This window comes from Lacimonas salitolerans (genome assembly GCF_042677865.1).
Lineage (GTDB): Bacteria > Pseudomonadota > Alphaproteobacteria > Rhodobacterales > Rhodobacteraceae > Lutimaribacter > Lutimaribacter salitolerans.
Window position 1 is genome coordinate 1 of sequence record NZ_JBHUDD010000051.1, and the last position, 43,347, is coordinate 43,347.

The 43,347-nt window shown below is 65.9% G+C and carries 51 protein-coding genes; 28 read left to right on the top strand and 23 right to left on the bottom strand.

The annotated features are described in order from the left end of the window. Nucleotides 1-14 precede the first annotated feature (14 nt). A complete protein-coding gene (locus ACFTOW_RS08420) occupies nucleotides 15-503 on the top strand; it encodes an aminotransferase class V-fold PLP-dependent enzyme (RefSeq protein WP_379914623.1) in 489 nt (162 codons plus the stop codon). 58 nt (nucleotides 504-561) lie between these two features. On the opposite strand, the gene ACFTOW_RS08425 is transcribed toward ACFTOW_RS08420, so the two are convergent. Next, on the bottom strand, nucleotides 562-1,407 hold the full coding sequence (locus tag ACFTOW_RS08425; RefSeq protein ID WP_379914624.1) for a DUF6544 family protein: 846 nt from the start codon (nucleotides 1,405-1,407) through the stop codon (nucleotides 562-564). Between the two features lie 186 nt (nucleotides 1,408-1,593). Here ACFTOW_RS08425 and ACFTOW_RS08430 point away from each other — a divergent pair, with 186 nt between their 5' ends. The 4 genes from ACFTOW_RS08430 to ACFTOW_RS08445 all read left to right on the top strand — a co-directional run bounded on the left by ACFTOW_RS08430 (nucleotide 1,594) and on the right by ACFTOW_RS08445 (nucleotide 6,083). Further along, nucleotides 1,594-2,355 carry a MauE/DoxX family redox-associated membrane protein gene (locus ACFTOW_RS08430; protein ID WP_379914625.1) on the top strand — a complete coding sequence of 254 codons (762 nt, stop codon included), beginning with the start codon at nucleotides 1,594-1,596 and terminating at the stop codon, nucleotides 2,353-2,355. 324 nt (nucleotides 2,356-2,679) lie between these two features. After that, on the top strand, nucleotides 2,680-4,116 hold the full coding sequence (locus ACFTOW_RS08435) for a DUF6880 family protein (RefSeq protein WP_379914626.1): 1,437 nt from the start codon (nucleotides 2,680-2,682) through the stop codon (nucleotides 4,114-4,116). 268 nt (nucleotides 4,117-4,384) lie between these two features. Beyond that, entirely contained in the window at nucleotides 4,385-5,140 is a 756-nt protein-coding gene (locus tag ACFTOW_RS08440) for an SDR family NAD(P)-dependent oxidoreductase (protein ID WP_379914627.1), read from the top strand. Between the two features lie 205 nt (nucleotides 5,141-5,345). After that, nucleotides 5,346-6,083: an MgtC/SapB family protein gene (locus tag ACFTOW_RS08445; protein WP_379914628.1), complete on the top strand. Its 738-nt coding sequence runs from the start codon at nucleotides 5,346-5,348 to the stop codon at nucleotides 6,081-6,083. Between the two features lie 42 nt (nucleotides 6,084-6,125). Here ACFTOW_RS08445 and ACFTOW_RS08450 read toward each other — a convergent pair whose 3' ends face one another. The 6 genes from ACFTOW_RS08450 to ACFTOW_RS08475 all read right to left on the bottom strand — a co-directional run bounded on the left by ACFTOW_RS08450 (nucleotide 6,126) and on the right by ACFTOW_RS08475 (nucleotide 11,955). Next, nucleotides 6,126-6,926 carry a metallophosphoesterase family protein gene (locus ACFTOW_RS08450; RefSeq protein ID WP_379914629.1) on the bottom strand — a complete coding sequence of 267 codons (801 nt, stop codon included), beginning with the start codon at nucleotides 6,924-6,926 and terminating at the stop codon, nucleotides 6,126-6,128. Then, complete coding sequence (locus ACFTOW_RS08455) at nucleotides 6,923-7,699, bottom strand: ATP-binding cassette domain-containing protein (protein ID WP_379914630.1); 777 nt, start codon at nucleotides 7,697-7,699, stop codon at nucleotides 6,923-6,925. The genes ACFTOW_RS08450 and ACFTOW_RS08455 overlap by 4 nt, the downstream gene beginning before the upstream one ends. Next, the gene (locus ACFTOW_RS08460; RefSeq protein WP_379914631.1) at nucleotides 7,696-8,643 is read right to left on the bottom strand and encodes an ABC transporter ATP-binding protein; all 948 of its coding nucleotides are present in this window, start codon (nucleotides 8,641-8,643) and stop codon (nucleotides 7,696-7,698) included. The genes ACFTOW_RS08455 and ACFTOW_RS08460 overlap by 4 nt, the downstream gene beginning before the upstream one ends. After that, nucleotides 8,640-9,458, bottom strand: a complete 819-nt coding sequence (locus ACFTOW_RS08465) for an ABC transporter permease (RefSeq protein ID WP_379914632.1) — start codon at nucleotides 9,456-9,458, stop codon at nucleotides 8,640-8,642. The genes ACFTOW_RS08460 and ACFTOW_RS08465 overlap by 4 nt, the downstream gene beginning before the upstream one ends. After that, entirely contained in the window at nucleotides 9,455-10,399 is a 945-nt protein-coding gene (locus ACFTOW_RS08470) for an ABC transporter permease (RefSeq protein ID WP_379914633.1), read from the bottom strand. The genes ACFTOW_RS08465 and ACFTOW_RS08470 overlap by 4 nt, the downstream gene beginning before the upstream one ends. Before the next feature lie 68 nt (nucleotides 10,400-10,467). Next, nucleotides 10,468-11,955: an ABC transporter substrate-binding protein gene (locus tag ACFTOW_RS08475; RefSeq protein WP_379914634.1), complete on the bottom strand. Its 1,488-nt coding sequence runs from the start codon at nucleotides 11,953-11,955 to the stop codon at nucleotides 10,468-10,470. A 179-nt stretch (nucleotides 11,956-12,134) separates the two neighbouring features. On the opposite strand from ACFTOW_RS08475, the gene ACFTOW_RS08480 reads away from it, so the two are divergent. From ACFTOW_RS08480 to ACFTOW_RS08490, 3 genes are all read left to right on the top strand, one after another. Next, the gene (locus ACFTOW_RS08480) at nucleotides 12,135-14,378 is read left to right on the top strand and encodes a molybdopterin-dependent oxidoreductase (RefSeq protein WP_379914635.1); all 2,244 of its coding nucleotides are present in this window, start codon (nucleotides 12,135-12,137) and stop codon (nucleotides 14,376-14,378) included. 109 nt (nucleotides 14,379-14,487) lie between these two features. After that, complete coding sequence (locus tag ACFTOW_RS08485) at nucleotides 14,488-14,781, top strand: DUF6455 family protein (RefSeq protein ID WP_379914636.1); 294 nt, start codon at nucleotides 14,488-14,490, stop codon at nucleotides 14,779-14,781. A gap of 99 nt (nucleotides 14,782-14,880) precedes the next feature. Next, nucleotides 14,881-15,066, top strand: a complete 186-nt coding sequence (locus ACFTOW_RS08490) for a CTP synthetase (RefSeq protein WP_379914637.1) — start codon at nucleotides 14,881-14,883, stop codon at nucleotides 15,064-15,066. Between the two features lie 8 nt (nucleotides 15,067-15,074). Here the strand turns inward: ACFTOW_RS08490 and ACFTOW_RS08495 are convergent, their stop codons facing one another. Continuing rightward, on the bottom strand, nucleotides 15,075-15,839 hold the full coding sequence (locus ACFTOW_RS08495; protein WP_379914638.1) for an alpha/beta fold hydrolase: 765 nt from the start codon (nucleotides 15,837-15,839) through the stop codon (nucleotides 15,075-15,077). Between the two features lie 74 nt (nucleotides 15,840-15,913). Here ACFTOW_RS08495 and ACFTOW_RS08500 point away from each other — a divergent pair, with 74 nt between their 5' ends. Next, complete coding sequence (locus tag ACFTOW_RS08500) at nucleotides 15,914-16,285, top strand: hypothetical protein (RefSeq protein ID WP_379914639.1); 372 nt, start codon at nucleotides 15,914-15,916, stop codon at nucleotides 16,283-16,285. Between the two features lie 107 nt (nucleotides 16,286-16,392). Here ACFTOW_RS08500 and glyA read toward each other — a convergent pair whose 3' ends face one another. Next, entirely contained in the window at nucleotides 16,393-17,676 is a 1,284-nt protein-coding gene (gene glyA / locus ACFTOW_RS08505; protein ID WP_379914640.1) for a serine hydroxymethyltransferase, read from the bottom strand. A gap of 189 nt (nucleotides 17,677-17,865) precedes the next feature. Here glyA and ACFTOW_RS08510 point away from each other — a divergent pair, with 189 nt between their 5' ends. Beyond that, nucleotides 17,866-18,627, top strand: coding sequence for an NAD kinase (locus tag ACFTOW_RS08510; RefSeq protein ID WP_379914641.1), 762 nt, complete (start codon nucleotides 17,866-17,868; stop codon nucleotides 18,625-18,627). 132 nt (nucleotides 18,628-18,759) lie between these two features. On the opposite strand, the gene ACFTOW_RS08515 is transcribed toward ACFTOW_RS08510, so the two are convergent. From ACFTOW_RS08515 to ACFTOW_RS08525, 3 genes are all read right to left on the bottom strand, one after another. Next, entirely contained in the window at nucleotides 18,760-19,023 is a 264-nt protein-coding gene (locus ACFTOW_RS08515; RefSeq protein ID WP_379914642.1) for a DUF6455 family protein, read from the bottom strand. Between the two features lie 68 nt (nucleotides 19,024-19,091). After that, the gene (locus ACFTOW_RS08520; RefSeq protein ID WP_379914671.1) at nucleotides 19,092-19,448 is read right to left on the bottom strand and encodes a YigZ family protein; all 357 of its coding nucleotides are present in this window, start codon (nucleotides 19,446-19,448) and stop codon (nucleotides 19,092-19,094) included. Nucleotides 19,449-19,456: 8 nt separating this feature from the next. After that, entirely contained in the window at nucleotides 19,457-20,161 is a 705-nt protein-coding gene (locus tag ACFTOW_RS08525; RefSeq protein ID WP_379914643.1) for a M48 family metallopeptidase, read from the bottom strand. A gap of 111 nt (nucleotides 20,162-20,272) precedes the next feature. On the opposite strand from ACFTOW_RS08525, the gene ACFTOW_RS08530 reads away from it, so the two are divergent. Further along, nucleotides 20,273-20,506: a hypothetical protein gene (locus ACFTOW_RS08530; protein ID WP_379914644.1), complete on the top strand. Its 234-nt coding sequence runs from the start codon at nucleotides 20,273-20,275 to the stop codon at nucleotides 20,504-20,506. Here the strand turns inward: ACFTOW_RS08530 and ACFTOW_RS08535 are convergent, their stop codons facing one another. Next, complete coding sequence (locus ACFTOW_RS08535; protein WP_379914645.1) at nucleotides 20,507-20,767, bottom strand: DUF167 domain-containing protein; 261 nt, start codon at nucleotides 20,765-20,767, stop codon at nucleotides 20,507-20,509. A 70-nt stretch (nucleotides 20,768-20,837) separates the two neighbouring features. Between ACFTOW_RS08535 and ACFTOW_RS08540 the strand changes: the two genes are divergently transcribed. From ACFTOW_RS08540 to ACFTOW_RS08550, 3 genes are read left to right on the top strand one after another with little or no spacing between them, the layout of a single operon-like run. Next, the gene (locus ACFTOW_RS08540; protein WP_379914646.1) at nucleotides 20,838-21,950 is read left to right on the top strand and encodes a class II histone deacetylase; all 1,113 of its coding nucleotides are present in this window, start codon (nucleotides 20,838-20,840) and stop codon (nucleotides 21,948-21,950) included. Nucleotides 21,951-22,000: 50 nt separating this feature from the next. Beyond that, nucleotides 22,001-22,579: a nitroreductase family protein gene (locus tag ACFTOW_RS08545; protein WP_379914647.1), complete on the top strand. Its 579-nt coding sequence runs from the start codon at nucleotides 22,001-22,003 to the stop codon at nucleotides 22,577-22,579. Continuing rightward, complete coding sequence (locus ACFTOW_RS08550; protein ID WP_379914648.1) at nucleotides 22,564-23,280, top strand: EI24 domain-containing protein; 717 nt, start codon at nucleotides 22,564-22,566, stop codon at nucleotides 23,278-23,280. Before ACFTOW_RS08545 ends, ACFTOW_RS08550 begins: the two co-directional genes overlap by 16 nt. On the opposite strand, the gene ACFTOW_RS08555 is transcribed toward ACFTOW_RS08550, so the two are convergent. Both ACFTOW_RS08555 and mce read right to left on the bottom strand, forming a co-directional pair. After that, nucleotides 23,277-23,558: a DUF1467 family protein gene (locus ACFTOW_RS08555; protein WP_379914649.1), complete on the bottom strand. Its 282-nt coding sequence runs from the start codon at nucleotides 23,556-23,558 to the stop codon at nucleotides 23,277-23,279. The genes ACFTOW_RS08550 and ACFTOW_RS08555 overlap by 4 nt on opposite strands. Further along, entirely contained in the window at nucleotides 23,558-23,962 is a 405-nt protein-coding gene (gene mce, locus ACFTOW_RS08560) for a methylmalonyl-CoA epimerase (protein ID WP_379914650.1), read from the bottom strand. The genes ACFTOW_RS08555 and mce overlap by 1 nt, the downstream gene beginning before the upstream one ends. Nucleotides 23,963-24,118: 156 nt before the next feature. On the opposite strand from mce, the gene ACFTOW_RS08565 reads away from it, so the two are divergent. Further along, on the top strand, nucleotides 24,119-24,835 hold the full coding sequence (locus ACFTOW_RS08565) for a response regulator (RefSeq protein ID WP_379914651.1): 717 nt from the start codon (nucleotides 24,119-24,121) through the stop codon (nucleotides 24,833-24,835). A gap of 21 nt (nucleotides 24,836-24,856) precedes the next feature. Here ACFTOW_RS08565 and ACFTOW_RS08570 read toward each other — a convergent pair whose 3' ends face one another. Together ACFTOW_RS08570 and ACFTOW_RS08575 are read right to left on the bottom strand one after the other, a co-directional pair. After that, nucleotides 24,857-26,119 carry a DUF1501 domain-containing protein gene (locus ACFTOW_RS08570; RefSeq protein WP_379914652.1) on the bottom strand — a complete coding sequence of 421 codons (1,263 nt, stop codon included), beginning with the start codon at nucleotides 26,117-26,119 and terminating at the stop codon, nucleotides 24,857-24,859. Nucleotides 26,120-26,123: 4 nt separating this feature from the next. Then, complete coding sequence (locus ACFTOW_RS08575; protein ID WP_379914653.1) at nucleotides 26,124-27,509, bottom strand: DUF1800 domain-containing protein; 1,386 nt, start codon at nucleotides 27,507-27,509, stop codon at nucleotides 26,124-26,126. 202 nt (nucleotides 27,510-27,711) lie between these two features. Here ACFTOW_RS08575 and ACFTOW_RS08580 point away from each other — a divergent pair, with 202 nt between their 5' ends. Further along, nucleotides 27,712-28,344 carry an MT-A70 family methyltransferase gene (locus ACFTOW_RS08580; RefSeq protein WP_379914672.1) on the top strand — a complete coding sequence of 211 codons (633 nt, stop codon included), beginning with the start codon at nucleotides 27,712-27,714 and terminating at the stop codon, nucleotides 28,342-28,344. 1 nt (nucleotide 28,345) lies between these two features. Further along, a complete protein-coding gene (locus ACFTOW_RS08585; protein ID WP_379914654.1) occupies nucleotides 28,346-29,059 on the top strand; it encodes a BglII/BstYI family type II restriction endonuclease in 714 nt (237 codons plus the stop codon). Between the two features lie 3 nt (nucleotides 29,060-29,062). On the opposite strand, the gene aspS is transcribed toward ACFTOW_RS08585, so the two are convergent. Next, the gene (gene aspS / locus ACFTOW_RS08590) at nucleotides 29,063-31,045 is read right to left on the bottom strand and encodes an aspartate--tRNA ligase (RefSeq protein WP_379914655.1); all 1,983 of its coding nucleotides are present in this window, start codon (nucleotides 31,043-31,045) and stop codon (nucleotides 29,063-29,065) included. A gap of 259 nt (nucleotides 31,046-31,304) precedes the next feature. Here aspS and ACFTOW_RS08595 point away from each other — a divergent pair, with 259 nt between their 5' ends. Next, nucleotides 31,305-32,528, top strand: coding sequence for a class I SAM-dependent methyltransferase (locus ACFTOW_RS08595; protein WP_379914656.1), 1,224 nt, complete (start codon nucleotides 31,305-31,307; stop codon nucleotides 32,526-32,528). 6 nt (nucleotides 32,529-32,534) lie between these two features. Here ACFTOW_RS08595 and ACFTOW_RS08600 read toward each other — a convergent pair whose 3' ends face one another. Then, the gene (locus tag ACFTOW_RS08600) at nucleotides 32,535-33,344 is read right to left on the bottom strand and encodes a protein-disulfide reductase DsbD domain-containing protein (RefSeq protein WP_379914657.1); all 810 of its coding nucleotides are present in this window, start codon (nucleotides 33,342-33,344) and stop codon (nucleotides 32,535-32,537) included. A gap of 132 nt (nucleotides 33,345-33,476) precedes the next feature. Here ACFTOW_RS08600 and ACFTOW_RS08605 point away from each other — a divergent pair, with 132 nt between their 5' ends. The 8 genes from ACFTOW_RS08605 to plsY all read left to right on the top strand — a co-directional run bounded on the left by ACFTOW_RS08605 (nucleotide 33,477) and on the right by plsY (nucleotide 39,086). Next, the gene (locus tag ACFTOW_RS08605) at nucleotides 33,477-34,052 is read left to right on the top strand and encodes a YqgE/AlgH family protein (RefSeq protein ID WP_379914658.1); all 576 of its coding nucleotides are present in this window, start codon (nucleotides 33,477-33,479) and stop codon (nucleotides 34,050-34,052) included. Nucleotides 34,053-34,139: 87 nt separating this feature from the next. Beyond that, the gene (locus ACFTOW_RS08610; protein WP_379914659.1) at nucleotides 34,140-35,102 is read left to right on the top strand and encodes an aspartate carbamoyltransferase catalytic subunit; all 963 of its coding nucleotides are present in this window, start codon (nucleotides 34,140-34,142) and stop codon (nucleotides 35,100-35,102) included. Then, a complete protein-coding gene (locus ACFTOW_RS08615) occupies nucleotides 35,099-35,653 on the top strand; it encodes a hypothetical protein (RefSeq protein WP_379914660.1) in 555 nt (184 codons plus the stop codon). Before ACFTOW_RS08610 ends, ACFTOW_RS08615 begins: the two co-directional genes overlap by 4 nt. Then, entirely contained in the window at nucleotides 35,650-36,096 is a 447-nt protein-coding gene (locus tag ACFTOW_RS08620; RefSeq protein ID WP_379914661.1) for a hypothetical protein, read from the top strand. The genes ACFTOW_RS08615 and ACFTOW_RS08620 overlap by 4 nt, the downstream gene beginning before the upstream one ends. Further along, nucleotides 36,089-36,550 (top strand): hypothetical protein, encoded by a 462-nt coding sequence (locus ACFTOW_RS08625; RefSeq protein ID WP_379914662.1) that lies wholly within the window; start codon nucleotides 36,089-36,091, stop codon nucleotides 36,548-36,550. The genes ACFTOW_RS08620 and ACFTOW_RS08625 overlap by 8 nt, the downstream gene beginning before the upstream one ends. Continuing rightward, nucleotides 36,547-37,125: an aspartate carbamoyltransferase catalytic subunit gene (locus ACFTOW_RS08630; protein ID WP_379914663.1), complete on the top strand. Its 579-nt coding sequence runs from the start codon at nucleotides 36,547-36,549 to the stop codon at nucleotides 37,123-37,125. Before ACFTOW_RS08625 ends, ACFTOW_RS08630 begins: the two co-directional genes overlap by 4 nt. A 76-nt stretch (nucleotides 37,126-37,201) precedes the next feature. Then, entirely contained in the window at nucleotides 37,202-38,494 is a 1,293-nt protein-coding gene (gene pyrC, locus ACFTOW_RS08635) for a dihydroorotase (RefSeq protein ID WP_379914673.1), read from the top strand. Further along, entirely contained in the window at nucleotides 38,481-39,086 is a 606-nt protein-coding gene (gene plsY / locus ACFTOW_RS08640; protein WP_379914664.1) for a glycerol-3-phosphate 1-O-acyltransferase PlsY, read from the top strand. Before pyrC ends, plsY begins: the two co-directional genes overlap by 14 nt. A 149-nt stretch (nucleotides 39,087-39,235) precedes the next feature. Here plsY and ggt read toward each other — a convergent pair whose 3' ends face one another. Then, nucleotides 39,236-41,011 (bottom strand): gamma-glutamyltransferase, encoded by a 1,776-nt coding sequence (gene ggt / locus ACFTOW_RS08645; RefSeq protein WP_379914665.1) that lies wholly within the window; start codon nucleotides 41,009-41,011, stop codon nucleotides 39,236-39,238. 189 nt (nucleotides 41,012-41,200) lie between these two features. Beyond that, nucleotides 41,201-42,187: a 2-hydroxyacid dehydrogenase gene (locus tag ACFTOW_RS08650; protein ID WP_379914666.1), complete on the bottom strand. Its 987-nt coding sequence runs from the start codon at nucleotides 42,185-42,187 to the stop codon at nucleotides 41,201-41,203. Between the two features lie 112 nt (nucleotides 42,188-42,299). On the opposite strand from ACFTOW_RS08650, the gene ACFTOW_RS08655 reads away from it, so the two are divergent. Further along, nucleotides 42,300-42,797: an SH3 domain-containing protein gene (locus ACFTOW_RS08655; protein ID WP_379914667.1), complete on the top strand. Its 498-nt coding sequence runs from the start codon at nucleotides 42,300-42,302 to the stop codon at nucleotides 42,795-42,797. Between the two features lie 3 nt (nucleotides 42,798-42,800). Here ACFTOW_RS08655 and hemP read toward each other — a convergent pair whose 3' ends face one another. Both hemP and ACFTOW_RS08665 read right to left on the bottom strand, forming a co-directional pair. Continuing rightward, entirely contained in the window at nucleotides 42,801-42,962 is a 162-nt protein-coding gene (hemP, locus tag ACFTOW_RS08660) for a hemin uptake protein HemP (RefSeq protein ID WP_379914668.1), read from the bottom strand. Next, complete coding sequence (locus ACFTOW_RS08665; protein ID WP_379914669.1) at nucleotides 42,959-43,117, bottom strand: hypothetical protein; 159 nt, start codon at nucleotides 43,115-43,117, stop codon at nucleotides 42,959-42,961. Before ACFTOW_RS08665 ends, hemP begins: the two co-directional genes overlap by 4 nt. Nucleotides 43,118-43,131: 14 nt before the next feature. On the opposite strand from ACFTOW_RS08665, the gene ACFTOW_RS08670 reads away from it, so the two are divergent. Next, the coding region (locus tag ACFTOW_RS08670; protein WP_379914670.1) for a hypothetical protein at nucleotides 43,132-43,347 on the top strand (216 nt) is incomplete at its 3' end.

The window sequence follows — 43,347 nt, forward strand, 5'->3', positions numbered from 1 at the left end:
CGTTCTCATCCTGATTGACGCTGGATTCTCAGCCTGTTTGTCGCGCGGCACAGCAGAACCCCTTTTCATGGGGGCTGGACGATTTCGCCTATGCCGAGGATATCCGGCGGTTTGACAACGGCACGCCCGGCACCGTCTCTGCCGCTGCCAGCCTGCCGGCGATGGAGTGGCACGCAAGGCAGGATATTGCCGCGCTGGCGGCGCACAACCGCACACTGACAACACGCCTGATCGACGGCTTTGATGCCATCGGCGCGCCGCTGATGTGCCCGCGCGCACGGGATCAGCGCGGCGGCAGTGTGATGGTGCGCGCACCAGACGACACGCCTGCTGCAACGATCCTCGATACCTTGCGCGCAACGGGGGTCTACGCCGATGCGCGGGGCAGCGTGCTGCGCCTTTCCCCCGGCGTGATGACGACAGACGCGGGTGTGGACCGCCTGATCGATGCGCTGTCGGGAATGTGGCGACCGGGCCAGTGCAAAGGCGCGCAGACCATCTGACCCCGGCTACGTGCTCAGCTCCGTCCCGTCGCGCCGGATTGGATGGCCCGGCGAATCCTCACTTTGCCAAGGTCGCCCGCGCAAAGCGGATGGCAGTGACATCGGCACGGAAGAACGGGAAATAATCGTCCGTTCCGAACATGTTGCCGGCCTCCACGCGAAACGGCAGGCGATAGCCCTCGACCTCGCGAAAGTCGGACGCGCGGGCCCCGAAGGGTTGCAGGCGGTACACCTTTTCCGGGTTGGCGTTGCTCCAGCGTTGGAAAACCACCGTGATCGGTCGTCCCTCGGCATCGACGGTCACATCGACGGCCTGTTCCAGACCGCCATGCCGGACGGTCACCCGCGCGCTGTCCGCGCCCAGGGCGTCCCACGTCACCCAAGGGCCGGGCAGCAGCGCGGCGGGTGTCCATACAACCGCCTCCGCGATCTGGCGGCCAAAGGCCGAGCGGGTGTGATCAGGGTCGCCACCAAGCCTTGCAACCGGGATCACGCCGAAGATCCTGAAGCGCGTCCATGACGCCGTGTCCGACCCGGACACAGGAATGCCGCCCCGCGTTTGCATCTTCCAGACGAACCCATGGGGCGCGCCCAGTATCTGCCGCGCCTTCATCGGCTGATAGGCGGGCTTGTCCTTTGTGCCAAGGCTGAACTGGCCGGTCATGTCGATCTCGGCAACCGGGAAAAGTGGCGTGCCAGCCTGAATGGTATAGGTGAAACACCGTCGCGCAGGTTCCGGCAGGTCGGCAACCCACTGTTCCGTGAACCGCTTTGGTGATGCAGGCTGAAGTGTCGCAAGCCGCTGCCATTCGACCCGGTCCGCCTGTTGATCCCGCAGTACAAGCGTGCCTGCAAGAACAAGGCCACTCAGCGCCAGAAAGCCCAAGGCGAAAAGAAAGAACATGGTCCCGGCCCCCGTTGCCACGACGGCCTTTACACCGCAGTTCCGTGTCGCGCGCCATGATGCGTATCAAATCAGCCCTGTTTTGTGCAACAAAACCGGCTTCAGATCGTTGACAACGTGAGCGCCCTGCAAACGGCTGCGGCATGAATGACGTGGCTTGCGCACAGGACCCTGAAAGGAGATGTGATGGCTTTGGATCAGAGAAACAAAACCGCGGTTCTCTACCGGATGGTCATGCCCGACCATCTGTGCCCCTTCGGCCTCAAGTCGAAAGACCTGCTCGAACGACATGGCTTTGCGGTCGAGGATCACCCCCTTGAGACACGCGACGAGACGGATGCATTCCTGAAGGATCACGGTGTCACGACAACGCCGCAAACCTTCATCGCAGGCGAAAGGATCGGCGGGCACGAAAAATTGCGCGCCTATTTCGGAAAGCCCGTGAAGGACGAGGATGCGACCTCCTACGCGCCGGTCATCGCGATATTCTCGGTTGCTTTCCTGATGGCACTGGCGGTCAGCTGGTTTGCCTTCGGCACGGTGTTCAGCATCCGCGCGATCGAGTGGTTCGTCGCAATCAGCATGTGCATTCTTGCGATCCAGAAACTTCAGGATATCGAGAGCTTTTCGACCATGTTCCTGAATTACGACCTGCTGGCGCAGCGCTGGGTGCGCTACGGCTACCTGTACCCCTTTGGCGAGGCATTGGCCGGTGTCCTGATGATCGCGGGCGTGCTGATCTGGATCGCTGCACCTGTCGCGCTGTTCATTGGCGGTGTCGGTGCCGTGTCGGTGTTCAAGGCTGTCTACATCGACAAGCGCGCGCTGAAATGCGCATGCGTCGGCGGTTCCAGCAACGTGCCCTTGGGGTTCGTGTCGTTGACCGAGAATGTCATGATGGTCGTCATGGCAATCTGGATGCCGATAAGGATGCTGTGGCTGGGTTGACCACCCGGCTTGCGCAACCGCCAGTCCCGAAACGGGTTCATGCAGACCGGCGTCACGGCGATCTACGGTGTCTTGCCTGTGGGATTTCAAAGTGTGATGTCACATCATGTCATCGCACGGACCGGGCAAGGCGGGAACCGAGCGACCATCGGGCAGACCGCCGGTACGTCGCCATGACACACCTGCAAATGCCAGCCTTCTCTGGTCTGCTTGGGTCGGCACCCCCCTGCCCGGCTGCCGGTCAGGCCATATCTGATTGCCGCCGGATGTCCGTGCAGGCAGTGTCGTCCCCAGCGACCAGTTGCAACAACCAAGATCGGCATCATGTCCAGGAAAAGCTTGAACAAGGCAAATCTCGAAAAACTGGGGGCCGAGGCTCTGGCCGCTCTGGTGATGGAACTGGTGCAGGGCAACGCCGCCCTGCAACGGCGCGCGCGCATGGCGCTGAGTGCCGCGCAGGGGCCAAAGGACGTGGCTGCGGATCTGCGCAAGCGGTTTGCGTCGCTGCGGCGGGCCAGAGGCTTCGTGGGCTGGCGCAAGCAAAAGGCCTTGGTCACGGACCTGCGCGGACTTTTGACCGTGATCGAAACCACGGTGGCACCGGATGACCCGGACGAAGCGTTTGACTTGCTGTGGTCCTTCCTGTTGCTGGTCCCGTCGATCCATGAACGCACCGACGACAGCAACGGATCGGTCGGGGATGTGATGCGCGACGCCGTGGAGATGATCGCCCAAGTCGCCCCAAGCATCACCATCGACCGCATCGCGCTGGCCGAGCGCATTCTGGATGCCGTCACGGACGCGGGCTATGGTGAATTCGACGGCATCATTCCCGCCACCGCAGAGGCGCTGGGGCGCGAGGGGCTGGACCATCTGAAACAGATCACCCGGACCTGGCAATCCGCCCCGCCAAGCGAAGAGGCGATTGCGCGGTATCGGGGCTTTGGCCTGATGTCGTCACCCGAAGACAGCATAAGGCGGTCCAAGGACCTGACCGCGTCGGTCATTCTTGCGGATATCGCCGATGCCCAAGGCGACGTCGATGCCTATATGGCGCGCTATTCCGCCGAGCAGTTGACCTATGGCACCATTGCCCCCGGTGTCGCGCGCCGCCTGCTTGCCGCCGGTCGCGTGGACGAGGCCCACGAGATCATCAAGGGCGCGCTGACCGCCGAAGACGGCAAGCCATTGCGGTTGTTCCGGCAGGACCTGAACGAGGTATACGAGGACTGCCTGCAACGTCTGGGCAGGACGGACGAGTTGAAATCACACCTCTGGGAGACGTTCGAACAGACCCTCAGCACCCGCAGCCTGCGCAGCTATCTCAAGCTGCTGCCCGACTTCGACGATATCGAGGCCGAGGAAAAGGCCCTGACCCTTGCGGAATCACATAGCCATCCGGGCGCGGCGCTTGGCTTTCTGATCGACTGGCCGGCGCATGACCGCGCGGCAAGGGTCGTGCTGTCGCGGGCCAATGAACTGGATGGCGATGCCTATCACCTGCTCACCGAAACTGCCAACGCGCTCGAGGCAGAGCATCCGCTTGCCGCGACAGTGATCCGCCGCGCCATGGTGCAGGACACGCTTGATGGCGCCAGATCAACCCGATACCGCCATGCAGCCCGCCACCTGGCCGAGTGCCAAGCCAACGATGCCGTCATCGCGGATTACAACGGTTTTCCGACACATGCGCAGTTTGTCGCAACGCTGAAAGACAAGCATGCGCGAAAATACGGGTTCTGGCAGTTGGTCGATGGCTGACACAGGGCCAGAGCTTTCAGCCCCGGCTCATACCTCGAAGGCCGCAAGATCCCTGTCACCCAAGGAATGACAAAACCGCTTTGGGACGATCACGGGCAATGCGGCCTCGGGCCTTTGCCGACCATCTTTCCCACGCCATGGGGCGCATATCCCCGGCACTTGAGCCAGCGCAAAGACAGGCCCGCCGCCGTCTGGCAGACACGTGCCATGCATCGCGGCTTTGCCACGGCATCACAGCGCGCGGTATCGCAAGTCAGGAGAGAATGGCATGATGTTCGATTTTTCGGGAAAGACGGCGATCGTCACGGGCGCAGCATCCGGCATCGGGGCCGCGATCGCGCAGGAACTTGGCGCATGCGGGGCGTTCGTCATCGTCTCTGATCTGAAGTCAGAGGGCTGCGCAAGGACGGTGGACAGCATCCACGCGCAGGGCGGCAAGGCAAAGCCCTTTGCGGCGGATGTCGCCGATGCGCAGGACATGGAAGCGTTGGTTGCCTTTGCCGAGGCCGAGACCGGTGCCTTGCATCTGGCCGTGAACAACGCCGGTATCGGTGGCGCACAGGCCCCGGTCGGCGAATACCCCGTGGACGCGTGGGAGCAGGTGATCAAGGTGAACCTGAACGGCGTGTTCTTCGGCATGCGCCACCAGATCCCCGCGATGGAACGCGCGGGCGGCGGTGCCATCGTGAACATGGCCTCCATCCTGGGCAGCGTGGGCTTTGCCAATTCTTCGGCCTATGTCGCCAGCAAGCATGCGCTTTTGGGTCTGACCAGGACAGCCGCCATGGAATATGCCACCAAGGGAATCCGCATCAACGCGGTCGGCCCGGCGTTCATCCAGACACCCCTGCTGACCGACAATCTGGATCAGCAGATGCTGGACGGTCTGGCCGCCCTGCACCCGATGGGGCGCATCGGAACACCCGAGGAAGTGTCGGCCCTGACCTGTTTCCTGTTGTCGGACCGCGCCAGCTTTGTCACCGGCAGCTACCATCTGGTCGACGGGGGCTACACGGCCCCCTGACGACACCCCGGGGCCACCCAAGCTGAAACAGCGCGCGTCGTGGAGCAGCGGCGCGCGCCTGTGTCAGTTCGGCCGTGGCCCAATGGCTTGCGGCCTTGCAAAAGTCGGGGACATCGCAGGCCTCACCAGGGGCAAAAGGCACACTGCCGGGAACACAGGCACCATCTCAGGCGTTGGAATCCTTGGATGATTCTGGAATGCCCCCATGACGCTTGATAGCCTTGTCGCCGCCTTGCACGATACCGACACCATGCTTCCGCTTCTGTGCAGCGTGGTTGCCGGTGTCGTGATCGGGGTCGAGCGCGAGTTTCAGGGGAAAGCTGCGGGGGTCCGCACGCATACGCTTTTGTGCTTTGCATCCGCGATCCTGACCCTCGTTGGACTGCGCATGGCGGAATGGACGTCAAACCTGTCCCAAAACACGCAAGTGGTCTCTGATCTGGCGCGCATGCCCCACGCGATCCTGACAGGCGTGGGTTTTCTGGGTGCCGGGGTGATCTTTCGCGAGGGTGCATCCGTTCATGGCCTGACGACCGCGGCCTCGCTGTGGCTGACTGCGGCCCTTGGCATCGTGTTCGGCACCGGGCTTCTTGAACTGGGAACGATCGGAACCGCCGCCGCCGTCGCCGTTCTGGTCCTGCTGCGCGTTTTGCAAAGCGTCACGATCAAACACCCGGCGCTCCGCCTTGAAATCGCAGTCAGAGCGGACAGCCGCTATGACGGGGCGGCACTGGCAAGAGACCTTGCAGCGCAACATCTCAAGGCCGGTCCGGTGTCTCGTCGACAAGACCATGCCACCGGGCTGCGGCACTTCAGCCTGATCGCCTCGTCCTTACATTCGGACATCGATGCCGAACGACTGGCCAAGGCGCTGCATGACGAACCGATGGTTCTGGAGTTCTCCATCATCCCGCTGGAAAACGAATCTCTGGCGGGCCCTTGATACCCGTGACGCACTGCAGGCCAGCGCCTGTCGTGCGCCCGGTCAGCTGAAGCTGCGCAGCCGCGATATGTCGATCCGGCCCAACTCATGCGCCACAGGGGTCAGCGGCACGAAGGACATGCTCAGCCCCGATGGCCGCAGCGTGCCGATGCCGAACCCCGTGCCCTCGACGATGCGCATGTCGACGGGTTCCAGCAGATCGACGGTGGATTTCAGTCCCAGGTTGGTAAACACCGGGATACCGTGCCACTGCGTCACGCGGTTCACATGCACATGGCCCGACAGGATGCCGATCACGCCCTGTCCCTGCAGCATCTGGGCCAGCCGCGCGGTCGATGCGACGTCCAGCGTGGCCCATGGCAGCGCATCATCGCCCAGATGCGGCGGATGATGCGCCACCACCAGCCGGGGCAGATCGGAGTGCCGCGCCAGCGCCTGTGCCAGCCAATCCAGTTGCGCATCGTCCAGCGCGCCGGCGACGCGACCGGGCACCAGCGTGTCCAGCGTGATGACATGCAGCCCGGCAATCACCGCGTCATGGGCATGGGGCGCGGTGCCCATCCCGGTGTCGAACCCTTCGTGAAAGGCCCCGCGCGCATCGTGATTGCCAAGCGCCAGCACCACCGGCATCGGCAGCGGGGCCAGCGCCTCGCGCAGCAGGGCATAGGACGCCGCGTCGCCGGTATCGGTCAGATCGCCCGAGATCACCACGAAATCCGGTGGCACCGGCATCGCGGTCACGCTGCCGATGACTTCGGCCAGCGCCAGTTGCGTCTTGGCGGGCCGCGCGTTGTCGCCGGGGGCGGTCAGGTGAAGGTCGGTCAGGTGGATGAAGCGGGTCATGGCAATCCTGCGGCTGTCAAAAGGGTTCGGGTATAGGCATCGGCGGGCTGGCCCATCACCTGCGCCGCCGCGCCCTGCTCGACGATCCGGCCGTGGCGCAGCACCGCGACCGTATCGCAGATCGCGGCCACCACCGACAGGTCGTGGCTGATGAACAGCATGGCAAGGCCCAGATCATCCTGCAAATCCATCAGCAGGTTCAGGATCTGCGCCTGCACGCTGACATCCAGCGCCGAGACCGCCTCGTCCGCGACCAGCAGCGCGGGGCGGGTGACGATGGCGCGCGCGATGGCGATGCGCTGGCGCTGGCCGCCGGAAAACTCGTGCGGGAACTTCTCGGCATCGGGCGCGCGCAGCCCCACCTGCTCCAACGCCTGCGCCACACGCGCGGGGGCATCGGCACCCTGCCCGGTGGCGCGCAGCGGTTCCGCGATCGACCAGCCGACCGGACGCTTGGGGTTCAGGCTGCCGAACGGGTCCTGGAACACCATCTGGAAGCGGGGCCGCAGCGCGCGCAGATCACGCGCCGGGATGGCGGCCAGATCCTGCCCGTCAAACGACACGCGGCCCGCGTCCGGCGCCTCGAACCCCATCACCATCCGCGCCAGCGTGGATTTTCCCGAGCCGCTTTCGCCGACGATACCCAGCGTCTTGCCGCGCTCCAGCATCAGGCTGACACCGTCCACCGCCACGTTCTGCGGCGCGGGCGACAGCAGCGCCTGACGCGGCAGGCGGTAGCGGCGGGTGACATTCTCGACCAGCAGCAGGCTCATGCGTCGCCCTCCGCCAGATGACACAGCGCGCCGCCGCGCAACGGCGGCCGCGTGCCCGCGCAAACCGGCACCTCCACCGGGCAGCGCCCTGCGAAACGGCAACCGCGCGGCAGATCGGCCAGCGGCGGCACGCTGCCGGGGATGGTGGGCAGCCGGTGCCGCCCCCCGGCAACGCGCAGCGCCTGTGGCCGGGGGCGCGCGTGCAGCAGGCCCTTGGTATAGGGATGCTGCGGGTCGGCCAGCACCTGCGCGGTCGGCCCCCGCTCGACGATATCGCCGCCATACATCACCAGCAGATGGGTGGTCGCCCGCGCCACCGCCGCCAGATCGTGACTGATGAACATCAGCGCCATGCGGCGGCTTTCGGTCAGGCCGGCCAGCAGTTCGGTGATGCGCAGCGCCACGTTGGCATCCAGCGCCGTCGTCGGCTCGTCCGCGATCAGCAGCCCCGGATCGCAGGCCAGCGCCAGCGCGATCAGAACCCGCTGCCGCTGCCCGCCCGACAGCTCGTGCGGATATTGCCGCCGCCGCGCGGCGGGATCCGGCAGGCCGACCTCTTCAAACAGCGCCAGCGCGCGCGCCGTGGCGTCCGACCGCGACAGCCCAAGATGCAGGCGCAGCGGCTCGGTCACCGTGTCGCCCACCCGGCGTAGCGGGTTCAGCGCGGCCATCGGCTCCTGAAAGATCATCGCCACGCGGCGGGCACGCAGGGCGCGCCAGTCACGCTCGGGCGCGCCTGCCATGTCGCGGCCATCCACGGCCAGTTGCCCGGTGACCCGCGCCGCATCGGGCACCATCCCCATCAGGGCCAGCCCCAGCATCGACTTGCCGCTGCCGGATTCGCCCACCACGCCGACGCGGTCGCCCGGGCGCAGACCCAGCGCCGCCTGCCGCAGCGCCAGCGCGCCGCCGAACTCCACCGAAAGATCCCGCACCTCGATCATCTTGCGCGCCTCAGCCTGGGGTCGGTGATGTCGCGCAAGCCGTCGCCCAGCAGGCCAAAGCCCAGCACGGCGGCCACGATGCACAGCCCCGGCCAGATCGCCAGTTGCGGGGCCAGGTACATCAGGGTCTGCGCCTCGGACAGCATCCGCCCCCAACTGGTGGCGGGGGGCTGCGCGCCAAGGCCAAGATAGGACAGCGCGGCCTCGGCCAGGATCGCCACGGCGAATTCGATGGTGGCCTGCACGATCACGGGGGCGGCGATGTTGGGCAGGATGTGATCGCGCGAGATGGCAAAGCGGTTCATGCCCGCCGCGCGCGACGCAAAGACATATTCGCGGGTCCAGATCTGGTTGGCCGCCGCGCGCGAGACGCGGGCAAAGATGGGGATGTTGATGAAGGCGATCGCCGCCACCGCCACGCCCAGCGAGGGGCCGAACACCGCCGCCAGCATGATCGCGAACAGCAGCGCGGGAAAGGCAAAGCCGATGTCGGCTACCCGCATCACCGCATCCTCGACCCAGCCGCCGATGGCACTGGCCAGCAGGCCAAGCGCGGTGCCGATGCTGCCCCCGACGCCGACAGCGATCAGCGCCACCGCCATCGAATTGCGCGCGCCTGCCATCAGTTGCGACAGCACATCGCGGCCCAGTTGGTCGGTGCCCAGCCAGTGCTGCGCCGAAGGATCGGCAAACTTGCCCGGAATGTTCTGGAGTGCGGGATTGTGCGGCGTCCAGACCAGAGACAGCGCCGCCGCCCCGGCGACGAGGGCCACAAGCCCACCGCCGACGATCAGGTTGATGGGCAGCCGTCTCACGTTCTGGCCTTCAGGCGGGGGTCGATGGCAACATACAGCAGATCGACGATGAAATTCGCCGTCACCACGATCACGGCGAACAGCATCACCAGCGCCTGAACCGTGGGCAGGTCGCGGTTGGAAATCGACTGGAATATCAGCCGCCCCAGACCGGGCAGGTAGAACACGTTCTCGATCACGATGGTGCCCGTCACCAGCCCGGCAAATTGCATCCCGACGATGGTGACGATGGGCACCAGCGCGTTGGGCAGCACATGCGCCCACAGCACGCGGCGGCGCGACAACCCGGCGGCGCGCGCGGTGCGGATGTAATCCAGCCGCATCACCTCCAGAGCCGACGACCGTGTAACACGGGCCAGAACCGCCGACTGCACCAGCGCCAGAGACACGGTGGGCAGGATCAGCGCGCGCATCGCCTGCACCGGGTCGGACCAGCCCGGAAAGCCCCCGGGCGGCAACCAGCGCAGGTTGACCGCGAACAGCAGCACCAGCAGGATCGCCAGCCAGAAGGCCGGGATGGCGATGCCAAGCTGGCTGAGGAACATCACGCCCCAATCGGCGGTTTTGCCATGGCGCGCGGCGGCGAAGATCCCCAGCGGCAGCGCCAGCGCGATGGTGAACACCATGCCCGCCAGCGCCAGCGCCAGCGTCATCGGTATACGCTCGGCAATCAGCCCCGCGACCGGCACCCGAAAGGAATGGGACATACCGAAATCACCCGCCAGCGCGCCGGTGATCCAGTTCCAGTAGCGGATGGGCAGCGGATCGTTCAGGCCCAGTTGATTGCGCAGGGTCGCCAGCGCGTCCTCGGTCGCGTCCAGCCCCAGAATGGTCAGTGCCGGATCGCCCGGCAGCACGTTCATCACGGCAAAAACGACCAGCGACACTGCAAGCAGTGTCGCCACGAAGCCGACAGTGCGGCGGAACAGAAAGTAGCCCATAAGGTATTGCAGTCCGGTCTGACGCGGGGGCGTGCGCGCCCCCGCATCCTTTGTCTAGGTCACAAGGCTCAGTTCACGGTCACGCCGGCGAGCGGCTGGAACAGCACCGCGCGCGATGTCCAGAAACCATCGACCCCGGTCTTGTAGACGCCCAGTTGCGGCAACTGGAACAGGAACCCGTGCACCGCCTGATCGGTCAGATAGGTCTGACCCTGCTTCAGCAGCTCCTCACGCTTCGCGGTGTCGGGCTCGGTGCTGATCGCCTCCCACAGGGCGTTGAACTCGGCATCATCATAGCCATAGAAATACTCGGGCCCGCGGGCAAAGTTGCCCATGTCGTTGGGGCTGGTGTGGGCGATGATGGTCATGTCGTAGTTGAGCTGCTTGTACACCTCGTCCAGCCAGAAACCCCATTCGACGTTTTCCACCTTGGCGTCGATCCCGGCCTCGGCCAGTTGCGCCTGAATGATCTCGGCCGAGCGCGTGGCATAGGGGAACGGCGGCACCCGCAGGGTCATGGTGGTGCCGGCCACGCCCGCCTCTTCGAACATCTCGCGGGCCGTGTCGGTGTCATGGGCGTACACGCCGGTCAGGTCCACATAGGCTGGGCCATGCGGCGGGTAGAAGCTGCCGATCGGCGTCGCCTGACCGTACATAGCCCCGTCGATGATCTCGGCCCGGTCGATGGCGTGGCTGACCGCGCGGCGCACGCGGATGTCGTCGAACGGCGGTTTGGCGTTGTTCATCGCCAGAATGACCTCGCCCTCGGTCGAGCCTGTCACCACGTCAAAGCGCGGGTCAGCCTCGAACTGCGGCAGCATCTCGGGCGCGGGAAAGCCGGGAAAGGCGTCCAGCTCACCGGCCAGCAGCGCCGAGGACGCAGCAGAGGCATCGCTGATGAACCGGAACTCGACCGCATCCAGCGCGACGTTGGCCGCGTCGCGGTGATCGGGGTTCTTGGCGAGGATCAGGCGATCACCGCGCGTCCAGCTGTCATACATGAACGGGCCGGTGCCGACCGGAGTGGTCGCATTCGCCTCGACCGACTCGGGCGCCACGATGGACGCATCGCCCTGCGCCATGTTGAACAGGAAAAATGCGTCCGGTGTAGTCAGCTTGATCTCGACCGTGCGCGCATCGGTGGCGGTGACGCTTTCGATCGGCTTGAAAATGCCCTTGGACGGGTTGACCGAACCGTCGCCCATCGCGCGGTCGAAGCTGAACACCACGTCCTCGGCGTCGAAGGTGGTGCCATCGTGGAACGTCGCCCCCTCGACCAGCGTGAAAACATAGGTCAGGCCATCCTCGGACACGGTCCAGCTTTGTGCCAGTTGCGGCTGGACGTTGCCCGCCTCGTCCACGGTGGTCAGCGATTCGTAGACGTTCTGCGTCAGCATGCCGTCGATCGACGCGGTGGCATCTGCTGTCGGGTCCAGCGATGTGGGCTCCTGTTGCAGGCCGATCACGATCCGGTTCTGGGCACTGGCGGGCGCGGCCACAAGGCCGACGCCAAGGGCCAGCGCCACGGCCAGCGGCAGATGAGACAGTTTTGTCATGGAATGCTCCTTCAGGTCACATGTCGTTTTGGCCCGCATATGACGTGCCAATATGACGCCTGCATGAAACTGTGCCGTGTATGCCACGCCCAAGTCAAAAGCTTTGCACGCCCGCCCCTCTTGCCAGTCCCCGCAGTTTGCCGTCTGCTGCGCCAAACCAGCTGAAACAGGGGCGCAAGATGAGCGACAGGAAAACCCGCATCACCACCAGCCATTGGGGCGCGTTCGAGGTCGAGACGATGGGCGACCGCATCATCGCCACCCATCCCTTTGCCCCCGATCCCGACCCGAGTGCGATTCCCGCGATCATCCCGCAGGCCGTGCACCACCACACCCGGATCGACCGCCCGCACATCCGCCGCGCATGGCTGGACAGGCGCGACCGGAAGGGGCGCGGCGCGGATGATTTCGTGGCGCTGCCCTGGGACGAGGCGCTGGACATCGCCGCGCAGGAAATTGCCCGCATCCGCGACACCCATGGCAATGGCGCGATCTTTGGCGGCTCCTATGGCTGGAGCTCGGCCGGCCGGTTTCATCATGCCCAAAGCCAGGTGCACCGCTTTCTGAACGCCATCGGCGGTTATGTCGCCAGCTTCGGCAGCTACTCCACCGGCTGCGCGCAGGCGATCATGCCGCATGTGTTCGGGATGAACTTCATCACCCTGCTGTATGAGCATCAGGAAGGCTGGCACACGCTGGACCAGCACACCGAAACGCTGGTCATGTTCGGCGGTATCAACCCCAAGAACGCACAGGTCAGCATGGGCGGCGTGACCGAGCACGAAACCGCAGGCTGGTTCGACCGCTTCCAGGCCAAGGGCATGCGCTGCGTCAACATCGGCCCGCAGCGCGGCGATTCCCCACCGGGGTGCGAGTGGATGGCGGTCCGCCCCGGATCGGATACCGCGCTGATGCTGGCCCTGGCCTGGGTGCTCGAGGATGAAGGCCTGACCGATCACGCCTTTCTGGACCGCTGCACCACCGGGTTTGACCGGTTCTGCCCCTACCTCATGGGGGAGGCCGACGGCACGCCGAAATCGCCCGATTGGGCCGCGCCTCTGTGCGGTGTGCCAGCCGACACCATCCGCGCGCTGGCCCGGCGCATGGCCACGACGCGCACCTACATCACCGTGGCATGGTCGTTGCAGCGCGCGCATCATGGCGAGCAACCCTACTGGATGTCCGCCGTTCTGGCCGCCATGCTGGGCCAGATCGGCCTGCCAGGTGGCGGCGTGGGATACGGCTATGGCGCGATCGGCGGCGTGGGAAAATCGCTGCTGGGGATGACCGGCATGACCCTGCCGCAGGGGCACAACCCGGTCGCCGACGTGATCCCGGTGGCCCGCATCGCCGACATGCTGCGCAATCCCGGCGGCACTTACGATTTCAACGGCCAGCGCCGCAGCTATCCCGACATCCGGCTGGTCTATTGGGCGGGCGGCAACCCGTTCCACCACCATCAGGACCTGAACGCCCTGCACGAGGCGTGGCAGACCCCCGAAACCATCCTCGTGAACGAGCCGTGGTGGACGCCCACGGCCAAACGTGCCGATATCGTCTTTCCCGCCACCACCCCCTACGAGCGCGAGGATATCGGCCGCTCGAACCTGGACGATTACCTGTTTCACATGCCGCAACTGATCCCGCCAGTGGGTCAGGCGCGTGACGATTACGACATCTTCGCCGGTCTGGCCGCGCGCATGGGGGCCACCGACGCCTATACCGAAGGGCGCACATCGGCGGAATGGATCGAGCTTCTTTATGCCGATTACCGCGCCCGCGCGGCGGCCCAAGGCATCGACGTGCCCGATCTTGACGGGCTGCGCGAGCGCAACTGGATGAAACTGCCGATCCGGGTGGACGGTCCGAAAACAACGCTGTTCGCCCCGTTCCGCGACGACCCCGACGCCGCGCCACTGGGCACCCCCTCGGGCCGGATCGAGATCTTCTCGGAGACCATAGACAGCTTCGGCTATGACGATTGCCCGGGCCACCCGGTCTGGCTGCCCCCGGCGGAATGGGCGGGCACGGCCACGGCGGATGCGCCGCTGCACCTGGTCTCGCCGCAGCCCGGCGACAAGCTGCACAGCCAGCTTGAAAGCGCGCTGGCCGATCAGCCCGGCGCGCGGCCCGAACGGCTGGTAATCCACCCCGATGACGCCGCCGCGCGCGCGATAGCCGATGGCGACCTGCTGCGCGTGTTCAACACCCGTGGCGCGGCGCGCGCGCGCGCGCATGTCTCGGGCGATATCCTGCCCGGCGTGGTGGCCCTGCCTACCGGCGCATGGTTCGGCGATCCGGGCGGCAATATCGACCCGCATGGCAATCCCAACGTGCTGACTGCCGACATCGGCACCTCGCGTCTGGGTCAGGGATGCAGTGCTCATTCGACGCTGGTGCAGGTGGCCTGCGACAACGACTGACGCGGGTTAGTTTACCCAACGTCAAAAAAAATACACATATGCGTGATCCAGCGCCCGCATACCCCCGTATACCCTGGTAAACAACGACTGACACAGGGAGCTACGGAGGATGTCAGGAGTATTTGAAAGCTGGCTCACGCGGTTTCACAACCGTCAGCGGCAGCGCCACGCGATGTTCGACCATCTCGGGATCGACATACCCGAAGAAAAAGCCCCGGCATGTTTCGAAGAGCTGCGCGCCGCCATGCTGGCCTGCAACCGTTGTCGCAACCTTGAACCATGCGCAAGCTGGATCGCCCAACGCCAGCCAGGCACGCCGCATTTCTGCCCCGCGCGCTCGGCGCTCAAGGTGCTCAAACGCGCCACCCCGACCAGACCCCAGATGCACGAGGCCGCCGAATAGGCGCGCATCCACGCCCCGAATGACCCAGATCAAGGCAGCCCGCGTGCCGGTGCCCTACTCTTTGACAGGAACCGCGCGCCGACTTGAAAGGGCAAAGCCATGATGCGTCTTGCGTCCATCCTTTATTCTCTGATCAGCACCACGCTGGCAGGCAGCTTCATCGTCGTCTCGCTGGTGTCGGGCTATGTCACGCTCATCCCTATCCTGATTGCCGCCGCCCTCGGCTTTGTTCTGGCGGTGCCGGTGTCCTGGCTGATCGCGCGGCAGATCACAGGCACCGAATAGCACGCAGGTCACGGTGCGGTGGCGGACAGCCAATGGGCCACCGCCGCGCCGAACTCGCGCGGCTTTTCCGCGTGCAGCCAATGCCCGGCGCCAGGTATCTTTGCAAACTGCGCTTGCGGAAACAGCCGTTTGATCTCGGGGCGGTGGTCACGGGTGACGTAATGCGACTCTGCCCCTGACAGAAACAGCACAGGCCCGTCAAAGGCAGTCTCGAACCGTGGAAACGACAGGATCTTTGGCATCTCAGCGGCCAGGGCATTCAGGTTCAGCCGCCACGCGCGCGCCTTGATGTCCAGCGATTGCAGGAAAAACGCCCGCAGTTGCGGGTCTTCGATCGCCTCGAGCTGTTCCAGCGCGTCCGACCGTTTCTCGACGCGCGACAGGTCCACCGCCTTCATCGCCTCGATGAACTGCATCTGTTCATGGTCATAGCCGACAGGCGCGATATCCGCCACGATCAGCCGCCGCACCAGCCCGGGATGTCCCAGCGCCAGCGCCATCGCCGCCTTGCCACCCATCGAATGGCCCAGCACGTCCCACGCCCCGCCCAGATGCCCGATCACCTGCGCCAGATCGCCCGCCATATCCTCGTAGCCGTGACTGTCGAACCATGGGCTGTCGCCATGGTTGCGCATGTCCACGGCCACCACGGGCCGGTCCTCCGACAGGCGTTTGGCGATCACACCCCAATTGCGCCCCGAGCCATACAGCCCGTGCGCAATCAGCAAACCGGGGCCATCCTGCCCCTCACCATGGGTGATGAAATTCAGCATACTTCCCCCGATCTCGCCCTGATCTGTTTGACCCCGCCCCGCCTGCATCCTACTGTGCCCGACGGAGAGAGCTTATGGATTCCAAGGATTTGGCGCGCAAGACCGCGCAACTCAACGCATTGCTGGAGCAAAAGCTGGCCCTGCGCAAGGGCACTCTGGGCCAGCGTGCCGACCGCGCGGGCCGCCGTCTGCCCGGTTGGGTGCGCCGCAACCTGCACCAGCTTGACCGCGCGCAGACCATGGCCGGACACCCGAAAATGGCCCTTATGCTGGACGCCGATGATCTTGATCGCGCCTATCTCAGCGCCGCTGACCACCTGAAGACGATCGACCCCAGGGAACGCCGCAAGGACCGCCTGCTTGGCATCCTGGGCAGCCTCGCCTTCAACATCCTGCTGCTGGCCGCCCTGCTTTTCGCCGTTCTGCGCTGGCAGGGGTTCGTCTAGACCCGCTGGTCCTGCTTCATCTTGCCGGATAAACTCCGGGGGGAGTCTTCTGAAAGAGGACGGGGGGCAGCGCCCCCCTTGCGCCGCGCGTCCGCGCGGCGCCACTTTCAAAGACCAGGATAGATCGGGAACCGCTTGCACAGCGCCTCGACCTCGGCCTTCACCCGGGCCTCGACCTCGGCATTGCCATCCTCGCCATTGGCGGCCAGACCGTCCACGACCTGCGTGATCCAGTCGCCGACCTGCCGGAACTCGGCCTCGCCAAACCCGCGCGTGGTGCCGGCGGGGGTGCCCAGACGCACACCGCTGGTGACCATCGGCTTTTCGGGATCGAACGGAATGCCGTTCTTGTTGCAGGTGATATGCGCGCGTTCCAATGCGGCCTCGGTCGCGTTGCCCTTGACGCCCTTGGGCCGTAGATCGACCAGCATCACGTGACAATCGGTGCCGCCGGTGACGATGTCCAGCCCGCCCTTCATCAACTGATCGGCCAGCGCCTGCGCATTTGCGATCACCTGTTTCTGATACGCGGCGAAGCCGGGCTCCAGCGCCTCGCCAAAGGCCACGGCCTTGGCGGCGATCACATGCATCAACGGGCCGCCCTGAATGCCGGGGAAGATGGCCGAGTTGAACTTTTTCGCCAGCGCCTCGTCATTGGTCAGGATCATCCCGCCGCGCGGACCGCGCAGGGTCTTGTGCGTGGTGGTGGTCACCACATGGGCATGCGGGAACGGGTCGGGATAGACCCCGGCCGCGATCAGGCCGGCGAAATGCGCCACATCGGCCAGAACCCAAGCGCCCACGGTATCGGCGATCTCGCGGATGCGGGCAAAGTCGATATGGCGCGGAATGGCGGACCCACCGGCGATGATCATCTTGGGCTTGTGCTCGGCGGTCAGGGCCGCGATCTGGTCGTAGTCGATCAGGTTGTCCTGCTGGCGCACACCGTACTGGATGGCGTTGAACCACTTGCCCGACTGGTTGGGCTTGGCCCCGTGGGTCAGGTGTCCGCCCGCGTCCAGCGACATGCCCAGGATGGTATCGCCGGGCTGCAGCAGCGCGGTGAACACCCCCTGGTTGGCCTGCGACCCGCTGTTGGGCTGCACATTGGCAAACGCGCAGCCGAACAGTTGCTTGGCACGGTCGATCGCCAGGTTTTCGGCCACGTCAACGAACTGGCATCCACCGTAATAGCGCCGCCCGGGATAGCCTTCGGCGTATTTGTTGGTCATGACCGAGCCCTGCGCTTCCATCACCGCCGCCGAGACGATGTTCTCGCTGGCGATCAGCTCGATCTCGTGGCGCTGACGGCCCAGCTCGTCCGTGATCGCACCAAAGATCTCGGGGTCGCGGGCGGCAAGGGTGTCGGTGAAAAAACCGGTATCAGTCATTCAAGGGCTCCGTTTTCGGCACAGGCAGCAGCTGCTGCGTTGCAGGCGGATGTAGCCGAAACACCGCGTTACGGAAAGGGCCGAAAGCGACGCAGCCGCCCTTGCACGCGGCGGGGCTGGTGCATGGGGGGAAGTTGTGGTTCTTTCGGAACCGGAATTGCCCTTTTGGAAACAGGAGTTTCCCCCCGCATGTCGCTTGCCATCGCCTTTGCCGCCAGCGACGCGCCCAGCGCGCAGGCCGCACTTGCCGTCCTGAGCGCGCGCTATGGCGATGCGCCCGAAGCCGAGGCGGATGTGATCGTGGCGCTGGGGGGCGACGGATTCATGTTGCAGACCCTGCACCGCACCCAAGGTCTGGATGCGCCGGTCTATGGGATGAACCGGGGCACCGTCGGCTTTCTGATGAACGGGTACCTTGAGGGCGGGCTGGTCGAACGGCTGCAACGCGCGCAGGAAGAGGTGCTGAACCCGCTGCGCATGCACGCCACCCGCAGCGACGGGTCCGAGCATGTGGCGCTGGCCATCAACGAGGTGTCGCTGCTGCGTCAGGGGCCGCAGGCGGCCAAGCTGCGCATCACCGTCGACGGGCGGTTGCGGATGGAGGAACTGGTCTGCGACGGTGCGCTGGTGTCCACGCCCGCCGGATCGACGGCCTATAACTATTCGGCCCACGGACCGATCCTGCCGATCGGGTCGGACGTGCTGGCGCTGACCGCCATCGCGCCGTTCCGGCCCCGGCGCTGGCGCGGCGCGCTGCTGCCGAAATCCGCCCATGTGCGGATCGACGTCACCAACCCCGAACGGCGCCCGGTCATGGCCGATGCCGACTCGCGCTCGGTGCGCGACGTGGTGTCGGTGGATATCCGCAGCGCCCCCGAGGTGGCTCATCGCATCCTGTTCGATCCCGGTCACGGGCTGGAAGAGCGGTTGATCCGCGAACAGTTCGCCTGAGACGTCAGCCAAGGGATTGCGCGCCCTTCGGGCACAGCGGGTAGGGGGGCGCTGCCCCCCGTCGCCCGTTCCGGGCGCCTCCCCCCGGAGTTTATCTGGCAAGATGAAGGACCAGGAGGGCCTTGTATGAGATCAGGCCCGGTCGCGCAGGGTGTCGAACACCGCGCGATTGGCGCAGGCGGGCGGCGCTGCGGCTGGCTCGTCCGTGGGCTGTGCGTCCAGCCAGTGCTGGCATCCTGCCGTCCATTGGCAGCCCCGGCATCGGGTGACCATGGCCGCCCAATCCTCGACCGTCAGCCGGTTCTCGCGGCGGGCGGCGGCCAGATCGACACCGGCAGCCTGCGCCATGTCCTGCACCAGCCAGAAATGCCTGATCGGATTGCCAAGCGCCTGCATGGGTCGGTCCCTCCCGTTGGATGCAAAGACAGTCTAGGCCGGGGGGGCGGGGCGGACCATGATCGAGATCAAGCGCGCCATTCCTCGAAGAACGCCGCCACGCATGTCTGGACATGGCGAAACCTGTCGCCGCCCAGATGCTTGCCGCCATACCAGCGGGTGACGACGACCACCGTGTCGGTCAGCCTCTCGCGCTCCAGCATCCGCAGGATGACCATGCCCGCCCCGGCCTCGCCGTCATCGGCCTTGATCTGGGTGCCATCCGCCAGCAGCAGGCCCCAGGTGTTATGCGTGGCATTGGAGAACTTCTTGTTCCGTTTCAGCTCTTTGAGCAGCGCCGCCGCCTCGGCCTCGGACCGGGCCGGCCCGCCCGACACGGCATAGCGCGAGCCGCGATCGCTCAGGACGTTGGGCAGGACCAGCACGGGCGCGGTCACAACCGCGAGGCGGTCTCGCGCACGACCTGAATCCGCTGGGCATTGGGTGGATGGGTGCCCAGAAAGCGGTTGCCGGGATCGGGGATGCGGGTGAAGAACTCGGCCCCGCGCACCGGATCATAGCCTGCGCGCTTGGCGATCACCGTGCCGATCCGGTCGGCCTCAAGCTCGAACTCCTTGGAATAGCTGCGCGCACCCACGGCCGCGCCCAGATCCTGTGCCGCGCGCACCCGGCCCGCGTCAGCGCCGGTCAGCGTCGCCAGCCCGGCAAACACCACGGCCCCGGCCGCCGCTGCCTGCCGCTGCCGGTCGATATGACCCGCGATGTGATGCGCCGCCTCATGCCCCATGACAAAGGCCAGCTCGTCGACATTGCGCGCCTCGGCGATCAGGGCAAGGTTGAAGGCCACGATGGGACGGCCCTGCGCGTCCAGCGTCTGGAACGCGTTTGGCGGCTGGCCGGGGCGGTCATCCACCACGATCAGGAAGTTGCAATTGGCGCGCGGGGCCATGCGGCGGCATTCCTGCTCGGCCACGGGCTGTACGGTTTCGACCACCTGAACGAAATTCCGTGCGGCATCGCGCGCCGATTGCGGAGCGGACGCCGGCACAGTCATCTGCTGTGGCGGGGTCATGACCATGGGCGCGCAGCCCGCAAGCCCCATCGCCGCAACCAGAATCAGACCGAAAACCCGCGTCATGTCGCTCTCCCCATATTCGGTCCCGGTTTAGCACGGTCTGCCGCAGCCACCATAGCCATCACGCAGAGGTGAATCGCTTGCAACGGCAGAATCCCGCCATAGACTGGCCCCATGTTCAGCATCGAGCACGAATTCGACACCACGATCGTCACCCTGGTCGACGAGGGGCCCGCCCCTCTGACCGAGGACGTGACCATAAACGCGTTCGAGGAATGCGTGACGCTGGAGCAGTATGATCCGCGCACCGACAGCGTGCAAAAGATCACCCTGTCGATCGGGCAGGTCAAGGATCTGGCCGCCGCGCTGAACCTGCCCGAAGGCATCTACAGCCGGGTGCGCGACTGATCACTCCACCCCAAAGACCTTGTCGCGCGATGTGGCCCCGCGCCGCAGCACCAGACGCGATTTCGCCACACCCATGGCCTTGGCCAGCAGTTTCTGCACGGCGACAATGGCGCGGCCATCCTCGGGCATGGCGGTGACGTAGACGCGCAGCACCGCGCCCTCCGCCTCGATCCGGTCACGCGACGCCTTGGGCGTCACGCGCACGGCGATCTCGGCCCCCGGGCGGGCCAGATGGGACAGGTCGGACAAATCACGGGCCATGGGCATAGAGCATGGACAATTCCGCGCCTGACTTGAATAGTCCCCGCAACACGAAACCGACGGGGGCCCCATGACCACAGGATTTTTCCATGACGAGCGTTGTTTCTGGCACTCGGGCGGCAATTACGCGCTGACCCTGCCGGTGGGCGATCTGGTGCAGCCGCTGGCGGCGGGTGGCCTGCCCGAAAGCCCCGAAACCAAGCGGCGGTTGAAGAACCTGATGGAGGTGACGGGGCTGTTGTCGGAATTGGCGGTGCACTCGGCCCCCGAGGCCACGCGCGAGGATCTGGAGCGTATCCACCCCGCCAGCTATCTGGATGAGTTCAAGACCAAGTCCGACGCGGGCGGCGGAGAGATGGGGCCGCGCACGCCCTTTGGCAAGGGCGCCTATGAAATCGCGGCGCTGTCGGCCGGGCTGTCCAAGGCGGCGCTGCTGGCCGTGCTGCGCGGCGAGGTCGACAACGCCTATGCCCTGTCGCGCCCGCCCGGCCATCATTGCCTGCCCGACTGGCCCAACGGCTTTTGCCTGCTCGCCAACATTCCCATCGCCATCGAGGCCGCCCGCGCGCACGGCCTGCTGGGCCGCGTGGCCATCGTGGATTGGGACGTGCATCACGGCAATGGGGCAGAAGCAATCTATTACGACCGCGACGACACGCTGACGATCTCGGTGCATCAGGAATACAACTATCCCATCGACAAGGGCGATCTGGCCGACCGGGGCGCAGGCGCGGGCCTCGGCTTCAACATGAACATTCCCCTGCCACCCGGTGTCGGGCACGCGGGCTATCTGCACGTGATGGACCAGATCATCGCCCCCGCGCTGGAGCGGTTCCAGCCCGATGCCATCATCGTCGCCTGCGGCTTTGACGCGGCCATATTCGACCCGCTGGGGCGCATGTGCTGCTCTGCCGACACGTTCCGCCAGATGACCGCCCGCATCAAGACGCTGGCCGACCGTCTGTGCGCGGGCAAGCTGCTGCTTGTGCACGAGGGCGGCTATTCCGAGGCTTACGTTCCCTTTTGCGGTCATGCTACGATCTCCGAGCTGGCTGGCAGCGCGACAGACGCGCCCGACCCGCTGGCCCATACGATGGAACGTCGCCAGCCAAACGCCCGCACGGCCCAGTTTTTCAACGACCTGATCGCCGACATGGCGCAGGAGCTGTTGGGCAGGGGCTGAACAGGCCCCTCCCTGCCCGACATCTGGACAGACCGAGGAAAGGACGACACATGCCCACCCCGAACCCCGCCGCGCTGGAATTTCTGCTGACCCGCCGATCCGGCCCCGCGAAAACCCTGACCACGCCGGTGCCCGACCGCGACGCGCTGCTGCCGATCCTGACCGCCGCCGCGCGTACGCCCGATCATGGCAAGCTGGAACCCTGGCGCATGATCGTGCTGGACCGCGCCGCCCTTGCGCGGCTGGCCACGCAGGCCCGCGACCGCGCCGCCGCATTGGGCTATGACGCGGAACAGGCCGACAAGGGGGCCAGCCAGTTCGAGCAGGGCAACCTGGCCGTCGCCGTGATCGAGGTGCAAAAGGACAGCGACAAGATCCCCGCGCTGGAACAGACCTATTCCGCCGGGGCGGTCTGCCTGGCGCTGCTGAACGCGGCGCTGGCAGCCGGCTGGGGGGCCAACTGGCTGACGGGCTGGCCCAGCCATGACCGGGGATTCGTGGAAACCGGGCTGGGTCTGGCCGCGCATGAGCGGGTGGCCGGGCTGATCCACATCGGCACCGAAACCGCCGCCCCGCCCGAACGCCCGCGCCCCGACCTCGACAGGATCGTGACATGGACATCGGCCTGATATTCTCGGCCTTCGCACGCACGCTGGGCCAGATCGGCGACCGCCGGTTCACCCGCGTGCTGCTGATCGGCGTGGGGCTGACGCTGGCGCTTTTGGTGGCGGCCTATTCAGGGCTGTTGTGGTTTCTGCAATGGTCCATGGGCCCCGAGGCGACGCTGCCCCTGATCGGCACGGTGACTTGGCTGGATGATCTTGTGGGCTGGTCCAGCCTGCTGCTCATGCTGATCCTGTCGGTGTTCCTGATGATCCCGGTCGCCTCGGCCATCACCTCGATGTTCCTCGAGGATGTGGCCGCGGCGGTCGAGGATCGCCATTACCCCCATGTGCCCACCGCCGCGCCGATCCCCTTTGGCGAGGGGCTGCGCGACACGGTGAACTTTCTGGGCGTGCTGATCGCGGCCAACACGCTGGCGCTGTTCGTCTACGCGTTGGTGTTCTGGATCCCCTTCGCGCCGGTGATCCTGTTCTGGGCGCTGAACGGCTTTCTGCTGGGGCGCGAGTATTTCACCCTCGCCGCCATGCGTCACGAGGGCCGCACCGGCGCGCGCGCACTGGCCAAACGGCACCGCCTGACGATTCTGGCGGCAGGTTTCCTGATGGCCATCCCGCTGACCATCCCGATCATGAACCTGCTGATCCCGATCCTGGGTGCCGCGACCTTCACCCATATCTACCACGGGCTGCGCATGCGCAGCGTCTAGCCCTCGGACACCGGCGGCATCAGGTTGCGCCAGTCGAAATCGCGCACGGTGATCGTGCCGGTGATGATGATCGTCGCGATCACTGCCCACAGGATCGCCGCTGCCACCGTGGTGATGATCGCCTTCTTCTTCAGGTTATGCACTTCGGGGCTGCTGGCATGGGTGCCCGGCACGATCTGCCCCACGTCGCCCTGCGTCTGCAACCGGATCGGGATCGCGACCAGAAAGGTCAGAAACCACAGCACGGCATACAGAACGATCCCCGAGGTGATACCCATCAGACCTGCTCCAGTTCCGTCAGCGTGCCGTTCATGTCCTTGGGATGCAGGAACAGCACCGGCTTGCCATGCGCGCCGATCTTGGGCTCGCCATCGCCCAGCACCCGCAGGCCGGCGGCTTTCAGATGATCGCGCGCGGCGATGATGTCCTCGACCTCGTAGCACACGTGATGAATGCCGCCCGAGGGGTTTTTCTCAAGAAACCCTGCGATGGGCGAGTTCTCCCCCAGAGGATACAGCAGCTCGATCTTGGTGTTGGGCAGTTCGATGAACACCACGGTCACGCCATGATCGGGCTCGTTCTGCGGGGCGCCCACCTTTGCCCCCAGCGCATCGCGATACTGTGCCGATGCGGCCTCGAGATCCGGCACGGCAATGGCAACATGGTTCAAACGTCCGATCATCGGGGCCTCCCTTGGCGTGTGGTCTTTGTTCAAGTTATGGGGTTGCCGGGTCGCAAGGGCAAGCGCAAGGCGACAGAAACGCGCGGCTTAACGATGCGTTAGCCAAGTGGCGGCATGCTGAGTCGCAGTGATGCCGCTGCCAAAGGGATACCCGCCATGGATGACCGTGATTTCATGTCCAACACGCCTCTGCCCACCGCAAACCGCCCGCTGCTGGGCCTGACCGTGCTGCTGGTCGAGGACAGCCTGTTCGCCTGCGAGGCGATGCGCCTGATGTGCATCCGCTCGGGCGCGCGGCTGCGGCGGGCCGACAGCCTGCGCTCGGCCCGTCGCCATCTGCAGGTCTACCGCCCCTCGGTCGTGGTGATCGACCTTGGCCTGCCCGACGGCTCGGGCGCCGAACTGATCGACGAGCTGTCGCGCGCCCGCCCCCGCGTCGGCATCGTGCTGGCCACCAGCGGCGATGACATGGCCCGCGCCACCGCGATTGCCGCCGGGGCGGATGGCTTTCTGCCCAAGCCGCTGCATTCGCTGGCCGCGTTTCAGGATGCCATCCTCAGCCGCCTGCCCGCCGATCGCCAGCCCGCAGGCCCGCGCCTTGTCCGCGACGAGGTGATCATGCCCGACCGCACCGCCTTTCGCGATGACATGGCCCATGCCGCCGACCTGCTGGGCGACGGGGCCGAAGACGGCGTTCTGGACTACACCCTGCAGTTTCTGGCTGGCGTGGCCCGCAGCGCACAGGACAGCACGCTGGAACAGGCCAGCGCGCGGCTGGCCCAGGCCCGCGCACAGGGGCAGGCCACCCATGCCGGTGTCGCCCATCTGGCCGGGCTGTTGCAGGAACGGCTGCAGAACCGCATGGCGATCTGACCCGCAGACCGGGGGCGGCGATCAGGCCAGCAGGCGCGGATCGTCGCCCATGTCCAGCCCCGGAAAGATCGCGCCTTCGATCAGCGCCCGGTCAAACCCGTACAGCCCGCGCATGACCCATCCCGCATGGGCGCGCACATCGCGCGTCGGCATCAGGTCGCGCCCCTGGTACAGCTCGGCACTGCCCAGCCCGGGCCAGTCACTGACCACCTGCCCCCCGCGCAGCGCGCCGCCCGCCAGCAGCATCGCGCCGCCTGTGCCGTGATCGGTGCCGCGCGACCCGTTGGCCCGCGCGGTGCGGCCGAACTCGGTCATCGCCACCACCACGGTCTTGCCCCAGGCCCCGCCCATTTCCGCGCGCAGGGTCAGGATCGCCTCGGACAGCCGCAACAGCGCATTGGGCAGTGCCAGGTCCTGGCGCAGATGCGTGTCCCAGCCGCCCAGCGAAAACGCCGCGATCCGCGCGTCTGTCTTCAGCTTTTCGGCGGCAAACTGCGCGATCCTGTTGTGGGGCTGTCGTGCGCGCTGCTCATCGGGTGCCGTGGCCATCGGGGTCGTGCCCCCGCTCATCCCGCCCGCCATCATGGCGCCCTCGTCCTCCTCGGCCATCATCGCCGCGTCCTCATCCGGCACCGACAGCATCAACGCCTCTTCCAGCGCATCACGAAACAGCGGGTCATCCGCCATCATCCGCCGCGCCAGCGTTTCGGCCTGCGGGCTCAGGGCCAGGCTGGCCTCGGGCGTCCAGCTGGCCACCGGCGCGCGCCCCCGGGTCAGCAGCAACTCGTCATGGCCCAGCGCAAAGGCCGTGTCCGCCTCCAGCCCCGGGACCTGCTGCAACATGCGGTTCAACCAGCCGTCGCGCACCCCCTGCCCCGTCAGGTTGGGCGTGCCGGCCTCGAGCATATCCTGCCCGTCGAAATGGCTGCGCTTGTCGCGATAAGGGGTCGAGACCGCATGCACAAAGCTAAGCTCGCCCGCGCGCCAAAGCGGCATCAGGTCGCCCAACCCTGGATGCAGCGCAAAGAACCCGTCCAGATCATGCGCGCCCGCCGCCTCGCCGCCCGGCAGCGACGCACGCAGCGCGGCATAGGCCGGATCACCATAGGGCTGCACCACGTCCAGCCCGTCCATAGCACCGCGCAGGATGATCACCACCAGCCGGTTCTGCCCCGGCATCGCGGCAAAGCTGACCGGCGTCAGCAAGGGCGAGGCCGCCAGCGAACAGCCCAGCGCAAGGCCGCGCCCCATGAAGGCCCGGCGGTTCAGATCAGGCTTGGTCATCGGATCATTTCCTCTGAAAGGCGGGTGAGGACAGGATCAACCCCACCCCCTCGCGCCGGTTTTCGGCTGCCTGCGCGGCAAACACCACCGCCTCCGGCGCATTCGGGCCCAGCGCGTGGTCCACGAACTCACGCGGATCGGGCAGCCGGTCGCGCTGCAGCCGCGCGGGCATGGTCATCGCCCAGCTCATCCGCGCCGACAGTCCCTGCGGCGTGATCCAGGCGCTGTCATCCTCGGCCCAGCCATCCGGTCCCAACGGGGTTTCCCAGCGTTGGCCCATCAGAACCAGGGGCCGTTGCAACAGCCCGCGCAGCTCGTTCTCTTCGGCCCCGTCGAACCTGTCCGGCTCCACCGCCAGCGCCCGCGCGGCCGATGTCATGAATTCCCATGGCTGCTTGACGTTCTGCAACCCGGGCGCCCAGGCGGCGGGATGCTCCAGCAGCGCCGCGGTCACCGCCATCAGATCGCCCTCCGTTTCGGCAAACCGTGCCGTCAGATGCGCCACCAGCGCCGGATCGGGCCGGTCCGCCACGAAATGCACTGCCAGCTTTTGCGCCACATGCGCGGCCGTGGCCGGATGGGTGGCCAGATCATCCAGCACCGCAAAGATATCGGCCACATTCCCCTCTGTGCCGCCATAGCTGCGGCCCAGCACGGTTTCGGCGCCCGGCTCGGCAAGGTCCTTGCGAAACTTGAACCCGCTGCGACCGTCAAAATACATGCCGGTGAACAGCTCGGCCAGTTGCCGCACATCGTCCTGCGAATACGGCCCCTCCACCCCCAGCGTATGCAGTTCCAGCACCTCGCGCGCCAGATTCTCGTTCAGCCCGGCACGCCCGCCGCTGTTCAGCCCGCGACGGCTGTTGGGCCCGATCGAGCGGTGCTGATCCAGGTAATGCAGCATCATCGGGCTGGTGACGGCGGCGCGCAGCAGGTCGGCAAACCGGCCCGTCACATGTGGGCGGATCGCCTCTTCGACATAGGGCGTGGCCGCACGGCGGATCGTGCCGGCTTTGCCCACGGCCGTGAAATGGTCAGCCCAGAACCACGTCAGCCGCTCGCGCAGGCCATTATCCGTCCAGACCCGACGCAGCATTCGCTGCGCCTGCCACTCGGACTGCGCGATCCGGGCGTGCTTGCGCTCAAGCTGCTGCGCCTTGCGCGCCTCTTGCGCCTCTGGCGTGCCGCGGTTCTTGCGCCTTGTCTCAAGAAACCCTTCCGCGCGTATCATCCGCTCGCGAAAGGTGGTGAAATCCTCGACCGGAAAGCGCGCGGCGATGGCATCGGGACCGGCCAGCCGGTACAGCATGGCATCAGCCGAAGGCGGCGCCGCCACCATGGGCGACAGCCCGCAACCAAAACGAATCTCTGCCAGAACCGGATCGAACATGGGGCCACCCTGCATGACTGCATGTGCAGCATACCAGACGCGCCACGGTTTGAAACACCAACGCGCCGCAGCCCGGCATCACATCGGCGCTACCTTGGGCACGGTGCGCACGGAAAGACCGGCAATCAACATTTGTGCAACAGGTTATGTTCCTATAATGTTCCAAGTGACATTCATGATGGAGTTCGCCTATATGTTGGATATGAGCAGCTCAGCCAATCAAGATCTACGACGCTTCCTTGACACCGACAGGTTTGCCACCGTGATGGCAGACCCCCCGTGGCGGTTCACCAACCGCACCGGCAAGGTCGCGCCCGAACACAAGCGGCTGTCGCGCTATCCGACCATGACACTGGAAGACATCTGCGCCCTGCCCGTGGCCGATCATCTGGAAGATACCGCGCATTGCTACCTTTGGGTTCCGAATGCGCTGTTGCCCGAAGGCCTGCAGGTGCTGCGGTCCTGGGGGTTTGAGTACAAATCCAACATCATCTGGCACAAGATCCGCAAGGACGGCGGCAGCGACGGGCGCGGCGTGGGGTTCTATTTCCGCAACGTGACAGAGGTGTTGTTGTTCGGCACCCGTGGGAAAAGCGCGCGCACGCTTCCGCCCGGGCGTCGTCAGGTCAACATGATGCAAACCCGCAAACGTGAACACTCGCGCAAACCGGATGAGCAGTACGACCTGATCGAAAGCTGTTCCTGGGGCCCGTATCTGGAGCTTTTCGGACGCGGTGTACGTGACGGCTGGACCGTGTGGGGCAATCAGGCCGACGCAGATTACAAACCCGGTTGGAAAACCTATCCCTACAATTCGGGCGTCGCGGCAGAGTGAAATGGCACGCCGGATCGATGATGCTGTCTTTGACAGGACCGATCTTGTAAAGGCGCAACTGGGCTGGGATCTGGGCCACAGGTATTCTGTCACCAGCTACCGCAGTGCCGCCGCTGTGCTGTCTCAGCGGGCACCAGATGAAATGGCGTCGATTCTCAGCGTTCTGCGGGACTTCACGATAAGTCAGACCGAGATTCGCTCGCCGGGCGGCAATCGGATGTCGGCAACGACACGGTTTGGTGATCTCGCTGCCAGAGAAGGGTTCCGTCAGGAAGTCAGGATAGAAGCCGATCTTCTGGTCAAGCTGCGCGAAGGCAAGGGTGACAAGGCCCCTGAAATCGACCGCATCCTGCGCGAAGACTATATTCACAACCACCTTGTCGATTTCTGGCGCGGACGCGTGGCGTTCGACTACGAGTGGAACAGCAAGGACCAAACCTACGATCGCGACCTCTACGCCTTTCGCAGCTTTTTCGAGGCCGGAGTGATCGACGTTGGCGTCATCGTCACCCGCGAGCTGTCGCAGGAGTATTTTCTGTCCCTTGGCTATTGTCTGGACAAGAACGGAAACGAAACCTCCAGCACGGTTGCCGCCAAATTCGGGGCAAGCACGACCGGAACCCATAAACTGATCAGCCGGATTGCCGCTGGCCGAAGCGGTGGATGCCCGGTGCTTGTCTTCGGCATATTGCCCGAAAACATCACACCGGACTGACCCTCACTCCTGCGGGATCACCCGCAGGCCCAGTTCCATCAACTGATCGCTGTCAGGATCGCTGGGGGCGGCCATCATCAGATCCTCGGCGCGCTGGTTCATCGGGAACATGATCACCTCGCGGATGTTCTGTTCCTCGGCCAGCAGCATCACGATCCGGTCGATCCCCGCCGCACAGCCACCGTGAGGCGGCGCGCCATACTGGAACGCGTTGACCATGCCGCCGAACCGCTTGCGCACCTCGGCCTCGCCATAGCCCGCCAGTTCGAACGCCTTGATCATGATGTCCAGCTTGTGGTTCCGGATCGCGCCGGAAATCAGCTCGTAGCCGTTGCAGGCCAGGTCATACTGATAGCCCAGCACGTTCAGCGGATCGCCCTGCAACGCCTCCAGCCCGCCTTGCGGCATGGAAAACGGGTTGTGGCTGAAATCGACGCGGCCCGACTCCTCGTCGGCCTCGTACATCGGGAAATCCACGATCCAGGCAAAGGCAAAGCGGTTCAGGTCGGTCAGGCCCAGTTCCAGCCCGATCACGTCGCGCGCCTTGCCGGCGACACGTTCGAACGCCTGCGGCTTGCCGCCAAGGAAGAATGCGGCATCGCCCACGCCAAGCCCAAGTTGCTGACGGATCGCCTCGGTCCGCTCGGGGCCGATGTTCTTGGCGAGGGGGCCGGCGGCTTCCATCGTGTAGGCTCGGGTTAGGAAAGCGACCTTTTCTTTGTCGCCCGCCTTCTTTGCGTCCGCAATCGCTTGTTGGCGTCGCGCGTACTCGGCTCCCATCAGGACTTCATCATTGAATTCCGTAAGGAAATCGTCGACGTCTTCCATGTTGGATACAACACCCTCAACGTCCCACTTTTTGAGGAGCTCGGCTGCACGCTTATTGATGTCTGCAGACAATGACTCACGCCAGAAGATATACCCCATCCCCGGCAGACCCTCTTTCTGGGCAAAGGCGTTCATTCGGTCGCAGAACTTGCGGCTGCCACCACCCGGCGCGGGGATGGCGCGCACTTCGGTGCCTTCCTGCTCCAGCAGCTTGGCAAAGATCGCGAAACCGCTGCCGCGGAAATGATCCGAGCAATCCTGCATCTTGATCGGATTGCGCAGGTCGGGCTTGTCGGTGCCGTACCACAGCGCGGAGTCGCGATAGGAAATCTGCGGCCACTCGGCATCGACGGTCTTGCCGCCGCCGAACTCCTCGAAAATCCCGGCCACGACAGGCTGGATCGTGTCGAACACGTCCTGCTGCTCGACAAAGGACATCTCCATGTCGAGCTGATAGAAATCGGTGGGCGAGCGGTCGGCGCGCGGGTCTTCGTCGCGGAAACAGGGCGCGATCTGGAAATACTTGTCAAAGCCGCTGACCATGATCAGCTGCTTGAACTGCTGCGGGGCCTGCGGCAGGGCATAGAACTTGCCCGGATGCAGGCGGCTGGGCACCAGGAAATCGCGCGCACCTTCGGGCGACGACGCGGTGATGATCGGCGTCTGGTATTCGCGGAACCCCTGATCCCACATGCGGCGGCGCATCGACGCCACCACGTCGGAGCGCAGGGTCATGTTGCGCTGCATCGCCTCGCGCCGCAGGTCGAGATAGCGATAGCGCAGGCGCGTTTCCTCGGGGTATTCCTGATCGCCGAACACCATCAGCGGCAGTTCGGCGGCCGCGCCCAGCACCTCGATCCCGCGGATATAGACCTCGATCTCGCCGGTGGGCAGCTTGGGGTTGACCAGCGATGCGTCGCGCGCCTTGACCTCGCCGTCGATGCGGATGCACCATTCGCTGCGCACCTTTTCGACATCGGCAAACACCGCGCTGTCGGGGTCGCACAGAACCTGCGTCATGCCGTAATGATCGCGCAGGTCAATGAACAGCACCCCGCCATGATCGCGCACGCGATGCACCCAGCCCGACAGGCGGACGGTCTGGCCCACGTTTTGCTTGGTCAGTTCGGCGCAGGTATGGCTGCGAAAGGCGTGCATGATGGCGATCCCTTGGGAGGTAAATGGCGGTTCGCGCCGATACACCTTGGTTGGCGCTGGAAGTCAAGGCGGCGTGCCGGTTTTGCGGGCGAACCGCGGCCCGAATCCGGCAGGCCCGACACGCCGATCTTTACACATTCCAGAATCGGCGTAGCATATCCGCACGAGCAGACGGGGGTACACCCCCCGGGGCAGGTTCCTTGACCGTCCATGGGCGCGCCGGGTGGGCGCGTTTGTCAACGTGAAGGAGGGATAGCCCATGTGGACAAGATATCTGGACAGAATGTTGTCGCATCTGGTGCGGCAGGGCGAATTGCGCGTCACCTTTCCCGATGGCACCACGCGCCGCTATGGCACGGGCCAGCCCTCGGTGGCGATCACCCTGCATGCGCCCTCGCTGCCCCGGCGGCTGGTGCTGACCCCGCACATGGCGTTGGGCGAGGGCTACATGAACGGCGAGCTGACGGTCTCTGGCGACGACCTGCGCGCCCTGTTGGACCTGATCACCCGCAACCTGTCGCGCAACGGTCTGCCGGGGTTTCAACGCCCTCTGAACGGCCTGCGCCGGATGGGCCGCTGGCTGCAGCAGTTCAACCCCGCCTCGCGGTCGCGGCGCAACGTGGCCCATCACTATGACCTGTCGGCCGAGCTGTACGACCTGTTCCTGGATGCCGACCGGCAGTATTCCTGCGCCTATTTCACCCGCCCCGACATGTCGCTGGACGAGGCGCAGCAGGCCAAGAAACACCACATCGCGCAAAAGCTGCTGATCCGTCCGGGGATGCGGGTGCTGGACATCGGCTGCGGCTGGGGCGGCATGGCGCTGACACTGGCGCGCGATTACGGCGCGCAGGTTCTGGGCGTGACCCTGTCCACCGAACAGCACACCCTGGCCACCCACCGCGCGCACCAGGCCGGGCTGGACGGCCAGGTGCAGTTCCGGCTGATGGATTACCGCGATGTGCAGGGGCCCTTCGACCGCGTCGTCTCGGTCGGCATGTTCGAACACGTGGGCGTGCCGCATTACCGCGCGTATTTCAACAAGGTCCACGACCTGCTGACACCCGACGGCATCGCCTTGATCCACAGCATCGGGCGCACCACGCCGCCCGCGGCCACCAGCCCGTGGATCACGAAATACATATTTCCCGGCGGCTATTGCCCGTCGCTGTCCGAAACCATGGCCGCGCTGGAACGCAGCGGGCTGGGCAGCACCGATATCGAGGTCTGGCGCCTGCATTACGCCGAGACCCTGCGCCACTGGCACGACCGTTTCACCGCGAACGAGGCAAAGGCCCGCGCGCTGTATGATGACCGGTTCTGCCGGATGTGGCGGTTTTACCTGCTGGCCAGCGAATTCACCTTCCGCAACGCGGGTCAGGTGGTGTTCCAGATGCAACTGGCCCGCCGGCAGGATGCCGTGCCGCTGACGCGCGATTACCTCTATCCGGCCGGGGCCGACGCGGCGCTTGCGGCCGAATAGCCGCGTTCAGGGCGCGGGGCAGCCCCGGATATCCACCGCTTGCCCGGTGCCCAGCACCGTCAGCCGCAGGCCCGACCGGTCCAGCGCAAAGGCCCCGCCGTTCATATGCATCAGCCTGGTCTGCGCGGTCAGCACGCCGCCCTTGTGGCTCAGCTCGGGCTCGGCCACCCAGACCTGCGGATCGGCGGTTTCCACCACCAGCGCCGTGGCCTCACCGGCGCGCGGCAGGGCCACCCGCGCAGTCAGGCGCAGCCCGTCCTGAATGGGCGAAACCGCACAATCGGCCCATTTCACCCCCGCCTCGGCCCCCGAGACCGGAACATCCGTCATCGCCGCGACGATGCGCGGATCGGGCCGTCCGGCATCGGGCAGGCTGGCCGAGACCCGCAGATCGACCGGCACGCAGACATCCTGACAGATGCCAAGCTGCACATGGGCCTGCAGATCCACCGCCCGCCCTGCCCGCTGCGGTGCGATCTTCAACGGCAGGATCAGTTCCCGCTTGTACCCGATCGAGCGCATGCCGTTCTGCCAGAACACCACCGGCGTCGGCCAGACCGGTGTGACCGCGCCCAGATTGCCCGATCCCGACCAGTCGAACAGCGGCGGTATGCCCGCATCACCCGGCGCGCGCCAATAGGTCTTCCAGCCGTCCGCCAGCACCAGCCGCAGCGCGGCAACGTGCTGCCCGTCTGGCATGCGCCAGCCCGGCAGAACCTCGGCCCGGACCATGTCGGCATAGGGGTTTGCACGGGCCACCGGCACGGCAAAGGCCGTGACAAGGCACAGGAGGGCAAGGGCGATGAACTGTCTCATACAAATGAAATGCGCCAAACCGCGCCGGAATCCAAGTCACGACTTGGCGACGCAGGCGCGAGCGCCCCCTTGCCACGCCCCGCCCCCCCCGCCATGCTGGACAGCGATGCATACAGACCCCATATCCACCCGATGACGGACACAACCAACGAACTGGACCTGACAGGCAAGCTGCTGATCGCCATGCCGGGCATGGGTGACCCGCGCTTTGCCAAGTCGCTGGTGTTCATTTGTGCCCATTCGCCCGAGGGCGGCATGGGGCTGATGGTGAACAAGCCCACCGGCGACATCGCGTTTCAGGACCTGCTGGAGCAGCTCGAGATTCCGCACCAGGCCGAAACTCCCAGCATGCCGGTGCATTTCGGCGGGCCGGTGGAAACCGGGCGCGGATTCGTGCTGCACGGGCGTGATTTCACCTCGGCGCTGAACACGCTTGAGATCGAGGGCGGATTCGGCCTGACCGCCACACTGGACGTGCTCGAGGAAATGGCGCGCGGCATGGGCCCGGCCAACGCGCTTGTCGCGCTGGGCTATGCCGGCTGGGGTCCGGGCCAGTTGGAGGACGAGATCGCCGACAACGGCTGGCTGACCTGTGACGCGACCCTTGATCTGGTGTTCCATCCCGACAACGATGCAAAATGGGAGGCGGCGCTGAATTCCCTTGGCGTGGGCGCGCTGACCCTCTCGGCCGAGGCCGGGCGCGCCTGAGCGGGACAAACTGTTGCGATTGCAACCCGTTGCCCCCTGCCCGCCCCGCGCCTATAACAGGCACCGGACAGCAAGGGATCACGCAACATGAGCTTTCATCAAAAGCACCTGCTGGGCATCGAACCCCTGCACCCGTCCGAGATCACCGCGCTGCTGGACCTGTCCGACCAGTATGTCACCCTGAACCGGCAGGCCAACAAGCATTCCGACGCGCTGGCCGGGCTGACGCAGATCAACATGTTCTTTGAAAACTCCACCCGCACGCAGGCAAGTTTCGAACTGGCGGGCATGCGGCTGGGCGCGGATGTGATGAACATGGGCATGCAGGCCAGCAGCATCAAAAAGGGCGAGACCCTGATCGACACGGCGCTGACCCTGAACGCCATGCACCCCGATCTTCTGGTGGTGCGCCACCCCCATTCCGGCGCGGTGGACCTGCTGGCGCAAAAGGTCAATTGCGCGGTGCTGAACGCAGGCGACGGGCGGCACGAACACCCCACGCAGGCGCTGCTGGACGCGCTGACCATCCGCCGCGCCAAGGGTCGGCTGCACCGCCTGTCCATCGCGATCTGCGGCGACATCGCCCACAGCCGCGTGGCACGCAGCAACATCATGCTGCTGGGCAAGATGGAAAACCGCGTGCGCCTGATCGGCCCGCCCACGCTGATGCCCGCGGGCATCGCCGATTTCGGGGTCGAGGTGTTCGACGACATGCGCGAGGGTTTGCAGGATGTGGATGTGGTGATGATGCTGCGGCTGCAAAAGGAACGCATGGACGGCGGCTTCATCCCGTCCGAGCGCGAGTATTTCCACCGCTACGGTCTGGACGCCGAGAAACTGGCCTGCGCCAAGCCCGACGCCATCGTCATGCACCCCGGCCCGATGAATCGCGGGGTCGAGATCGACGGCACGATCGCCGACGACATCAACCGCTCTGTCATTCAGGAGCAGGTCGAGATGGGCGTGGCCGTGCGCATGGCGGCGATGGACCTGCTGGCGCGCAACCTGCGCGCAGCGCGTGCCGAACAGAACGCCGGGGTGATGGCATGACCGACCGGATGGAGATCAGCGCGACCGAGGCCGGGTTGGTCCGCGTGTTTGCCATCGACCTGCCCGACGACAGGATCGATGACCTGGGCACGCCCGACGCCCCCGACGTGGACGCGATCCGGCAGGCGCTGGGCGCCACCGCTCTGTCACCCCAGCACGTGGACCTGCTGCGCCTCGCCGATCTGGGCGAGATGGGGCTGGATGGCTACCTGGTCGACGGGCTGGGCGTGGCCGAACCCGACATCGCCTCCGACCGCACCCGCCTGCGCGGGCTCAGGGGGCACGCGCTGGTGCTGCCCTCGGCGGCCTTGATGGACACCGCCCAAACCCTGACCCCGCGCGGGCCGCTGCGCTGGGTCGGCACCTATGCCGAGCCGCGCGCCACAACCGATTTCACCCCCCTGCGCAGCCAGGCCGCGCAGGACACCGCAGACGCACAAGCGCCGCGCAAACCCCCGCCGTCTGACGCCGCCATGTCCGGGCGCGTTGCCACCATCGTGCTGCTGGTGCTGTTCGCACTGGTCGCCGTCATGGTCTGGATCGCGGGATGAGCAGCTATGCCAACACCCCCACAACCCAACTGGCACCGGGCGAGGCGGTGCAGACCAGCTTTACCGCCGACCGCGGCACCTACTACCGCGATCACGCCTGGCTGGCCGCGGCGGCGATGGCGCTGGGCATGGGCATCCTGTGGGCCTTGGGCAACCCCCATGTCTGGACCGGCGCGGTGGGCGGTCTGGCCGCCGTTGCGGTCCGGGCGTTCTATGTCGCCTCGGACGAAATGGCCGTGCGCTGGGATCTGACCGACCGCCGCCTGCTGGGCCCCGGCACCCACGCCGTGCCCTTGGCGCAGATCAAGGCGATCAACACCCTTGGCAGCGCGGTGCAGATCGTCACCCACTCCGGCGACAAGCACCTCCTGAAGTACCAGAAGGACCGCGCCGCCACCCGCGCCCGGATCGAGGCCGCAAAGGCAGGCCACAGCGATGGCTGAACCGCTGTCGGAACACCTCGACCCCGGCGAGGTGCTGCGCGCCACCTGGCGCCCCGCCTTTGCCGTCTACCTGCGGCGCGAGGCCTTCGTTCTGGCCGCCACCGCGCTGGGGTTCGCCCCGCTGGTGATCTACATGGACAACCCGCGCGCCTGGGCGCTGCTGCCGCTGGTGGTGCTGGTCGATCTGGTGGTGTTCGACAATCTGGGCGACTGGCAACGCAACCGACGCCTGGTCTGGCTGCTGACCGATCAGCGCCTGCTTCAGATCGACACCACCGATCCGCTGGCCACCCGCTCGATCGCGCTGCCCCACATCGCCCGGATGCGCCGCCTGCTGTTCTGGCGGCTGTTCGTCGTGGGCGACGCGCGCGAAATCATCGACATCGCCTATGTCCGCGATCTGGGCCGCTTGCGCGCATACCTCGCCACCGCACGCGAAGGGGCCACCGCATGACGCGTCCAGACCCCTGGCAGGACATCCTCGATCCGGGCGAGACGATCCTGTGGCAGGGTCGCCCCGACCCGCGCCCGCATTGGGCCGCCCTGTCGCTGCACCGCGCCGCCAGCGGGCTGGTCGTCACCCTGATCGCCCTGTTCTGGATCGGGGTCGCCAGCCGCATCACCTCGGACGGTGATTTTCCCGCGCCGTTCCACCTGTTTCCGCTGTTCGGCCTGCCGTTTCTGGCCGTCGGCCTGTACCAGCTTGCAGGCCACGTGCTGTGGGAGGCGTATCGCCGCGCGCATACCTGGTACACCCTGTCCGACCGCCGCGCCTTCATCGCCACCGACCTGCCCCTGCGCGGCAAGACCCTGCGCAGCTATCCGATAACGTCCGACACCATCCTGACCTTTGACGATTCCGATCTGGCCTCGATCGGGTTCGCGTTCGAGCCTGTGCCGATGAAACGCACCACCCGGATGCGCGGCGTGGGGTTCGAACGCATCGCAGACGGGCGCACCGTCTATGCCCTGCTGCGGGGCGTGCAGGCCAGCGCCGCCCGCACCAGCCAAGGCGTACACCCGGAATGATCGCCCCCTTGCCCCTGCCGCCGCTTGGGTGTTTACCCTGACGCGCCACAAGGCCCGCGCTACAAAGGATGTGACCATGCCCGCCACGCTGTTCACCAATGCCCGCATCATCGACCCGCAGGCGGGCAGCGTCACCCATGGCGCGCTGCTGGTCGAAAACGGGATCATCACCGCACACGGGGCCGAACTGCCCGTGCCGAAAGGCGCGCAGGTTTTCGATTGCAACGGGCTGCACCTGGCCCCCGGCATCGTCGATATCGGCGTCAAGGTCTGCGAACCGGGCGAACGGCACAAGGAATCGTTTCGCTCGGCCGGGCTTGCAGCCGCCGCCGGTGGGGTGACCACCATGATCACCCGCCCCGACACCACGCCCGCCATCGACACGCCCGAAACGCTGGAATTTGCCGCGCGCCGCGCCGCACAGGCCGCCCCCGTGCGCGTGCTGCCCATGGCCGCGCTGACCAAGGGCCGCGCGGGTCGTGAGATGACCGAGATCGGATTCCTGCTGGATGCCGGGGCCGTCGCCTTTACCGATTGCGACCATGTCACCACCGACACCAAGGTTCTCAGCCGCGCGCTGACCTATGCCCGCAGCCTTGGTGCGCTGGTCCTGCTGCACCCGCAAGATCCCGGCCTGTCGCAGGGGGCCGCCGCCACCTCGGGCAAGTTCGCCTCGCTGCGCGGGCTGCCCGCCGTCAGCCCGATGGCCGAGCGTATGGGGATCGACCGCGACATCGCCCTGATCGAGATGACGGGCGCAGCCGTGCATTTCGACCAGATCACCACCGCCCGTGCCCTGCCCGCGCTGGAGCGCGCCAAGCGCAACGGGCTGAACGTGACCGCCGGCACCTCGATCCATCACCTGACGCTGAACGAACTCGACGTCGCCGACTATCGCACCTTCTACAAGGTCAAGCCGCCCCTGCGATCGGAGGATGACAGGCTGGCCACGCTCGACGCCCTGCGTCACGGGCTGATCGACATCATCAGCTCGATGCACACCCCGCAGGACGAGGAGTCCAAACGCCTGCCGTTCGAGGAGGCCGCCAGCGGCGCGGTCGCCCTGCAAACCCTGCTGCCCGCGGCGCTGCGCCTGTTTCATTCCGGCGACCTGACCCTGCCGCAGCTGTTCCGCGCCATGGCCCAGAACCCCGCCGATCGTCTGGGCCTGCCGCAGGGGCGTCTGACCCCCGGTGCCCCCGCCGACCTGATCGTGTTTGACGCGGGCGCGCCTTTCGTGCTGGATCGCTTCACCCTGCTGTCGAAATCGAAAAACACGCCCTTTGACGGCGCGCGCCTTCAGGGCAAACTGCGCGCCACCTACGTCGCGGGCGAATTGGTGCATGGAGGCCTCGATGCCCGCGCTTGAAACCGCCCAATCGCTGCTGATCCTGTGGGCCGTGATCGGCTATCTTCTGGGGTCCATCCCCTTTGGAATGGTGCTGGCCAAGGTCATGGGCCTTGGCAACCTGCGCGAGATCGGATCGGGCAACATCGGGGCCACCAACGTGCTGCGCACCGGCAACAAGGCCGCCGCCGCGCTGACGCTGATCCTCGACGGAGCCAAGGGTGCGGTGGCCGTGCTGCTGGCCCGCGCGCTGGCAGGCGAGGATGCGGCGCAACTGGCCGGGCTGGCGGCCTTCATCGGCCATATCCACCCGGTCTGGCTGCGATTTCGCGGCGGCAAGGGCGTGGCGACCTTTCTTGGCGTGATACTGGCGCTGGCCTGGCCCGTGGGTCTGGCGCTCTGCGCCACATGGCTGGTCACCGCCGCCTTGGCGCGCATCTCGTCCATGGCCGCGCTGGTGGCGGCGGCAACATCGACGATCTGGATGGTGCTGCTGGGCCATGGCCAGCTCTTTGCGCTGGGCGTGGCACTGACCTTGCTGGTGTTCTGGACCCACCGCACCAACATCTCGCGCCTGCGCGCCGGGACCGAGCCGAAGATCGGTCAGAAATAGTCGGGCGTCGCGCAGGCAGCGCGCGCCCGGTTAACCCAAATCCGCCGCCAAATCCGGGCAAACCGCCTGTGCATGCAATGTGCATGGGCAGTGCATGGCCGGTGCATCGGCATTTTTCTGTCAAATCAAGGCGTTAACCCTGTTTCGCGTCACTCGCCCAGCGCAACCCCCTCGCGCCGCGGATCAGCCCCACCGCGCAGCCCCTCGGGCCCGATGGAAATGGCATGGATACCCGAGTTCAGATCGCTGATATTGACCTCATATCCCATCGCCTCCAACGGTCCGGCCAGTTCCGCTGCACTGGTGCCTTCTTCCAGATCATAGGTGCCAAAGCGGTTCACCAGATGCGGCAACGCCACCGCCTGCTGCACGTCCAACCCCCAGTCGACAAAGGCAATTATCGTCTTGGCAACATAGCCGATGATGCGGCTGCCACCGGGGCTGCCCACCACCAGAACCGGCGTTCCATCGCGCAGAACGATGGTCGGCGCCATCGATGACCGGGGCCGCTTTCCCGGGGCCACCGCATTGGCCACGGGACGACCGTCAACATGGCTGCGGAAGGAAAAGTCCGTCAATTCGTTGTTCAGCAGAAACCCCCGCACCATCACCCGGCTGCCAAAGCCGTTCTCGATCGTCGTGGTCATGCTCAACGCATTGCCATACTTGTCAAAAATCGAGATATGCGAGGTCGAGGGCCGCGCCATATCCAGCCCCGGCGCATAGTCCCGGGCATGGTCGAATTCCGGCTGTCCCGGGGCTACCTCGGGCAGCGCGTCGTCACCATCCAACAAGGCCGCGCGCTGATCCAGATAATCCTTCGAGATCAGCCCCTTGACCGGCACCGGCACGAAATCGCTGTCGGCCATGTACAGCCCCCGGTCGGCAAAGGCCAAGCGGCTGGCATCCCCGATCAGCCGCCACGCCTCGGCACTCTCAGGCCCCGGCATATCGTGCCGGTCCAGCATCCCCAGGATCTGCCCCACGGTAAGCGCCCCCGAGCTTGGCGGCCCCATCCCGCAGACATCCGCACCACGGTAGTCCACACAGACGGCCGGGCGCTCGCGCACCTCGTAGTTGCTCAGATCCAGCGCCGACAAGACACCGGGATTGTCCGCCTCGCGCACCGCGCGCACGATATCCGCCGCGATCTCGCCGGTATAGATCGCCTGCGATCCGTCCACCGCCATACGCCGCAAAACCTCTGCATACTCAGGGTTTTGCAGCAACGATCCCTCGGCCAAAGGCGCGCCACCCTGCAGGAAATAGGCCGCCGTCACCGGGTGACTGGACAGCCGTTCGGCATCGCGTGCCACGGCCCCCGCCAAGCGCGGCGAGACGGCAAACCCCTCTTCGGCCAACCCGATCGCATTGTCGAACAAACCAGCCCAATTGGCCCGTCCCCAACGCCTGTGCGCGGCCTCCATCAACGCCGGCGTGCCCGGCACCCCCACCGACCGGCCGCCCACGACCGCCTCGAAAAACCCCAGGGGCGCGCCAGTCTCATCCTGAAACAGGCGCGGCGTGGCGGCCAAGGGTGCGGTTTCGCGCCCGTCCAGCGTCGTCACCTCGCCGCTCAGGGCGTCGTACCACACCAGAAACGCGCCGCCGCCCAGACCCGAGCTTTGCGGCTCCACCAGCCCCAGCACCGCCTGAACCGCCACCATCGCATCCGCAGCCGTGCCACCATCGCGCAACACCCTGGCCCCGGCATCGACCGCCAGCGGATTGGCCGCCGCGATCATCCAGTCCCGCGCCGCGACCGGCACACCTGCCGCCTTGGCCTGCTGCGCCGCCGCCACCGCATCGGAAGTCACCACCGCACCGGCCCCCCGACCCTCGGGCGCCACCGTATCGGCCGCCTCCTGCGCCAACGCGACCGAAACCATGACACTCAAGCCAAGGGAAAAAACGAACTGCCGCATGGAAATCTCCCTGATCTTCATCTTGCCCCTAAACTCCCGCCGGAGGCATCTGACACCAGCATCCAACGCCACTGCCTGATAACGGCACGACAGGCCCGCACCACGCACCCGCCGCACCAGCGGCATCGCCCTTTGAGGGCGCAAGGGTGGGCGGGTGGGCGCCCGAAAAGGGCGATCCCACGCCGGAAATCACAGCATCGACGGCACCACCTGGTCGGGCGGGCGGTGGCCATCGGCAAAGGTCTTGATGTTGATCAGCACCTTCTCGCCCATCTCCAGCCGCCCCTCGCGCGTGGCGCTGCCCATATGCGGCAGCAGCACCACGTTGGGCAGTTCGCGCAGGCGCGGGTTCACGTCATGGCCGTGTTCGTACACATCCAGCCCCGCGCCCGCGATCTCGCCCGCGCGCAGCATCCGGGTCAGGGCGTTCTCGTCGATCACCTCGCCCCGGCTGGTGTTCACGATCACCGCTTCGGGTTTCAGCAACCGCAACCGCCGCGCATTCATCAGATGAAACGTCGAGGGCGTGTGCGGGCAGTTGATGCTGATCACATCCATCCGCGCCACCATCTGGTCCAGACTGTCCCAGTATGTCGCCTCGTGCTGCTCCTCTACGTCGGGGCGCAACCGCTTGCGGTTGTGATAGTGGATCTGCATGCCAAAGGACCGTGCCCGCCGCGCCACCGCCTGCCCGATCCGGCCCATGCCAAGGATGCCCAGTCGCTTGCCGCCCACGCGCCCGCCCAGCAGCGCGGTGGGCGACCAGCCCTGCCAGCCGCCGGTCTGCATCAGCGCCAGACCTTCGGGAATCCGCCGTGTCACTGCCAGGATCAGCGCCATGGTCATGTCTGCGGTATCGTCTGTCAGCACCCCGGGCGTGTTCGACACAAGGATGCCCCGCTGCCGCGCGGTCGACACGTCGATATGATCGAAGCCCGCGCCGTAATTCGCGATCAGTTTCAGCCGCGCCCCCGCCTGTCCCAGCATGCCCGCATCGATATGGTCGCCGATGGTCGGCACCAGGATATCGGTGTCCTTCATCGCGGCAATCAGGTCGTCCCGGGTCATCGGTGTGTCGTCGTCGCGCAGACGGACGTTGAACAGTTCCATCAACCGCGTTTCCACCGCTTCGGGCAGGCGTCGCGTCACGACAACACTCAGACGTTCAGATGGCATGGCAGTCCTCCCCAGGCTTTCCAACTTGCGCAGTTGGTGGCAGAGTGGCCGATGAACAGCCGGGGCACAAGAACCCGGAATGAAAAACATCGGGCGCACGGGATCAGGCACCATGACCACGCATATCGGGCGGATTTTACTGTGCTTTCTCCTGCTCGCCACTGGCGTGGCCCAGGCGCAGGAACGCGGCCCCGAAACCAACCTGCCGATCCCGCGCTATGTCTCAATCCGCTCGGGCGAGGCGAACGTGCGGCGCGGCCCGTCGCTGACCCATCGCATCGACTGGGTGTTCACGCAAAAGGACATGCCGGTCGAGATCACCGCCGAACACGGGCACTGGCGCCGCATCCGCGACCGAGAGGGCGCGGGCGGCTGGGTGCATTACGCCTTGTTGTCGGGGGTGCGGACGGTGATCGTGGACAGCGACATGCTGCCGATCCATTCCCGCCCCGACCCCGGCAGCCCGGTCGTCGCCCAGCTGGAACTGGGCGTGATCGCGCGGCTGGGCGATTGCGGGCCGGACTGGTGCCGCCTCAACGTGGCAGGCTACCGGGGGTGGGCGCCCAAGTCGGCGCTATGGGGCGTCGCCCCGGACGAGATCCTGGAGTGAACGCTATTTCGTCAGGATCAGCTTGCCTGCACGGGTGATGCGCAGCGTGTAGATCTGGTCACCCAGCCGGATGAGGGCCAGATGACCGCCTGCCGTCAAAGCCTGCGCGTCATAGACCGGCGTTTCGGCCGCGCTGCTTTGCTCGAATGTCTGGCGCGGTATCATAGCCGTCCCTCCTGCCGCTCGAGCCGGTCCAGCAGCGCCTCGAGCGTCGGCATGTCGGGCAGCATGCTGTCGGCCAGCAGGCGATAGATCTCGGAACGGTCGGCACTGTGGCCCGCCCGTATGTCCGGGCGCGGAGTGGAATGCAGTCGGGTCATGCGCAAAAATCCTGTTGTCGCGTTTTTTCTGCGGTATCGGCTGGCCCGGAGCGTTGGGGTGGCTGAAAATATATATGACTATTTTTGTCGGATATGGCAAGCCCGGAAAAATGCCATGCAATAACGATGGGAAACCCGACCGTTCTGGCCTAGTACTACAGTTGCGCATTATGGCGAGTCTTTCGATGTGCGATGGCGGCAGCGACTTGATGCTCGCGTCGCCACCGCGA

Bases quoted from the DNA above. Each gene is read 5' to 3' on its own strand.
- ACFTOW_RS08550 (WP_379914648.1), top strand. From the start codon at position 22,564: ATGGACATCGGCCTGATATTCTCGGCCTTCGCACGCACGCTGGGCCAG.
- ACFTOW_RS08455 (WP_379914630.1), bottom strand. From the start codon at position 7,699: ATGAGCCTGCTGCTGGTCGAGAATGTCACCCGCCGCTACCGCCTGCCG.
- ACFTOW_RS08595 (WP_379914656.1), top strand. From the start codon at position 31,305: ATGTGGACAAGATATCTGGACAGAATGTTGTCGCATCTGGTGCGGCAG.
- ACFTOW_RS08655 (WP_379914667.1), top strand. From the start codon at position 42,300: ATGACCACGCATATCGGGCGGATTTTACTGTGCTTTCTCCTGCTCGCC.
- pyrC (WP_379914673.1), top strand. From the start codon at position 37,202: ATGCCCGCCACGCTGTTCACCAATGCCCGCATCATCGACCCGCAGGCG.
- ACFTOW_RS08515 (WP_379914642.1), bottom strand. From the start codon at position 19,023: ATGCAGGCGCTTGGCAATCCGATCAGGCATTTCTGGCTGGTGCAGGAC.
- ACFTOW_RS08625 (WP_379914662.1), top strand. From the start codon at position 36,089: ATGGCTGAACCGCTGTCGGAACACCTCGACCCCGGCGAGGTGCTGCGC.
- ACFTOW_RS08450 (WP_379914629.1), bottom strand. From the start codon at position 6,926: ATGACCCGCTTCATCCACCTGACCGACCTTCACCTGACCGCCCCCGGC.
- glyA (WP_379914640.1), bottom strand. From the start codon at position 17,676: ATGACTGATACCGGTTTTTTCACCGACACCCTTGCCGCCCGCGACCCC.
- hemP (WP_379914668.1), bottom strand. From the start codon at position 42,962: ATGATACCGCGCCAGACATTCGAGCAAAGCAGCGCGGCCGAAACGCCG.
- mce (WP_379914650.1), bottom strand. From the start codon at position 23,962: ATGATCGGACGTTTGAACCATGTTGCCATTGCCGTGCCGGATCTCGAG.
- ACFTOW_RS08610 (WP_379914659.1), top strand. From the start codon at position 34,140: ATGAGCTTTCATCAAAAGCACCTGCTGGGCATCGAACCCCTGCACCCG.
- ACFTOW_RS08485 (WP_379914636.1), top strand. From the start codon at position 14,488: ATGTCAGGAGTATTTGAAAGCTGGCTCACGCGGTTTCACAACCGTCAG.
- ACFTOW_RS08500 (WP_379914639.1), top strand. From the start codon at position 15,914: ATGGATTCCAAGGATTTGGCGCGCAAGACCGCGCAACTCAACGCATTG.
- ACFTOW_RS08580 (WP_379914672.1), top strand. From the start codon at position 27,712: ATGAGCAGCTCAGCCAATCAAGATCTACGACGCTTCCTTGACACCGAC.
- ACFTOW_RS08600 (WP_379914657.1), bottom strand. From the start codon at position 33,344: ATGAGACAGTTCATCGCCCTTGCCCTCCTGTGCCTTGTCACGGCCTTT.
- ACFTOW_RS08620 (WP_379914661.1), top strand. From the start codon at position 35,650: ATGAGCAGCTATGCCAACACCCCCACAACCCAACTGGCACCGGGCGAG.
- ACFTOW_RS08565 (WP_379914651.1), top strand. From the start codon at position 24,119: ATGGATGACCGTGATTTCATGTCCAACACGCCTCTGCCCACCGCAAAC.
- ACFTOW_RS08470 (WP_379914633.1), bottom strand. From the start codon at position 10,399: ATGGGCTACTTTCTGTTCCGCCGCACTGTCGGCTTCGTGGCGACACTG.
- ACFTOW_RS08445 (WP_379914628.1), top strand. From the start codon at position 5,346: ATGACGCTTGATAGCCTTGTCGCCGCCTTGCACGATACCGACACCATG.
- ACFTOW_RS08650 (WP_379914666.1), bottom strand. From the start codon at position 42,187: ATGCCATCTGAACGTCTGAGTGTTGTCGTGACGCGACGCCTGCCCGAA.
- ggt (WP_379914665.1), bottom strand. From the start codon at position 41,011: ATGCGGCAGTTCGTTTTTTCCCTTGGCTTGAGTGTCATGGTTTCGGTC.
- ACFTOW_RS08530 (WP_379914644.1), top strand. From the start codon at position 20,273: ATGTTCAGCATCGAGCACGAATTCGACACCACGATCGTCACCCTGGTC.
- ACFTOW_RS08475 (WP_379914634.1), bottom strand. From the start codon at position 11,955: ATGACAAAACTGTCTCATCTGCCGCTGGCCGTGGCGCTGGCCCTTGGC.
- ACFTOW_RS08495 (WP_379914638.1), bottom strand. From the start codon at position 15,839: ATGCTGAATTTCATCACCCATGGTGAGGGGCAGGATGGCCCCGGTTTG.
- ACFTOW_RS08510 (WP_379914641.1), top strand. From the start codon at position 17,866: ATGTCGCTTGCCATCGCCTTTGCCGCCAGCGACGCGCCCAGCGCGCAG.
- ACFTOW_RS08435 (WP_379914626.1), top strand. From the start codon at position 2,680: ATGTCCAGGAAAAGCTTGAACAAGGCAAATCTCGAAAAACTGGGGGCC.
- ACFTOW_RS08615 (WP_379914660.1), top strand. From the start codon at position 35,099: ATGACCGACCGGATGGAGATCAGCGCGACCGAGGCCGGGTTGGTCCGC.
- ACFTOW_RS08545 (WP_379914647.1), top strand. From the start codon at position 22,001: ATGCCCACCCCGAACCCCGCCGCGCTGGAATTTCTGCTGACCCGCCGA.
- ACFTOW_RS08525 (WP_379914643.1), bottom strand. From the start codon at position 20,161: ATGACGCGGGTTTTCGGTCTGATTCTGGTTGCGGCGATGGGGCTTGCG.
- ACFTOW_RS08630 (WP_379914663.1), top strand. From the start codon at position 36,547: ATGACGCGTCCAGACCCCTGGCAGGACATCCTCGATCCGGGCGAGACG.
- aspS (WP_379914655.1), bottom strand. From the start codon at position 31,045: ATGCACGCCTTTCGCAGCCATACCTGCGCCGAACTGACCAAGCAAAAC.
- ACFTOW_RS08540 (WP_379914646.1), top strand. From the start codon at position 20,838: ATGACCACAGGATTTTTCCATGACGAGCGTTGTTTCTGGCACTCGGGC.
- ACFTOW_RS08425 (WP_379914624.1), bottom strand. From the start codon at position 1,407: ATGTTCTTTCTTTTCGCCTTGGGCTTTCTGGCGCTGAGTGGCCTTGTT.
- ACFTOW_RS08555 (WP_379914649.1), bottom strand. From the start codon at position 23,558: ATGGGTATCACCTCGGGGATCGTTCTGTATGCCGTGCTGTGGTTTCTG.
- ACFTOW_RS08430 (WP_379914625.1), top strand. From the start codon at position 1,594: ATGGCTTTGGATCAGAGAAACAAAACCGCGGTTCTCTACCGGATGGTC.
- ACFTOW_RS08665 (WP_379914669.1), bottom strand. From the start codon at position 43,117: ATGACCCGACTGCATTCCACTCCGCGCCCGGACATACGGGCGGGCCAC.
- ACFTOW_RS08535 (WP_379914645.1), bottom strand. From the start codon at position 20,767: ATGGCCCGTGATTTGTCCGACCTGTCCCATCTGGCCCGCCCGGGGGCC.
- ACFTOW_RS08460 (WP_379914631.1), bottom strand. From the start codon at position 8,643: ATGATCGAGGTGCGGGATCTTTCGGTGGAGTTCGGCGGCGCGCTGGCG.
- plsY (WP_379914664.1), top strand. From the start codon at position 38,481: ATGCCCGCGCTTGAAACCGCCCAATCGCTGCTGATCCTGTGGGCCGTG.
- ACFTOW_RS08575 (WP_379914653.1), bottom strand. From the start codon at position 27,509: ATGTTCGATCCGGTTCTGGCAGAGATTCGTTTTGGTTGCGGGCTGTCG.
- ACFTOW_RS08440 (WP_379914627.1), top strand. From the start codon at position 4,385: ATGATGTTCGATTTTTCGGGAAAGACGGCGATCGTCACGGGCGCAGCA.
- ACFTOW_RS08490 (WP_379914637.1), top strand. From the start codon at position 14,881: ATGATGCGTCTTGCGTCCATCCTTTATTCTCTGATCAGCACCACGCTG.
- ACFTOW_RS08570 (WP_379914652.1), bottom strand. From the start codon at position 26,119: ATGACCAAGCCTGATCTGAACCGCCGGGCCTTCATGGGGCGCGGCCTT.
- ACFTOW_RS08605 (WP_379914658.1), top strand. From the start codon at position 33,477: ATGACGGACACAACCAACGAACTGGACCTGACAGGCAAGCTGCTGATC.
- ACFTOW_RS08585 (WP_379914654.1), top strand. From the start codon at position 28,346: ATGGCACGCCGGATCGATGATGCTGTCTTTGACAGGACCGATCTTGTA.
- ACFTOW_RS08480 (WP_379914635.1), top strand. From the start codon at position 12,135: ATGAGCGACAGGAAAACCCGCATCACCACCAGCCATTGGGGCGCGTTC.